The 56,412-nt window shown below is 72.6% G+C and carries 54 protein-coding genes and 2 pseudogenes (1 of these 56 only partly in view); 22 read left to right on the top strand and 34 right to left on the bottom strand.

Annotated features, from left to right (window positions below; genetic code table 11):
• Both Aru02nite_RS34165 and Aru02nite_RS34160 read left to right on the top strand, forming a co-directional pair.
• Positions 1 to 3,306, top strand: the 3' portion of a protein-coding gene (locus Aru02nite_RS34165; RefSeq protein WP_203664535.1) for a hypothetical protein. Its footprint begins 774 nt before the window's first position; 3,306 of the gene's 4,080 nt are visible here — the last part of the coding sequence; its start codon lies off the left edge, out of view; the stop codon is at positions 3,304 to 3,306.
• 67 nt (positions 3,307 to 3,373) lie between these two features.
• Positions 3,374 to 4,000, top strand: coding sequence for a putative glycolipid-binding domain-containing protein (locus Aru02nite_RS34160; protein ID WP_203664533.1), 627 nt, complete (start codon positions 3,374 to 3,376; stop codon positions 3,998 to 4,000).
• Positions 4,001 to 4,003: 3 nt separating this feature from the next.
• Here Aru02nite_RS34160 and cds1 read toward each other — a convergent pair whose 3' ends face one another.
• From cds1 to Aru02nite_RS34140, 4 genes are all read right to left on the bottom strand, one after another.
• Complete coding sequence (gene cds1 / locus Aru02nite_RS34155; RefSeq protein WP_203664531.1) at positions 4,004 to 5,101, bottom strand: L-cysteine desulfhydrase Cds1; 1,098 nt, start codon at positions 5,099 to 5,101, stop codon at positions 4,004 to 4,006.
• Between the two features lie 153 nt (positions 5,102 to 5,254).
• A complete protein-coding gene (locus Aru02nite_RS34150; protein WP_239077133.1) occupies positions 5,255 to 5,809 on the bottom strand; it encodes a Clp protease N-terminal domain-containing protein in 555 nt (184 codons plus the stop codon).
• Between the two features lie 2 nt (positions 5,810 to 5,811).
• Positions 5,812 to 6,033, bottom strand: coding sequence for a helix-turn-helix domain-containing protein (locus Aru02nite_RS34145; protein ID WP_203664527.1), 222 nt, complete (start codon positions 6,031 to 6,033; stop codon positions 5,812 to 5,814).
• A gap of 78 nt (positions 6,034 to 6,111) precedes the next feature.
• A complete protein-coding gene (locus tag Aru02nite_RS34140) occupies positions 6,112 to 6,615 on the bottom strand; it encodes an Lrp/AsnC family transcriptional regulator (protein WP_239077132.1) in 504 nt (167 codons plus the stop codon).
• A 134-nt stretch (positions 6,616 to 6,749) separates the two neighbouring features.
• Between Aru02nite_RS34140 and hppD the strand changes: the two genes are divergently transcribed.
• From hppD to hisC, 3 genes are all read left to right on the top strand, one after another.
• Complete coding sequence (gene hppD, locus Aru02nite_RS34135; protein ID WP_203664523.1) at positions 6,750 to 7,949, top strand: 4-hydroxyphenylpyruvate dioxygenase; 1,200 nt, start codon at positions 6,750 to 6,752, stop codon at positions 7,947 to 7,949.
• Positions 7,950 to 8,216: 267 nt separating this feature from the next.
• Positions 8,217 to 9,044 (top strand): RDD family protein, encoded by an 828-nt coding sequence (locus Aru02nite_RS34130; protein WP_203664563.1) that lies wholly within the window; start codon positions 8,217 to 8,219, stop codon positions 9,042 to 9,044.
• Positions 9,037 to 10,110 carry a histidinol-phosphate transaminase gene (hisC, locus tag Aru02nite_RS34125; RefSeq protein ID WP_203664521.1) on the top strand — a complete coding sequence of 358 codons (1,074 nt, stop codon included), beginning with the start codon at positions 9,037 to 9,039 and terminating at the stop codon, positions 10,108 to 10,110. Before Aru02nite_RS34130 ends, hisC begins: the two co-directional genes overlap by 8 nt.
• 90 nt (positions 10,111 to 10,200) lie before the next feature.
• Here the strand turns inward: hisC and Aru02nite_RS34120 are convergent, their stop codons facing one another.
• The 3 genes from Aru02nite_RS34120 to Aru02nite_RS34110 form a co-directional block, all read right to left on the bottom strand.
• A complete protein-coding gene (locus Aru02nite_RS34120; RefSeq protein WP_203664520.1) occupies positions 10,201 to 10,938 on the bottom strand; it encodes a guanyl-specific ribonuclease in 738 nt (245 codons plus the stop codon).
• Between the two features lie 103 nt (positions 10,939 to 11,041).
• Positions 11,042 to 12,271, bottom strand: a complete 1,230-nt coding sequence (fahA, locus tag Aru02nite_RS34115; RefSeq protein ID WP_203664519.1) for a fumarylacetoacetase — start codon at positions 12,269 to 12,271, stop codon at positions 11,042 to 11,044.
• A gap of 1 nt (position 12,272) precedes the next feature.
• Positions 12,273 to 13,166 (bottom strand): hypothetical protein, encoded by an 894-nt coding sequence (locus tag Aru02nite_RS34110; protein ID WP_239077125.1) that lies wholly within the window; start codon positions 13,164 to 13,166, stop codon positions 12,273 to 12,275.
• A gap of 167 nt (positions 13,167 to 13,333) precedes the next feature.
• Between Aru02nite_RS34110 and Aru02nite_RS34105 the strand changes: the two genes are divergently transcribed.
• Complete coding sequence (locus Aru02nite_RS34105) at positions 13,334 to 14,500, top strand: homogentisate 1,2-dioxygenase (protein ID WP_203664518.1); 1,167 nt, start codon at positions 13,334 to 13,336, stop codon at positions 14,498 to 14,500.
• A gap of 41 nt (positions 14,501 to 14,541) precedes the next feature.
• Here the strand turns inward: Aru02nite_RS34105 and Aru02nite_RS34100 are convergent, their stop codons facing one another.
• The 4 genes from Aru02nite_RS34100 to Aru02nite_RS34085 are packed head-to-tail and all read right to left on the bottom strand — an operon-like array spanning position 14,542 to position 17,347.
• Entirely contained in the window at positions 14,542 to 15,594 is a 1,053-nt protein-coding gene (locus Aru02nite_RS34100; RefSeq protein WP_203664517.1) for a tetratricopeptide repeat protein, read from the bottom strand.
• 40 nt (positions 15,595 to 15,634) lie between these two features.
• Complete coding sequence (gene ispF, locus Aru02nite_RS34095) at positions 15,635 to 16,105, bottom strand: 2-C-methyl-D-erythritol 2,4-cyclodiphosphate synthase (RefSeq protein WP_203664516.1); 471 nt, start codon at positions 16,103 to 16,105, stop codon at positions 15,635 to 15,637.
• Positions 16,106 to 16,109: 4 nt separating this feature from the next.
• Positions 16,110 to 16,823: a 2-C-methyl-D-erythritol 4-phosphate cytidylyltransferase gene (gene ispD / locus Aru02nite_RS34090; protein WP_373325043.1), complete on the bottom strand. Its 714-nt coding sequence runs from the start codon at positions 16,821 to 16,823 to the stop codon at positions 16,110 to 16,112.
• A 38-nt stretch (positions 16,824 to 16,861) separates the two neighbouring features.
• The gene (locus Aru02nite_RS34085; RefSeq protein WP_203664513.1) at positions 16,862 to 17,347 is read right to left on the bottom strand and encodes a CarD family transcriptional regulator; all 486 of its coding nucleotides are present in this window, start codon (positions 17,345 to 17,347) and stop codon (positions 16,862 to 16,864) included.
• Between the two features lie 307 nt (positions 17,348 to 17,654).
• Between Aru02nite_RS34085 and Aru02nite_RS34080 the strand changes: the two genes are divergently transcribed.
• Positions 17,655 to 18,404, top strand: coding sequence for a hypothetical protein (locus Aru02nite_RS34080; protein WP_203664511.1), 750 nt, complete (start codon positions 17,655 to 17,657; stop codon positions 18,402 to 18,404).
• Positions 18,405 to 18,417: 13 nt separating this feature from the next.
• On the opposite strand, the gene Aru02nite_RS34075 is transcribed toward Aru02nite_RS34080, so the two are convergent.
• Together Aru02nite_RS34075 and Aru02nite_RS34070 are read right to left on the bottom strand one after the other, a co-directional pair.
• On the bottom strand, positions 18,418 to 19,440 hold the full coding sequence (locus Aru02nite_RS34075; protein ID WP_203664509.1) for a type III polyketide synthase: 1,023 nt from the start codon (positions 19,438 to 19,440) through the stop codon (positions 18,418 to 18,420).
• Complete coding sequence (locus tag Aru02nite_RS34070) at positions 19,437 to 20,264, bottom strand: methyltransferase domain-containing protein (protein ID WP_203664507.1); 828 nt, start codon at positions 20,262 to 20,264, stop codon at positions 19,437 to 19,439. Before Aru02nite_RS34070 ends, Aru02nite_RS34075 begins: the two co-directional genes overlap by 4 nt.
• Before the next feature lie 109 nt (positions 20,265 to 20,373).
• Here Aru02nite_RS34070 and Aru02nite_RS34065 point away from each other — a divergent pair, with 109 nt between their 5' ends.
• The 5 genes from Aru02nite_RS34065 to Aru02nite_RS34045 all read left to right on the top strand — a co-directional run bounded on the left by Aru02nite_RS34065 (position 20,374) and on the right by Aru02nite_RS34045 (position 25,378).
• On the top strand, positions 20,374 to 21,195 hold the full coding sequence (locus Aru02nite_RS34065; RefSeq protein WP_239077124.1) for a UbiA family prenyltransferase: 822 nt from the start codon (positions 20,374 to 20,376) through the stop codon (positions 21,193 to 21,195).
• 262 nt (positions 21,196 to 21,457) lie between these two features.
• Positions 21,458 to 22,123: a copper chaperone PCu(A)C domain-containing protein gene (locus tag Aru02nite_RS34060; protein ID WP_203664505.1), complete on the top strand. Its 666-nt coding sequence runs from the start codon at positions 21,458 to 21,460 to the stop codon at positions 22,121 to 22,123.
• Positions 22,124 to 22,167: 44 nt separating this feature from the next.
• Positions 22,168 to 23,601 (top strand): DNA repair protein RadA, encoded by a 1,434-nt coding sequence (radA, locus tag Aru02nite_RS34055; RefSeq protein ID WP_203664503.1) that lies wholly within the window; start codon positions 22,168 to 22,170, stop codon positions 23,599 to 23,601.
• Positions 23,602 to 23,880: 279 nt separating this feature from the next.
• Positions 23,881 to 24,957 (top strand): DNA integrity scanning diadenylate cyclase DisA, encoded by a 1,077-nt coding sequence (gene disA, locus Aru02nite_RS34050; RefSeq protein WP_203664501.1) that lies wholly within the window; start codon positions 23,881 to 23,883, stop codon positions 24,955 to 24,957.
• Positions 24,958 to 25,009: 52 nt separating this feature from the next.
• The gene (locus tag Aru02nite_RS34045) at positions 25,010 to 25,378 is read left to right on the top strand and encodes a hypothetical protein (RefSeq protein WP_203664500.1); all 369 of its coding nucleotides are present in this window, start codon (positions 25,010 to 25,012) and stop codon (positions 25,376 to 25,378) included.
• Between the two features lie 13 nt (positions 25,379 to 25,391).
• Here Aru02nite_RS34045 and Aru02nite_RS34040 read toward each other — a convergent pair whose 3' ends face one another.
• Entirely contained in the window at positions 25,392 to 26,105 is a 714-nt protein-coding gene (locus tag Aru02nite_RS34040; RefSeq protein ID WP_203664499.1) for a hypothetical protein, read from the bottom strand.
• A 67-nt stretch (positions 26,106 to 26,172) separates the two neighbouring features.
• A complete protein-coding gene (locus tag Aru02nite_RS34035) occupies positions 26,173 to 26,967 on the bottom strand; it encodes an SDR family oxidoreductase (RefSeq protein ID WP_203664498.1) in 795 nt (264 codons plus the stop codon).
• 78 nt (positions 26,968 to 27,045) lie between these two features.
• On the opposite strand from Aru02nite_RS34035, the gene Aru02nite_RS34030 reads away from it, so the two are divergent.
• Positions 27,046 to 27,927: an HhH-GPD family protein gene (locus Aru02nite_RS34030; protein ID WP_203664497.1), complete on the top strand. Its 882-nt coding sequence runs from the start codon at positions 27,046 to 27,048 to the stop codon at positions 27,925 to 27,927.
• Between the two features lie 88 nt (positions 27,928 to 28,015).
• Here the strand turns inward: Aru02nite_RS34030 and Aru02nite_RS34025 are convergent, their stop codons facing one another.
• Positions 28,016 to 30,532 (bottom strand): ATP-dependent Clp protease ATP-binding subunit, encoded by a 2,517-nt coding sequence (locus Aru02nite_RS34025; protein WP_203664496.1) that lies wholly within the window; start codon positions 30,530 to 30,532, stop codon positions 28,016 to 28,018.
• Between the two features lie 451 nt (positions 30,533 to 30,983).
• Between Aru02nite_RS34025 and Aru02nite_RS34020 the strand changes: the two genes are divergently transcribed.
• From Aru02nite_RS34020 to Aru02nite_RS34005, 4 genes are read left to right on the top strand one after another with little or no spacing between them, the layout of a single operon-like run.
• A complete protein-coding gene (locus Aru02nite_RS34020; RefSeq protein ID WP_203664494.1) occupies positions 30,984 to 31,841 on the top strand; it encodes a transporter substrate-binding domain-containing protein in 858 nt (285 codons plus the stop codon).
• A 6-nt stretch (positions 31,842 to 31,847) separates the two neighbouring features.
• Positions 31,848 to 32,525 (top strand): amino acid ABC transporter permease, encoded by a 678-nt coding sequence (locus Aru02nite_RS34015; RefSeq protein WP_203664492.1) that lies wholly within the window; start codon positions 31,848 to 31,850, stop codon positions 32,523 to 32,525.
• Positions 32,522 to 33,250, top strand: a complete 729-nt coding sequence (locus Aru02nite_RS34010) for an amino acid ABC transporter ATP-binding protein (protein ID WP_203664490.1) — start codon at positions 32,522 to 32,524, stop codon at positions 33,248 to 33,250. Before Aru02nite_RS34015 ends, Aru02nite_RS34010 begins: the two co-directional genes overlap by 4 nt.
• Positions 33,250 to 34,221, top strand: coding sequence for a dimethylarginine dimethylaminohydrolase family protein (locus Aru02nite_RS34005; protein WP_203664488.1), 972 nt, complete (start codon positions 33,250 to 33,252; stop codon positions 34,219 to 34,221). Before Aru02nite_RS34010 ends, Aru02nite_RS34005 begins: the two co-directional genes overlap by 1 nt.
• 203 nt (positions 34,222 to 34,424) lie before the next feature.
• Here the strand turns inward: Aru02nite_RS34005 and Aru02nite_RS34000 are convergent, their stop codons facing one another.
• Both Aru02nite_RS34000 and lysS read right to left on the bottom strand, forming a co-directional pair.
• Positions 34,425 to 34,781 (bottom strand): histone-like nucleoid-structuring protein Lsr2, encoded by a 357-nt coding sequence (locus Aru02nite_RS34000; protein ID WP_203664486.1) that lies wholly within the window; start codon positions 34,779 to 34,781, stop codon positions 34,425 to 34,427.
• Positions 34,782 to 34,964: 183 nt separating this feature from the next.
• Complete coding sequence (gene lysS / locus Aru02nite_RS33995) at positions 34,965 to 36,476, bottom strand: lysine--tRNA ligase (RefSeq protein WP_203664484.1); 1,512 nt, start codon at positions 36,474 to 36,476, stop codon at positions 34,965 to 34,967.
• 221 nt (positions 36,477 to 36,697) lie between these two features.
• Between lysS and Aru02nite_RS33990 the strand changes: the two genes are divergently transcribed.
• Entirely contained in the window at positions 36,698 to 37,438 is a 741-nt protein-coding gene (locus Aru02nite_RS33990) for a class I SAM-dependent methyltransferase (RefSeq protein WP_203664482.1), read from the top strand.
• A gap of 54 nt (positions 37,439 to 37,492) precedes the next feature.
• Here Aru02nite_RS33990 and Aru02nite_RS33985 read toward each other — a convergent pair whose 3' ends face one another.
• Positions 37,493 to 38,929, bottom strand: coding sequence for a ketol-acid reductoisomerase (locus tag Aru02nite_RS33985; protein WP_203664480.1), 1,437 nt, complete (start codon positions 38,927 to 38,929; stop codon positions 37,493 to 37,495).
• Between the two features lie 74 nt (positions 38,930 to 39,003).
• Between Aru02nite_RS33985 and ilvY the strand changes: the two genes are divergently transcribed.
• Positions 39,004 to 39,861, top strand: a complete 858-nt coding sequence (gene ilvY, locus Aru02nite_RS33980) for an HTH-type transcriptional activator IlvY (RefSeq protein ID WP_203664478.1) — start codon at positions 39,004 to 39,006, stop codon at positions 39,859 to 39,861.
• Positions 39,862 to 39,912: 51 nt separating this feature from the next.
• Here ilvY and Aru02nite_RS33975 read toward each other — a convergent pair whose 3' ends face one another.
• The 9 genes and pseudogenes from Aru02nite_RS33975 to Aru02nite_RS33935 form a co-directional block, all read right to left on the bottom strand.
• The gene (locus Aru02nite_RS33975) at positions 39,913 to 41,379 is read right to left on the bottom strand and encodes a S53 family peptidase (protein WP_203664476.1); all 1,467 of its coding nucleotides are present in this window, start codon (positions 41,377 to 41,379) and stop codon (positions 39,913 to 39,915) included.
• Between the two features lie 161 nt (positions 41,380 to 41,540).
• Complete coding sequence (locus Aru02nite_RS33970) at positions 41,541 to 42,293, bottom strand: type III pantothenate kinase (protein WP_203664475.1); 753 nt, start codon at positions 42,291 to 42,293, stop codon at positions 41,541 to 41,543.
• Positions 42,294 to 42,301: 8 nt separating this feature from the next.
• Positions 42,302 to 43,162 (bottom strand): carboxylating nicotinate-nucleotide diphosphorylase, encoded by an 861-nt coding sequence (gene nadC / locus Aru02nite_RS33965; protein ID WP_203664557.1) that lies wholly within the window; start codon positions 43,160 to 43,162, stop codon positions 42,302 to 42,304.
• Positions 43,163 to 43,197: 35 nt separating this feature from the next.
• The gene (locus tag Aru02nite_RS33960) at positions 43,198 to 44,862 is read right to left on the bottom strand and encodes an L-aspartate oxidase (protein ID WP_373325040.1); all 1,665 of its coding nucleotides are present in this window, start codon (positions 44,860 to 44,862) and stop codon (positions 43,198 to 43,200) included.
• Entirely contained in the window at positions 44,859 to 45,293 is a 435-nt protein-coding gene (panD, locus tag Aru02nite_RS33955) for an aspartate 1-decarboxylase (protein ID WP_203664474.1), read from the bottom strand. Before panD ends, Aru02nite_RS33960 begins: the two co-directional genes overlap by 4 nt.
• A 92-nt stretch (positions 45,294 to 45,385) precedes the next feature.
• Positions 45,386 to 46,210 (bottom strand): annotated as a pseudogene (gene panC / locus Aru02nite_RS33950) (pantoate--beta-alanine ligase); the annotation flags it as partial.
• Positions 46,207 to 47,112, bottom strand: a complete 906-nt coding sequence (locus Aru02nite_RS33945; RefSeq protein ID WP_203664472.1) for a Rossmann-like and DUF2520 domain-containing protein — start codon at positions 47,110 to 47,112, stop codon at positions 46,207 to 46,209. The pseudogene panC and the gene Aru02nite_RS33945, both read right to left, overlap by 4 nt.
• Before the next feature lie 120 nt (positions 47,113 to 47,232).
• Positions 47,233 to 47,895, bottom strand: coding sequence for a response regulator (locus Aru02nite_RS33940; protein ID WP_203664471.1), 663 nt, complete (start codon positions 47,893 to 47,895; stop codon positions 47,233 to 47,235).
• Complete coding sequence (locus Aru02nite_RS33935) at positions 47,892 to 49,136, bottom strand: sensor histidine kinase (RefSeq protein WP_239077123.1); 1,245 nt, start codon at positions 49,134 to 49,136, stop codon at positions 47,892 to 47,894. The genes Aru02nite_RS33940 and Aru02nite_RS33935 overlap by 4 nt, the downstream gene beginning before the upstream one ends.
• Before the next feature lie 30 nt (positions 49,137 to 49,166).
• Here Aru02nite_RS33935 and Aru02nite_RS33930 point away from each other — a divergent pair, with 30 nt between their 5' ends.
• Positions 49,167 to 50,123: an SAM-dependent methyltransferase gene (locus tag Aru02nite_RS33930; protein WP_203664468.1), complete on the top strand. Its 957-nt coding sequence runs from the start codon at positions 49,167 to 49,169 to the stop codon at positions 50,121 to 50,123.
• A 77-nt stretch (positions 50,124 to 50,200) separates the two neighbouring features.
• Here Aru02nite_RS33930 and Aru02nite_RS33925 read toward each other — a convergent pair whose 3' ends face one another.
• Positions 50,201 to 50,542, bottom strand: a complete 342-nt coding sequence (locus Aru02nite_RS33925) for a DUF1330 domain-containing protein (RefSeq protein ID WP_203664466.1) — start codon at positions 50,540 to 50,542, stop codon at positions 50,201 to 50,203.
• Positions 50,543 to 50,663: 121 nt separating this feature from the next.
• Here Aru02nite_RS33925 and Aru02nite_RS33920 point away from each other — a divergent pair, with 121 nt between their 5' ends.
• The gene (locus Aru02nite_RS33920) at positions 50,664 to 51,464 is read left to right on the top strand and encodes a helix-turn-helix domain-containing protein (RefSeq protein WP_203664464.1); all 801 of its coding nucleotides are present in this window, start codon (positions 50,664 to 50,666) and stop codon (positions 51,462 to 51,464) included.
• A gap of 46 nt (positions 51,465 to 51,510) precedes the next feature.
• Positions 51,511 to 52,686 (top strand): NADH-quinone oxidoreductase subunit D, encoded by a 1,176-nt coding sequence (locus Aru02nite_RS33915; protein WP_203664462.1) that lies wholly within the window; start codon positions 51,511 to 51,513, stop codon positions 52,684 to 52,686.
• 7 nt (positions 52,687 to 52,693) lie between these two features.
• Here the strand turns inward: Aru02nite_RS33915 and Aru02nite_RS33910 are convergent, their stop codons facing one another.
• From Aru02nite_RS33910 to Aru02nite_RS33895, 5 genes and pseudogenes are all read right to left on the bottom strand, one after another.
• Positions 52,694 to 53,401: a hypothetical protein gene (locus Aru02nite_RS33910; RefSeq protein WP_203664460.1), complete on the bottom strand. Its 708-nt coding sequence runs from the start codon at positions 53,399 to 53,401 to the stop codon at positions 52,694 to 52,696.
• A 239-nt stretch (positions 53,402 to 53,640) separates the two neighbouring features.
• Entirely contained in the window at positions 53,641 to 54,636 is a 996-nt protein-coding gene (locus Aru02nite_RS33905) for a hypothetical protein (protein ID WP_239077122.1), read from the bottom strand.
• A gap of 291 nt (positions 54,637 to 54,927) precedes the next feature.
• Positions 54,928 to 55,080, bottom strand: a pseudogene (locus Aru02nite_RS37680) (double zinc ribbon domain-containing protein); the annotation flags it as partial.
• A 14-nt stretch (positions 55,081 to 55,094) separates the two neighbouring features.
• Positions 55,095 to 55,553 carry a hypothetical protein gene (locus Aru02nite_RS33900; RefSeq protein WP_203664456.1) on the bottom strand — a complete coding sequence of 153 codons (459 nt, stop codon included), beginning with the start codon at positions 55,551 to 55,553 and terminating at the stop codon, positions 55,095 to 55,097.
• Positions 55,553 to 56,412, bottom strand: an 860-nt coding sequence (locus Aru02nite_RS33895; protein WP_203664454.1) for a hypothetical protein, incomplete at its 5' end; no start/stop codon positions are given. The genes Aru02nite_RS33895 and Aru02nite_RS33900, both read right to left, overlap by 1 nt.

Here is a 56,412-nt window from a genome sequence, read left to right as displayed (position 1 = left end):
GGTCAGGCGCCCGTCGACGGTGCCGCCGACCAGGCGCCGACCGACCAGCCGCCGGAGCCCCCGCCGGGTTGGGGCGGCGAACCGCGCAGCGCGGCCGAGGAGGCCGCGGCGCTGCCCGAGCCGTACCAGCCGCCACCGCCGCCCGTCGACGGGCCGATCTGGGACGGCGCCGGCGCACCCGCCTCGGCACCGCCGGCCGCCCCGCCGGAGCCCGCGCCCGCCGCGCCGGAACCCGCCAACGACATCGGCGGGTACGACTCCGACGACCTGCCGCCCGACCCGTGGGCGACTCCCGCCGGCCAGCAGCCACAGGCCGACCAGCCCGCCGGCCAGTGGCCCGCGTCGCCGACCGACGACGAGCCCGCACCCGCGGCCTGGGCGGCGCAGTCCGACCAGCCCGCCGAGCCGGCGCCCGCCGACGTACCGGCGGAGCAGCGCGGCGACTGGTTCCGTGACGAGCCCGCCGCCGGCGGCTTCGGCGTACCCGACCAACAGCCGGTCGACCGGTACGCACCGCCGCAGGCCGAACAGCCCGCCGCGTTCGGCGTCCCCGACCAACAGCCCGTGGACCGGTACGCGCCCCCGCAGGCGGAGCAGCCTGCCGCGTTCGGCGTACCCGACCAACAGCCCGTCGACCGCTACGCGCCACAGCAGAACGAGCAGCCGGCCGCGTTCGGCGTCCCCGACCAACAGCCCGTCGACCGGTACGCACCGCCGCAGGCCGAACAACCCGCCGCATTCGGCGTACCCGACCAGCAGCCCGTGGACCGGTACGCGCCACCGCAGGCGGAGCAGCCGGCCGCGTTCGGCGTCCCCGACCAACAGCCTGTGGACCGACACGCGCCACAGCAGAACGAGCAGCCGGCTGCGTTCGGCGTGCCGGACCAACAGCCCGTCGACCGCTACGCGCCACAGCAGAACGAGCAGCCGGCTGCGTTCGGCGTGCCGGACCAGCAGCCCGTCGACCGCTACGCGCCGCCGCAGGCGGAGCAGCCCGCGGCACAGCCCGAGCAGGGCGACGCCGGGCAGCGTGGCGACTCGCCGTGGGCAGCGTTCGCCAACGCGTGGGACGAGCCGGGCGGCGAGCGGCAGGCCGACCCGCGACAGCCCGACCCGCAGCAGTCCGCGCCGCAGCCGGCCGCCGAGCACGTGTACGGGCGGCCCGTCGAGCAGCCCGCCGCCGACCGGCCCAGCGAGGATGCGCCGCCCGCGGCGTGGCCCCCGCCCGCCGCGGCCTGGCCGGGCGACGAGGTACCGGCGATGGCCGCCCGCGGTGTCGCCACCGTGCCGGCCGCGAACCAGCTCAGCCAGGACGAGATGGCCGCGTTCATGGCAGCGGGCGGCCCGGCGCCGCAGTCCGCGCCGTCGCCGCAGTCCGCTCCCCCGGCCCAGCAGTACGGCCAGCCACAGTCCGCGCCGCCGGCACAGGAGTACGGGCAGCCACAGTCCGCGCCGCCGGCACAGCAGTACGGGGCACCGCAGTCGGCACCGCCGGCGCAGCAGTACGGGACGCCGCAGGAGTACGGCTCGCCTCACTCGGCGCCGCCGGCGCAGCAGTACGGGGCACCGCAGTCCGCTCCGCCGGCGCAGCAGTACGGGACGCCGCAGTCGGCACCGCCGGCGCAGCAGTACGGGACGCCGCAGGAGTACGGCTCGCCTCAGTCGGCGCCGCCGGCGCAGGAGTACGGGCAGCCGGAGCAGCGGGGCGGGCAGCAGGACGGCGCGTGGTCGGCTGAGCAGGGCCGGCCGTCCGACTGGTGGTCCGCGGGGCAGCAGCAGCCCGGGGGCGAGGTGCCGGGTGACCGGCCGCCGGCGTACCAGGAGCAGCCGGGGTTCCAGCAGCAGCCGGGGTTCCAGCAGCCTCGGCAGCCGGGCGACCAGCAGTACCCGGGTCATCAGGAGCCGGGGCGGCAGTACCAGGAGCAGGTTCCGTCGCGGCAGCCCGACTGGGCGGCGCCGGGCCAGCCGCCGGCCGACCAGGGTTGGGCGCCGCAGGAGCAGCAGCCCGGCTACCAGGATCCGGGTACGGAGCTGCCGCGGCGTAACACGTACGGTGCGCCCGACCCGGGGTACCCGCAGGACCGGCCGCGGTCGGCCCCGCCGGTGGCACCCCCGGCGTACCCGGTGGAGCAGCCGCGGACGCAGGAGCCGGAGCCCGGTTCGTGGTGGCAGGGCGGCACGGCCGGTGGTTCCGGGCGGGTCGAGTCCGGCCGCCCGGACGGCGGTGAGGGGGGCGGCACCGGGGGTGGCGGTCCGGGGGCACGCCCGGACTGGCCACAGGACAACCGGGCGGCCGAGCCGCCCGCCGGGTACCAGGAGTACCCACGGGATTCCGACCGGGCGGACGCGCGGCAGCCGGCAGAGAACCGGCCCGACCGCGACGGGGCGTACCACCCGGAACGGCACCATGACACGGGCCAGCGGCCCGACGACATCGCGGGCCAACGGCCCGAGCAGTACGGGCGGCACGAGGGCTCCGCGGGGGCCCCGTCCGCCAGCTCCGGTCCGGCGGACCAGCACGCCGTGCTGACGCCGGAGCGGCGGTTCACCGAGCAACTTTCCGACGACCGCGGCCCGGCATACGGCACGAGCGCGCCGCAGGGCGTCTACGGCAGCCCGGCCGCGCACGGCGGCGTTCCGGCGGCGCACGAGGCGGCCGACGACCGCGGCCCCGACGCGTACGGGGCGCTCGGCGGCGGCGCGTCCGGCGGGTACGACCACCGGCACACGGATCCCCGGCACCAGCAGCCACAGCAGCAGGACCCCGGACGCAACGACACCGGGTACCAGGACCCCGGGCACCACAACGCCGGGTACCAGGACCCCGGGCACCACAACGCCCAGCACCACGACACCCAGCGCCAGGACACCCAGCACCAGGACGCCCGGTACCAGCAGCCGCAGCAGTACCAGGAGCAGCGGCAGGAGCAGCGGTTCGCGACCGATCCGCCGCCGCGCCCGTGGACGGACAAGGACCGCGCCAACACCCTGCGACCGGACGGGTCGGCGACGTCAGTGCAGCCGGTGGTACCGCAGGCGCCGCCTGGGCAGCAGCCACCGCCGGTGCACCAGCCCGCGGCACAACCGCAGACGCCGCCGGGCCAGACCCCGGCGTACGCGGAGTTGAATCCGCTGGAGACGACGGGCTCGCTGACCGGGCACATCCTCGGCCCGCGGAACGCGCCGCCGGACGTCGCCGGCGACGAGCGCCAGGAGTCGAAGAACCGGCTGACGCTGATGATCCTGGGTGTGGGCGCGTTCGTGCTGATCCTGATCGGGGTCGGGCTCTGGGTGTTCCTGGCCTGACGTCCGGTTCGGCCCATCTGCCGCCCACTCCGTGACAGGCTGTCTGCTACAGACGCGAGGAGGCGGCATGAGTCTGCTGGAGCGGTCCGTCGTGTGGCGGCGGCTGGACGTGGACGGGACCGAGCAGGTCCTCTTCGACGACGGTGCCGGGCTGCGCGCCCGGGGTACCGCGATCTGCGCCGACCCGGTGCCGTACACCTGCCGGTACCAGGTGCTGACGGACGAGCACTGGGCGACGCGGATGTTCGAGGTGGAGGCGGAGGGCGGCGGCTGGCGCCGGCAGGTACGGCTGGAGCGGGCGGCGGGCCGCTGGCGCGTCACCACGAACGAGCGGGGCCGGCTCGACCGGGTCCTCGCCCGCGCGGGGCGGCCGGGCGCCGCCCTGCCCGGTACCGACCTGCCGGAGGAACTGACCGACGCGGTCGACGTCGACCTGTTCAACTCGCCGCTGACCAACACGTTGCCGTTGCGCCGGTTGGGTCTGCTGGGCAGCGAGCCGGACGGCGCCGAGCACCGGATCACCGCCGCCTGGGTACTCCTGCCCGAGTTGACGGTGATCCCCAGCGAGCAGGCGTACACGGTGCTCGGGCCGGAGTCGGTGCGGTACTCGTCGGGCCGGTTCCAGGCGGACCTGACGGTCGACCGGGACGGCTTCGTCCGGCACTATCCGGGGCTGGCCGACCGGGTGGGGTGAGCGTCAGCGGGGTTCGCGCCAGTCGCCGGTGGCGAGGAACCGCTCCACGGTCGCCAGGTACGGCGCCGGGTCGAGGCCCTGCCCCGCCAGCCAGCCGTCGTCGTAGTACGTGTGGCCGTAGCGGTCGCCGGAGTCGCACAGCAACGTGACCACGCTGCCGGTACGTCCCGCCGCGCGCAGCTCCGCGATCAGCGCGAACGCACCCCACAGGTTGGTACCGGTGGATCCGCCGATGCGGCGGCCGAGCAGGGTCGCGCCGGCGCGCATGGCGGCGATCGACGCCGCGTCCGGTACCCGCATCATCCGGTCGACCACGCCGGGCAGGAACGACGGTTCGACGCGCGGCCGGCCGATGCCCTCGATCCGCGATCCGCACCGTACGGCGTGGTCCGGGTCGTCCTGCGCCCAGCCGTCGTAGAACGCCGAGTTCTCCACGTCCACCACCGCGAGCCTCGTCGCGTACTGCCGGTAGCGCAGGAAACGGCCGATCGTGGCCGACGTGCCGCCGGTGCCGGCGCCGACGACGATCCACGCCGGCACCGGATGCCGTTCCAGCGCGAGCTGCTCGAAGATCGACTCGGCGATGTTGTTGTTGCCGCGCCAGTCCGTCGCCCGCTCCGCGTACGTGAACTGGTCCATGAAGTGGCCGCCGAGCTTCGTCGCCAGCGCGCGGGCCTCGTCGTACACGGTGGCGGCGTCCTCGACGAGGTGGCACCGGCCACCCGCGAACTCGATCAGCTCGATCTTCTGCGGGCTGGTGCCCGCCGGGATCACCGCCACGAACGGCAACCCCAGCATGCGCGCGAAGTACGCCTCGCTGACGGCGGTGGAGCCGGACGACGCCTCGACGATCGTCGTACCCTCGTGGATCCAGCCGTTGCACAGCCCGTACAGGAACAGCGAACGCGCCAAGCGGTGCTTCAGCGACCCCGTCGGGTGCACCGACTCGTCCTTCAGGTACAGGTCGATGCCCCAGTCGAACGGGAGCGGGAAAGCCAGCAGGTGCGTGTCGGCGCTGCGGTTCGCGTCCGCCGCCACCTTGCGTACGGCCTCGGCCACCCAGGCCCGGTCGGCGTCGTCGCCGCGGTCCAGTTGTTCCACGCGCGCACCGTACCGCGCCGGCGCCGGAGGCTGCCCCGGAGTGCCGCCGCCGGCCCGGCGCGGACCGTACCGGGTGGGCGCGGGGGGCCGGCACCCACCACCGGCCGTACCGCAGGAGCGGCGCGACCGTCGGCCCGGTCGACGCCGCCACCGTCAGGCCGCCTGACCGGCGTCCAGCTCCCGCTCGACCGCCGCCCGCACCTCGGTCAGGTCGACGCCGAGCGCGCGCAGGGCGGACGTCGCGTCGTTCGGCTGCGCCCGGACGATGCCGAGCAGCACGTGGGCGTCGCAGATCTCCCGGTCACCCCGGCGGATCGTCTCGCGCAGGGTCAGTTCGAGAGACTTCTTCGCCATCGCGTCGAACGGGATGTGCCCGGCCTGCCACCTGCGCGGCCGGTCCAGCGCGCCCGGACCGAACGCGTCCTCCGCCGCCCGGCGTACCTCGTCGAGGTCGATGCCGACCGTGGCGAGGGCGTCCGCGTCGAGATCGTCGTACGGCTCCGCGCCGAGCCGTGCCACGTACCGCTGGACGGCCGCCGGGTCGACGCCGAGACCGAGCAGCGCCCGCATCCCCGGCCCGGGCTCCTCCGCGGCCAGGATCCCGACGAGGACGTGACCCGTACCGATGTGGTCGTGCCGCATCGTCCTGGCCTCCTCCTGGGCGATCACGATCGCCCGGCGGGCCTCCTTGGTGAACCGCTCGAACATCGTCACCGATCCCTCCGACTCCTGGCGTGTTTCTTGTGCACCGCCTGGCGACTCACGCCGAGCAGCACCGCGATGGCCTCCCACGACCAGCCGGCCTCGCGCGCGCTCGCCACCTGCAGTGACTCCAGCCGCTCGGCCAGCTCCCGCAGTGCCCGCACGGCCCTCAACCCGACCGCCGGGTCCTTGCTCCCCGCCGCCTGTGCCAGCTGCACTCCGGTATCCATGCCGTCAACCTACGTTGACACCGCCGCCGTTGTCAACCCCGGTTGACAACGGCGGCGACGGTGCGGGGCGAGCCGGCGTCAGGGGCCCGGCCTGGTGGCGGTGGCGGCTTCGGCGACGAGCGGCAGCACCCGGTACGGGATCTGCTCGGCGAGGGCCAGCGTGGTGGAGCAGCGGAGCACCCCGTCGTACCCGACGATCTGGTCGATGACGCGTTGCAGGTCGGCGTTCGAACGGGACACGACGCGGCACATCAGGTCGCCGCTGCCGGTGATCGTGTGCGCTTCGAGTACCTCGGGGATCGAGGCGAGGTGGTCGGCGACGGCGCGGTGCCCGCGTTCCTGCCGGATCTCCAGCACGAGGAACGCGGTGACCTGGTAGCCGAGGGCCGCGGGGTCGATGTCCGGCCCGAACCGGCGGATCACGCCGCGCGCGGACAGCCGGTCGAGACGGGCCTGGACGGTGCCGCGGGCGACGCCGAGCCGGCGCGAACACTCCAGTACGCCGATGCGGGGTTCGTCGGTCAGCAGCCGGATGAGTCGGACATCCAGACTGTCCAGCGGTCGCCCCTGTTCGCTGTACACACTGCCCACTGATTCACCGCCGGTTACCGGGTTTCGAGGCATCCTGACCAGCATTCACCCGCACTATTGCCCAATGGTCGACCGTTCGCAATGCTGCGGGCATCCGAACTCGGAAAGTACGTGGGAGGCACGCCATGACCACCGCCATGGACCGCCCGGCCGACAAGATCGACGAAGGCACCCTGATCGGGGCCGTCGACCACGACATCTCGCACGACCCGTTCCCCGTCAAGGGCCTCGACCACGTGCGGTTCTTCGTGGGCAACGCCAAGCAGGCCGCCCACTACTACTCGTCCGCGTTCGGCATGACCGTCGTCGCGTACCGCGGGCCCGAGCAGGGCCAACGCGACCTCGCCGAGTACGTGCTGACGTCCGGGTCGGCGCGGTTCGTGGTCACCGGCGAGGTGCACGCCGGTACCGCCGTCGGCGCCAGCTGGACGAAGCACGGCGACGGGATCGTCGACCTCGCCCTCGACGTACCGGACGTGGACCGGAACTACGCGCACGCGCTCGCCCAGGGCGCCGAAGGCATCGAGGAACCGCACGACCTGACCGACGAGCACGGCACCGTCCGCGTCGCCGCGATCGCCACGTACGGCGACACCCGGCACACGCTCATCGACCGCTCCCGGTACGACGGGCCGTTCCTGCCCGGGTTCGTCGCCCGCGAACCCATGGTCGACCGGCAGCGCCTCATCGACGCCGGCCTCCAGCCCAAGCGCTTCTTCCAGGCCATCGACCACGTCGTCGGCAACGTCGAACTCGGCCGCATGGACCACTGGGTCGCCTTCTACCAGCGCGTCATGGGCTTCACCAACATGCAGGAATTCATCGGCGACGACATCGCCACCGAGTACTCGGCGCTCATGAGCAAGGTCGTCGCCTCCGGTACCCGGAAGGTGAAGTTCCCGCTCAACGAGCCCGCGGTGAGCAAGCGCAAGTCGCAGATCGACGAGTACCTGGAGTTCTACGGCGGGCCCGGCGCCCAGCACATCGCCATCGCCACCGGCGACATCATCGCCAGCTACGACGCCATGCGCGCCGCCGGCGTCGAGTTCCTCCGCACCCCCGACTCGTACTACTCCGACCCCGAACTGCGCGCCCGCATCGGCACCGTCCGCGTACCCATCGACGAGCTCCAGCGCCGCGGCATCCTCGTCGACCGCGACGAAGACGGGTACCTGCTGCAGATCTTCACCGCGCCGCTCCAGGACCGGCCCACCGTGTTCTTCGAACTCATCGAACGACACGGATCCATGGGCTTCGGCAAGGGCAACTTCAAGGCCCTCTTCGAAGCCATCGAACGGGAACAGGAACGCCGCGGCAACCTCTGACCGGGGTGTACGGGGGCGCGCGCCGGTGCGGGACGTGGACTGCGGTCCGTGCCCGCGCCGGCGTACGCACCGGGTGTGGTGGGGTCGTGACCGGGCCGCTTATCGGTATGACCGATTATTGTTCACTTGTCCAACAGTTGAACAGTTGAACAATGGGACAATCGATAGGCAGCAAGATCAACAGGGCGGCCCGCGCGACCCCGTGACCGGTACCCGTAACCTTGCTCTGACAGCTTTCGCCGGCACCGTGGTCGTCGAGGAAGGTGCATGAGCAAGTCGATAGCGCCGGGCTGGTACAAGGACCCGGCCGCGCCCGAGACCCAGCGGTACTGGGACGGCGAGCAGTGGCTCGGCGCTCCCCTGCCGGCAGATGCCACCCCTCCGGAGACTCCGCCGCGCCCGGCGCCGCCTCCTCCGCCGCCCACCCCGAGTCCCGCGGCCGGTCCGGACGGGGCGCCGGCGGGAATGTGGGGCACGACGGTGGCGGACAGTCAGCCGGAGTTGCTCCGGCCGGGCACGGTGTTGCCGCGCCCGGTGCTCACCATGCCGGACGGTTTCACGGGCGCGTCGTTGGAACGCCGGCTGGGTGCCCGCGTGATCGACTTCCTGGTCGTCGCGGCGCTGTCGGTGGTGGCGAACAGCTGGTTGGGCTACAGGTACCTGGAGATCTTCCTGCCGTACCTGCGGGAGGCGATGGCCAATCCGGAGCAGCAGCCGCCGGTCGATTCGCGGCTGAGTTCGATGTTCTACGTGATGGTCCTGATCTCGCTGGTCCTCTGGTTCGCGTACGAGGTGGTGCCGATCGGGCGGACGGGGCAGACGTTCGGTAAGCGGTTGCTGCGCATCAAGGTGGTCCGGATGGACGGCGCGGCGGTCGACTTCGGTTCGTCGTTCCGGCGCTGGGCGATCATGGCCGTGCCGAACCTGTTCTTTCCTTGCTGCGCGCCGATCCAGGCCGTGGACGCGTTGTGGTGCACGTGGGACAAGCCGCTGGCGCAGTGCATCCACGACAAGTCGGCGCGCACCGTGGTGGTGTCGGCGAAGCCGGCCGACCTGCCGCAGGTCTCCGACGCGAAGGAGCGTGCCGATGGCTAAGCTGACCCGCCCCGATCTCGACTCCCTCCCGTCGTACGTGCCGGGGCGCTCACCGGCGGACCTGGCCCGCGAGCTGGGCATCTCGGAGGCGGTGAAGCTCGCGTCCAACGAGGTGCCGTACGGTCCGCTGCCCGGTGTCCTGGACGCCGTCGCTGCCGCGGCCGCCGAGTCGCACCGGTACCCGGACATGGGTGTGCTCGCGCTGCGGGAGGCCCTCTCCGCGCGGTACGAGGTGGCCATGGACCGGATCGTGACGGGCTGCGGTTCGGTCGCGCTGTTGGAGTTGCTGGCGAAGGCGGCGACCCGGCCGGGCGACGAGATCGTCTACTCGTGGCGTTCGTTCGAGGCGTACCCGATCGTGGCGGCGGGCGCGGGGGTCCGTTCGGTGCAGGTGCCGAACACGCCGGGGCACGGGCACGACCTGGCCGCGATGGCCGCGGCGATCACCGACGCGACGCGCATCGTGATCGTCTGCAACCCCAACAATCCCACCGGTACGTCGGTGCGCCGGGCGGAGCTGACGCGCTTCCTCGACGCGGTACCGGACGACGTGCTGGTGGTGCTGGACGAGGCGTACCGGGAGTTCGTCACGGACGCCGAGGTACCGGACGGGCTGGTCGAGTACGCGGACCGGCCGAACGTGGTGGTGCTCCGGACGATGTCGAAGGCGTGGGGCCTGGCCGGGCTGCGCTGCGGGTGGCTGGTGGCCGCGCCGGCGGTCGCGGACGCGGTGCGCAAGGTGCTGACCCCGTTCTCGACGAACATGCTGGCGCAGGCGGCGGCGATCGCGGCGCTGCGGGCGGAGCCGGAGATGCGCCGCCGGGTGGATCTGATCGTCGCCGACCGCGAGACCCTGGTGCCGCGGGTACGTGAGCTGGTGCCGGGAGTACCGGAGACGCAGTCGAACTTCTACTGGCTGCCGATCGCCGACCCGGTCGGGTTCGGCAAGGCGTGCGAGAGCCGCGGCGTGATCGTACGGCCGTTCCCGGAGGGCGTCCGCGTCACCATCGGTACTCCGGCGGAGAACGCGGCGTTCCTCGCCGCCGCGGAGGCCGCGCTCGGCTGACCGACGACGCGACGGAGGGCGGTCACCCGGTGCGGTGACCGCCCTCCCGCGTACAGTCCACTGTGGACAGTCCAGTGTGGACGCCCGGCGTCAGGAGACCTGGCAGAACGAGCCGTAGTTGTCCGGCGTGTAGTAGTACTCGCTGCCCGAGCCGTGGACGAGCCGCCGGTTCCCGGCCGTACTGTCGCCCGGGGTGGGCACCACGTACAGGTGGTAGTAGTCGGCGGACTGGGCGGGGAGCACGCCCTCGCGGTTCTGGTAGACGGTCCCGTCCTGCGAGTACGGGAACGGGCCGCCGGCCTCGACCAGGTCGATCGTGTCCTGCACCTGCGACGGCGCGTCGGTGCACTGCTGGACGCCGCCGCCACCGCCGCCACCCGAGGCGTCGGTGATCTCGCAGAACGTCGAGTAGTGGTCGCCGGTGTAGTAGTAGTGCGGCGGCGAGGTGATGGGCGTCCCGCCGGTCACGATGCGTCGGGTGCCGCGGTTCGGCGACCCCGGCGTGATCACCGTGTACTCGTGGTAGTAGCCGGCCGACTCCGCGGGCAGTACGCCCTCACGGTTGTCGAACACGACCCCGTCGTTGTCCGGGTACGGGAACGGTCCGTTGGAGTGGATCAGGTTGACCGTGTCGGTCGCCTGCGCGGGCAGGCTGGACAGCGTGCAGTCCGAGATGTCGGCCGGTGCGGCCGCGCGGGCCACGACCGGTGCGGCGTGCACGGGGGCGGGGTGCGCCTGCGCCACGCCGGCGCCGACGGCGAAGACCCCGGCGAGGGCGGCGACACTCGTCGCGAGCACCCGGCGGAGCGTCAGGGCATGTGTAGTCATGTCCGGATCGTACGAATAACCCGGACAGATTCATACCCATCTATGGGCAAATGCTATGTGACCGCAGAGTGACGACCCGGGCCCGGACCGTCGACATTCGGCGTCAGGTGGCGGGCAGGATCCGGCCGGTGACCTCGCCGAAACCGATCGTCGTACCGTCGGCGCCCGGTGCGGTCGCGGTGATCGTCACCGTGTCCCCGTCCACCAGGAACGTGCGGGTCGACCCGTCGTCCAGCGTCACCGGGTCACGCCCGCCCCAGGTCAGCTCCAGGAAGCAGCCGCTGTTCGGGCGCGGGCCGGACACCGTGCCCGACGCGTACAGGTCGCCGGTGCGCAGGGTCGCGCCGTTGACGGTGAGGTGGGCGAGCTGCTGCGCCGCCGTCCAGTACATGTCGGCGAACGGGGGCCGGCTCACCGTCGTCCCGTTCCATTGCACCGCAAGGGAAAGCGCGTACGCGTCGCCGGCGGGGCGCAGGTAGCCCGCCGGTACGGGATCCTGCGCGGGCACCGGGGTCCGCGCCGCCGCCAGCGCCTCCAGCGGTACCACCCAGGCGGACACGCTGGTGGCGAACGACTTGCCGAGGAACGGCCCCAGCGGCACGTACTCGAACGCCTGGATGTCGCGCGCCGACCAGTCGTTCACCAGTACGGCGCCGAAGACGTGGTCCGCGAAGTCCACTGTGGGCACACGCTGGCCGAGCCGGGTCGGCGTGCCGACGACGAACCCGACCTCGGCCTCGATGTCCAGCCGCAGGCTCGACCCGTACACCGGATCGCCGCCGACGAGCCGCTGCCCGCACGGCCGCACCACGTCGGTGCCGGACACCACGATCGTCCCCGCCCGCCCGTGGTACCCGACGGGCAGCCGCTTCCAGTTCGGCAGCAGGGGCGCCTGCTCCGGCCGGAAGATCCGGCCCACGTTGCTGGCATGCTCCTCGAAACAGTAGAAGTCGACGTAGTCCGCCACCTCCACCGGCAGATGCGTACGCACCTCGGCACGCGGCACGAGCGCCGGCCGCAACGCCCCCTCGTACGAGGGATCGGTGAGCAGCTCGGTCAACCGCGACCGGACAGCTGTCCACAGTGGACGGCCGAGGGCCAGGAAACCGTTGAGGCTGGGCGCATCGAACACGTCCCGGTGCACCACACCCAGTTCCGGATCGCGCAGCGCGTCGTCCAACAGGCCGGTACCGGCCGCCGCCGCCAACGACAACACGTGGTCGCCGATCGCCACCGCCACGTGCGGCCGACCACCGCCACGACTCACGATGCCGTACGGCACATTGGTGACCGGGAACGGTGAACCGTCCGGCACCTCGATCCAGGTCTGCACGTCAGGACTCCCGGGACGCCGGCAGATGGGACAGGTACGAGCGGTCGAGCAGGCCCAGCCCGACCAGATCCGTCAACGGCTCCGCCACACTGCACGAGCCGTACGACGCGAACCGGGCGCGGACCTCACCCGCCGCCGTCTCGTCGGCGAGCAACGGGCGCACCGCGGCGACCAGCGGAGCGGCATCCCCGGCACCCACCGCCGCGACGATCCCCCTCGCGTCGTCCGACCAGCCGCGACACACCGCAGCGAGCGCGTTCAGATACCCGTGGTACGCGAAGCCGGTGGACGGATCGGTGTGCCGGACCGCGTTGTGCAGCCCCGCCGTCAGCTTGAACCGCACCTCCGCGACCAGACACGCCGCCACGAAGTCCGCCAGCTCCGCAACACTCGGGAACGCGTCCGCCGCCAGCCCACCCGTACGCAGCTTCGCACCCACCGGATGCCGCGTCGGCAGCTTTCCCAACGCGCCCACCGCATCCAGCCATCCCGGTACGCGCGGGACCTCCAGGTACACGTCGAGGTCGTCGACGTCCAGGGTGTCCAGTCGGTGCGCGGTGTCGGCCACGTCCGCCGGAGTGGGGAGGGGGCACTCGACCTGGCGCAGTTCCACGCGGGGATCGGCATGTACGACCGGCGCCGTCGCCAGGACCGCGTCCACCGGACCGATCAGGCCGACGTCCAGCGGGTCGTCCACGTCGCCCAACTCGGCGGCCAACTCCGGCCAACGGGAGGCAGGCAGCAGCAGAGGACCGACGAACGCGGAGTACGGCGTGGTGCGGTGGTGGCGGTGCTCCGCGACGGCCACCGGCATCGGCGCGTCACCCGGCGGGAACAGCGCCGCGTCATCGACCAGCCCGCGGAAGAGTACGGGAATCGCCGGCTCGGTTGACATGGCGCCGACCTTAGTCGACGCTACGTGTATAGGACAACTGCGTCCGATTATCGGACCAGCACTATCGATTGTCCAACTGTCTCATTGTTCAACAGTTGAACTGTTGAACAATTGGACAATGAGACAATTGAACAATGTGAAGTTGAACCAAACATCCGGGAGACCCGATGCCGTACTACCGGCGCGTGGGCGAGATCCCACCGAAACGCCACACGCAGTTCCGCCAGCCCGACGGCTCCCTCTACAAGGAGGAGCTGATGGGTCAGGAGGGCTTCTCCAGCGACTCGTCCCTCCTCTACCACCGCTACCCGCCGACGGCCATCCTCGCCGCCGACGCGTACGACGCGCCGTCGTGGAAACGCACGCCGAATCACCCGTTGAAGCCGCGGCACCTGCAGACGCACAAGCTGGACACGACCGGCGCGGACGCGATCCTGGGCCGGCAGCACCTGTTGGCGAACGACGACGTGCGCATCTCGTACGTGGTGGCGGACCGGCCGAGTCCCTTGTACCGCAACGCGATCGGCGACGAGTGCCTGTACGTCGAGGACGGTACGGCGACGGTCGAGACGCAGTTCGGCAGTCTGGACGTGGGTCCGGGTGACTACGTGATCGTGCCGATGTCGGTGATCTACCGGGTGGTCCCGACCGGCGACCGTCCACTGAGGACACTGTCGGTGGAGTCGACGGGCCACATCGGGCCGCCGAAGAAGTACCTGTCGGTGCGGGGCCAGTTCCTGGAGCACTCGCCGTACTGCGAAAGGGATGTGCGCGGTCCGGCGGAGCCGCTGGTGTCGGACGAGACCGAGGTCGAGGTGATCGTGCAGCAGCGCGGCGGCTGGACCCGTTTCGTGTACGCGCACCATCCGTTCGACGCGGTCGGCTGGGACGGTTGCCTGTACCCGTGGGCGTTCTCGATCCACGACTTCGAGCCGATCACGGGGCGGGTGCACCAGCCGCCGCCGGTGCACCAGACGTTCGAGGGCCCGAACTTCGTACTGTGCTCGTTCGTACCGCGCAAGGTGGACTACCACGAGCTGGCGATTCCGGTGCCGTACAACCATCACAACGTCGACTCGGACGAGATGATGTTCTACACGGGCGGCAACTACGAGGCGCGGCGCGGGTCGGGCATCGAGCAGGGTTCGATCTCGTTGCACCCGTCCGGCTTCACGCACGGGCCGCAGCCGGGTGCCGCGGAGCGCGCGATCGGCGTCGAGTTCTTCGACGAACTGGCGGTCATGGTCGACACGTTCCGCCCGTTGGACCTGTGCGAGCCGGGTCTGTCCTGTGAGGACACCAACTACGCCTGGACCTGGAACCGCAAGGCGTGACGTACGTGCCGGCCACGGTCGCACCGTGGCCGGCGCGACGGTCACGTACCGGAGCCGGGCCGGCCGAGGTCGTCGGTGCGCAGCACGAGCGCGGCGAACGCGAACGCGCCCAACAGGATGAGTACGCCGAGGGGCCAGGGGCTGCCGAGCGCGGCGAAGACCAGCATCATCGGCGGTGCGGCGAGGACGCCGACGCAGGCCGCGGCGAGCGGGCGGTCGAGCCGGCCGAGCACCCGCAGCACCGGTACGGGCCCGGTCGGCGGGTGCGCGCGGAACGCGCCGAACAGGACGATGCCGCCGAGGCCGACCGCGCCGGCCACGAACCGTGCGGCGGTCGGGCCGGCCAGCATGGTGAGCGCGACGAGCAGCGGGGCACCCCACGCGTACAGGGCGCCGACGGCGAGGAAGCGGGCCACCCCGGACCGCAGCCCGCGCCGTACGCCGGGCTGTGCGGGGGCGGGGTCGGCCTCGTCGGGCGCGGGCCGGCCACCGGACCGCGACGCCCGCAGCCGCAGTACTGCCGGCGGCGTGTCGTCCGCCGCCCGCGGGTCGAGCCGTACGGCCTCGGCGTGGGCGCGGCGGGCGATGTCGGTGAGGCCGAGGTCGCCGGCCACCGCGGCGAGCACGAGATGGGTCTCCGCCTCGTCGGGCGCCAGCCGTACGGCCTGCCACGCGGCGTCGAGCGTGGCCTGCCCGTTCCGCACCCGCCGTACGATCGCGGCGAAGTGCAGCTGGCGCAGCCACGAGCCGGGGTCCGCGTCGAGCATGGCCCGCGCGACGTCGACGGCCTCCGCCTTGCGTTCCAGCTCGACCAGCGCGTACCCGCACACGGCCTGCCCGAGCAGGTGGTCCGCCCGTACGGCCAACGCGGCACGGGCCGGTACGAGCGCCTGCTCGGCCCGGCCGGCGCGCAGCTCGACCATGCCGAGCGTGGCCAGCGCCTCCGGGTTGTCGGGCGCCAGGCGCAGCGCGTCGCGCAACTCCTCGGCGGCCTCGGCGAAGTGCCCCAGGTCGTCGAGCAGGTCGGCACGCTGGATGTACGTCCGCACCTCGGCGTCGGTCTCCCGGCCGACCTCTTCCGGCTCCCCAGTCACCCCACGAGCGTAACCACGTGACGGCACCCCGACCGGGTGATCACCCGTGTACGAGTGCGGTCGCGATCGCGGCGAGTCCTTCCCCGCGTCCGGTGAACCCGAGTCCGTCGGTGGTCGTGGCGGACAGTGATACGGGTGCGCCGAGCGCGGCGGACAGCGCTTCCTGGCCCTCGGCGCGCCGGGCGCCGATCCGCGGCGACTTCCCGACGAGCTGTACGGCGACGTTGCCGACGGTCAGCCCGGCGGCCCGGACCCGGCGGGCGGTCTCGGCCAGCAGCAGCGCGCCGGCCGCACCGGCCCATTCCGGCTCGGCCACGCCGTAGTTGGAGCCGAGGTCGCCGAGCCCGGCCGCGGACAGTACGGCGTCGCACGCGGCGTGCGCGGCCACGTCACCGTCGGAGTGCCCGGCCAGTCCCGGCTCGCCCGGCCACAGCAGCCCGGCCACCCAGCACTCCCGCGCCGGGTCGTACGCATGAACGTCGGTGCCCAGACCGACCCGTGGAACGATCACCGGCTCAGTCAATCAGGAGCGCCGCGACCCGCAGGTCGAACGGTCGGGTGATCTTCAGCGCGGCCTCCGCGCCGGGCACCGTCAGCACGGTGCCGCCGATCCGCTCGACCAGGCCGGCGTCGTCGGTGGCGGGGGTGATCCCGTCGGCGACCGCGGCGTCGTGCGCGGCGGCCAGTACGTCCCGGCGGAAGCCCTGCGGGGTCTGCACCGAACGCAGCGGCGACCGGTCGACCGTCGCCGTCACCCGCCCGTCGGCGTCGACCCGCTTGACGGTGTCGACGACCGGCAGTACCGGGATCACCGCGTCGTTGCCGTCCCGTACCGCGCCGGCGACCCGGTCCACCAGCTCCGGCGGCGCGAACGCCCGCGCCGCGTCGTGCACCAGCACGATCGAGTACTCCGGGGGGACGTGCGCGAGCGCGAGCGCCACGGACTGTTGCCGCTCGGCACCGCCGACGACGACGCTCAGGTCCACCCCGGTCTCCGCGAGCACCGGGGCGAGCAGCGCGGACACCGACTCCTCGCCACCCGGCGGTACGGCGACGACGACGTGCCCGACGCTCTTCGCCGCCGCGACCCGACGGACCGCGTGCACCAGCAGCGGTACGCCGGCCAGCTCACGCAACGCCTTGGGTACGCCGGGGCCCAGTCGCTCGCCGCGACCCGCAGCAGGCACGAGGACCGCGACGTCACCGCGTGTCGGATTCGACGCGGTCACGTCGCGGCCCTCGTTCATGTGCGTTCGTACTGTGGTGGTCAGGCCTCGGACAGCACCCTGTCGAGCAGGGACTCCGCCTCGTCCTTCGTACTCTTCTCGGCGAGGGCCACCTCGCCGACCAGAATGTCGCGGGCCTTGGCCAGCATCCGCTTCTCGCCCGCGGACAGCCCACGCTCCCGCTCACGGCGCCACAGGTCCCGCACGACCTCCGCGACCTTGAGCGGATTACCCGACGCCAGCTTCTCCAGATTCGCCTTGTACCGCCGCGACCAGTTGGTCGGCTCCTCTGTGTGCGGTGCCCGGAGCACGTCGAAGACCTTGTTCAGGCCCTCCTCGCCAACCACTTCCCGGACTCCGACGATCTCGGCATTTTCCGCAGGAACTCGCACCGTCAGATCGCCCTGTGCGACCTTGAGCACGAGGTACTGCTTCTCCTCGCCCCGGATGGTCCGGGTCTCGATTGCCTCGATGAGTGCGGCCCCGTGGTGGGGGTAAACAACGGTCTCGCCGACACTGAAAGACATAGGTTCGAAACCCCTTTCGCTGTGTCAAGGGTAACACGGCGTACCGGCCGACCGGGAGTCCGCACGCCGCCATAACCGCAGGTCAGGGCCGTGTGAGGAGTCCGACTCAACTTGACAAACGGCTTCTCCGTCTGCTGTGGACAGTCGATACGGACCATCGGTCGCTCAGCAGGTACTCTCTGTGATGTGTCAGCTTCGTCCCGATACGTACGGCGGGCGCGGTCGGGATCCGATCTCTCGCGCCGGAGATCTGGTGCTGGCGCGCAAGGTGAGGGAGAGTGGAACCACAGCGGCCGAGGAGGCAGCGGTGAGCGGTCCACGCGGTGACGACGACGGCGGCCGCAGGTCGCCGGATCCCGACGGCCTGCCCGGCTTCCCGGCCGAGTGGGGCCGGATCGTCATCCCCGACGACGCCGCCGAGCTGGACCACGAAGCCGCGCGAGTACGCCGTGAGCTGCGCCGCGAGGTCCTCTTCCGGCGGTACGGGCTGCGGTCCAGCCAGCGGCTGCACCACCTGGCGCTGCCGCTGATCCTCGTCACGATGGCGATCCTGGTGACCACGACGAGCCTGTTCGCCGCGATGTGGCCGCAGGGCAGCCGTACGGCGACCGGCGACCGGCGGCCGAGCGGTTCGCCCACCGCCGTGCAGACCGGCGCGCCGTTGCCCGACCTCCGGCTCACCGGCGCGACCGGCCACGCCGTCGCTCTGCGTGACACCCATCCGGTCGTCGTACTGCTGGTCCGGCACTGCGCCTGTACCGGGCTGGTGGCCGGCACGGTGCAGGCCGCGGCGCACCGGCGGATCACGGTACTCGTGGTCGGCGCGGGCACCGAACAGCCGGCACTGCCGACCATTCCCACCGGCGCGCACGTGGTGACCGCGGTCGACCCGGACGGCATCCTCGCCAGCGCCGTCGCCGCCGGCGCCCGCGCCACGCCCGCCACCGACACCGGCGGCGCGTTGCTCGTCGACCGTCACGGCACCGTACGGAGCATGGTGCCGTCCACGCGCAGCGCGGCGGACTTCACCGACCGGCTGCCCGCGCTGGTCGCCTGACCCGCGTACCAGGTCAGGCACGGAGCAGGGCGCCGTAGAGCGTCAGGCCGGGACCGAACGCCAACGCCACCACGTACTCGCCGGGCGCGGCCGCGATGCGCTGGAGTACCAGGAGGACCGTGGGTGAGGAGCAGTTGCCGTGGTCGCGGAGGGTGTCGCGGGACGGCGCGAGCGCGGACGGCGGCAGGTCCAGCTCCTTCTGTACGACGTCGAGGATGCGCGGGCCGCCCGGGTGCACCGCCCAGTGCGCGACGTCGGTGCGGTCGAGGCCGTGCCGGTCGAGCAGGGTGGCGACCAGGCCGGGGAGCTGGGTCGCCAGCGAGTCCGGTACCCGGGCGGAGAGGCCCATGCGGAAGCCGAGGTCGGTGACGTCCCAGGTCATCTGGTCGGCGGTGGCCGGGTCGGTGGCCGCGATCACGTCGAGCACCGCGTACCCGGGGGCTTCGGGGCGGACCACGACGGCGGCCGCGGCGTCGGAGAACAGCGCGTGCGACACGACCTGGGACAGGTCCCGGGTGGGCGGCTGGATGTGCAGCGACGTCACCTCGACGCAGAGGAGTACGGCGGGGCGGCGGCGCGCGGTGACGTAGTCGGTGACGGCGCCGAGGGCGGGCAGCGCGGCGTAGCAGCCCATGTGGCCGATGAGCAGCCGGGACACGTCCGGGGCGAAGCCGAGGTCGGCGGCGAGGCGGACGTCGACGCCGGGCGTGGCGTACCCGGTGCAGGTGGCGACGGCGAGCAGGCCGATGTCCGCGGCGGCCAGTCCGGCGTCGGCGAGCGCGGCGGCCACCGCGGTACGGCCGAGCGGCAACGCGGTCTCGACGTACCGGCTCATGCGGGCGCCGGTGCCGAGCGCGGAGATGTCCTCGCGTACCGGGTCGACGGCGGGGTGGCGGCGGGCGACGCCGGAGTGCGCGAAGATCCGGCGCGCGGCGTGCACCTCGCGGTAGTGGCCGGCGAAGAAGCCGTCCCACAGCGCCTCCTGCGACACCGCCGGCGGGTACGCGACGCCGAGGCCGGCGATCACCGGCCTCACCGCCGTACCACCGAATGGTCCACAGTGGACACTCCGGGCGGCGGATCGGGACGGTCGTCGGTGCCGGGCACGGGCACTCGCCTCCCTCGGAACTGGTAGGTCAGCGCGGTGCCCGCGGAGGGCAGCATCGGCACCGGGCCGCGCCCCGTCAGCAGGAACCGCAGGAAGCTCGGTACCGCCGGACGGAGCCCGCGGACGGCCATGCGCAGCCCGTGCCGTACGCCGGCGTCGACCACCAACCGCGGCGGTACGAACAGGTCGGGGTCGTGGATGCCGGGCGGGACGAGGCCGGGGATGCGTTCGCCGATCCGTACGAGGGCGAGGCGGGCGAGGGCGGTCGCGTTGACGGTGTCGCCGACGAGCAGGCCACCGGGGCGCAGCAGCCGGGCCGCCTCGGCCACCACCCGGGCCGGGTCGGTGACGTGCTCCAGCAGTTCGCCGGCGACGACGACGTCGCAGCACCCGTCCGGCAGCGGTACCCGGGTGGCGTCGCCGCGGACCGGGGTGACGCCGTGCGCGGCGGCGATGACCAGTGACGTACCGACCGGGTCGACGCCGACGTGCCGGTAGCCCTTGCCGGCGAGCCACGGGGCGAGCAGGCCGCCGCCGCAGCCCAGGTCGACGAGGACGGCGCCGGGCCGGGTCGCCGGCGGTACGAGCCTCGCGCGCGCCTCGGCGAGCCAGGTCAGCGCCGCGAACGCGCCGTCGGGCCGCCACCACTCCGCCGCGAGCTGCACGTACTGGCCGAGGTCGTTGCGGCGGACCGGGCGCGCCGGGTGCCGCGGTCCGGTCTCCGGACCACCGATCACACCATGTCGGACCATCGGCACCCTCCGAGACTGACACACGGAACGCCGCCGCGTACGGTTCACCGCGCCCCGATCCGCGCGCGCCGGGCCGGGCACCGCCGGGCGGACGGGCAGACTGGGCGGGGTGGGGCGCCTGACGCGCACCGGGTACGCACTGGCCCGGGGCTGCCATCCGGAACCGACGGTCGCGGTCACCGCCGTCGCGACGGTACTGGCCGGTGCGGTCGGCCGGGGCGGTGCCGGCACGGCCGCCGTCGCCGCGGCCGTACTCGCCGGGCAGCTCTCGATCGGCTGGAGCAACGACTGGCTGGACGCCGCGCGCGACACCGCCGCGGGGCGTACGGACAAACCCACGGCGACCGGCGACGTGGCCCCGGCCGTACTCGGGCGGGCGGCGGTGGTGGCCGCGGCCTGCTGCGTACCGCTGTCGTTGCTGTCGGGGTGGCTGGCGGGCACCGTGCACCTGGTCGCGGTGGCCAGCGGCTGGCTGTACAACCGGCCGCTGAAGGGCACGCCGCTGTCGGTAATGCCGTACCTGGTGTCGTTCGCGCTGCTGCCGGCGTTCGTGGTGCTGGGGGTGCCGGCGGTGCCGCCGTGGTGGCTGTGCGCGGCGGGCGCGGCCCTCGGCGGCGGTGCGCACTTCTTCAACACGCTGCCGGACCTGGCCGCCGACCGCGCCACCGGAGTACGCGGGCTGCCGCACCGGCTCGGCGCCGGCCCGAGCTGGCTGGTCGGCGCGTTGCTGCTGCTCACCGCGTCGGGCCTGCTCGCGTACGGCACGCGCGACGCGTGGGGGCTCGCCGGGTTCGCGGTCGCCGCGGTGGCGCTCGCCGTGGGCGCCGCGTACGGCCGACGGCCCGGCTCGCGCGCCACGTTCCGCACCGTCCTGGTCGTCGCCCTCGTCGACGTCGCCCTCCTCGTACTCGCCGGCGCCCGGCTCACCTGACCGCCGACCGACGCGGCCGTACGCGGGGCGAACGACGCCGGCCCGGACGGAACGGACCTCCCGCCCGGAACGCCCGGGATCGGCTCAACAGAGCGGTACGCGCGCCGTCGTGACGAGGGCGGAACGGGTCGCGCGGACCGGCCGGGCGGGGCCCGGGGTACCCGGTGGGGCGGATCGCCCGACCCGGCGCACGGGGTGACCGGGGCGGCATTACGCTGTTCGGTGGCCTGCAGTTGGGCGCCCGTCGAGGAGGATCCGCACCGTGAGCCGCAGTGAAGTTCGGCCATCGTCGTCTCCGGCGCGACTGCGTCGGATCACCCGGCGCGGATCGCTGGCGCTGCTCGCCGGTGCGGGCGCCGTCGCGCTGCTGGCCGGCTGTGGTGCCGGCCAGATCTCCGAGACCGCGAAGATCAAGCCGGCCGTACAGGGCGCCAACGCGACGTCCGCCGACGGCACGATCGCCCTGCGCGACCTGACCGTCGCGTTCCGCGGCGACGCCAACCGGACGTACGCGAAGGGTGAGAACGCGCCGCTCGTCGTGCGCATCGCCAACGCGGGCGAGAACAACGACACGCTGACGTCCGTCGACACGACCGACGCCCAGTCCGTGGTGTACGTCAACAACGCCAGTTCGCCGAGCCCGTCGGGCAGCCCGAAGGGTTCCCCCTCGCCGTCGCCGGCGAACCAGCCGCCCGGACCGGACCGGTTCCAGATCGGCGTTCCGACGCAGGGCCTCGTCGACCTGATCCCGGACCAGGGCCAATTCCTGGAGCTGTTCAACGTGAACCACCCGCTCAACCCGGGCGAGTCGGTGACGCTGGTGTTCCACTTCCAGAAGGCCGGCGCGGTGCCGATCGACGTCCCGGTCGCGCTGCCGGACCAGGTCACCGAGCGCAGCGCCCAGCCGCACGTCGGGAGCGGCGAGTAGCGCGTCCCGGCACGGATGTCGTACCCGGGGCATAGCGTGCGGACGTGACCTCGCGTAGCTCGACCGGCCGCGGCTCGACGGCCAAGGCGGTCCGGACCGTCCGCCCCGCGTACCACTGCGACTCCTGTGGTTACGCCACGCCCAAGTGGGTCGGCCGCTGCCCGGACTGCGGTACCTGGAACTCGGTGGTCGAGACCGCGCCGAGTGCCGGTGGCGCCGTCGCCGCGGCCGTCCCGGCGCTGGCCGCGCGCGCACCGTCCGAGCCGGCCAGCCCCATCGGTACGGTCGACCTGGAGCAGGCGGCGCGCCGCCCGACGGGCGTCGACGAGCTGGACCGGGTGCTCGGCGGTGGCCTGGTGCCGGGCGCGGTGGTGCTGCTCGCCGGCGAGCCGGGCGTGGGCAAGTCGACGCTGCTGCTGGAGGTGGCGCACCGCTGGTGCGCGACCGGCGCCACCGCACCGTCGCTGGTGGTCAGCGGCGAGGAGTCGGCGGCGCAGGTGCGCCTGCGCGCGGAGCGTACGGGTGCGCTGCACGACCGGCTCTACCTCGCCACCGAGACCGACCTGTCCGCCGTGCTCGGCCACATCGACGCGGTCAAGCCGGGCCTGCTCATCCTCGACTCGGTACAGACGATCGCGTCGCCGGAGGTGGACGGCGCGCCGGGCGGCGTCACCCAGGTCCGCGCGGTCACCGCGGCGCTCGTCGCGGTGGCGAAGGAGCGCGGCATCGCCACCGTCCTCGTCGGCCACGTGACGAAGGACGGCGCGATCGCCGGCCCGCGCGTACTGGAGCATCTGGTGGACGTGGTGCTGCACTTCGAGGGCGACCGGCACTCGACGCTGCGGCTGGTGCGGGCGGTGAAGAACCGGTTCGGTGCGGCCGACGAGGTCGGCTGCTTCGAGATGCACGACGGCGGCATCCGCGGCCTGGCCGACCCGTCCGGGCTGTTCCTGTCCCGGCACGCCGATCCGGTGCCGGGCACCTGCGTGACGGTCACGGTGGAGGGGCGCCGGCCGCTGCTGGCCGAGGTACAGGCGCTGGTGGCGCCGTCGGTGATCCCGTCGCCGCGGCGCGCGGTGTCCGGGCTCGACTCGGCGCGCCTGGCCATGGCCCTCGCCGTACTGGAGCGGCGGTGCAAGGTACGGCTGCACGACCGTGAGGTGTTCGCCGCGACTGTCGGCGGGGTGAAGGTGGCGGAGCCGGCGGCGGACCTGGCGGTGGGGTTGGCGGTGGCGTCCGCGGCGCGCGACTTCCCGATCCCGGCGAGCCTGGTGGCGATCGGCGAGGTGGGCCTGGCCGGTGAGGTACGGCCGGTGTCGGCGGTGCCGCGCCGGCTCGCGGAGGCGGCCCGGATGGGTTTCACCCGCGCGCTCATCCCGGCCGGTTGTGGGCCGGCGGCGACGGGTTCGGCGCCACCGAAGGGCCTGACCGTGGTGGAGGTGTCCGACCTGGGCGGCGCGCTGCGCGCGATCGGCTGACCGACGCGGCGCAGGGTCCGCGGCGACGCGGCCGGCGTCGACGGTCGGTGACCGGCTGGCTGGAGTACCGCACCAAGTGGGTGTCGGGTTTCGGACCGGACCCGGGTCTGCTGGGCCGTTCTGGGCGGTGTGTCCACCACCGGCGGCGCGGATGGCCGCGGTTTGTTCACGAAGGGTGATCCGTTGGGCCCGGGGACGGTTGGGGCGGGTCCTAGACTCCATAGACTGTTTTGGCGCGGGGGCCGGACGCCAGCGCGGGAGAGGCGAAGGAGCAGCGAGGTGCCAATCGACCGGGATGATCCGCTGCGGGCGACGCTCGCGCTGATGGCGCCGGGCACCGCACTCCGGGAGGGGCTGGAGCGGATCCTCCGCGGCAACACCGGCGCCCTCATCGTGCTGGGGTACGACCGCGCCGTCGACACGCTGTGCACCGGTGGTTTCCCGCTCGACGTGGAGTTCTCGGCGACGCGGCTGCGCGAGCTGTGCAAGATGGACGGCGCGGTCATCCTGACCAACGACTGTTCCCGGATCGTGCAGGCGGCGGTGCACCTGATGCCGGACCCGTCGATCCCGACGGAGGAGTCCGGCACGCGGCACCGCACCGCGGAGCGGGTCGCCCGGCAGACCGGGTACCCGGTGATCTCGGTGAGCCAGTCGATGCACATCATCAGCCTGTACGTGACGGGGCAGCGGCACGTACTCGACGACTCGGCGGCCATACTGTCGCGCGCGAACCAGGCACTCGCGACGCTGGAGCGGTACAAGGCGCGGCTGGACGAGGTGTCGGGCACGCTGTCCGCGCTGGAGATCGAGGATCTCGTCACCGTGCGCGACGCGATGGCGGTGGTGCAGCGGCTGGAGATGGTGCGCCGGATCGCCGACGAGATCGAGGGGTACGTGATCGAGCTCGGCACCGACGGCCGCCTGCTGGCGTTGCAGCTGGACGAGCTGATGGCCGGGGTGGACGAGGACCGCACGCTGGTCATCCGCGACTATTTCCCGCCGGGGCGTACGCCGCCGGAGGTGCACGAGGTGCTGGCGTTGCTGGACGAGCTGTCCGCGACGGAGCTGCTGGACCTGACGGCGGTGGCGAAGGCGTTGAGCTACCCGCCGACGACCGACGCGCTGGACGCGGCGATCAGCCCGCTCGGCTTCCGGTTGCTGGCGAAGGTGCCGCGGCTACCGGCCGCCGTCGTGGACCGGCTGGTGGACCACTTCGGCGGGCTGCAACGGTTGCTGGGCGCGACGGTCGAGGATCTGCAGGCCGTGGACGGCGTCGGCGACAGCCGCGCGCGTACGGTGCGGGAGGGTCTGTCCCGGCTGGCCGAGGCGTCCATCCTGGAGCGGTACGTCTGACGTCGGTTGTCAGGGCGTGCCCCTAGCGTCGGTCCCGGCGGAAGGGGCACCGATGATCGAGGGCGTACTGGTCGCGGAGAGCCTGCGCGACGGCGGCGTACTGGACGGGTTGCCGTTGCGGCTGACCCGCGTCACCCGGTCCCGTACCGGGAGCGCGACGGCGGCGCAGCCGACCCACTGGACCCTGCTGTACGTGGCGGCGCCGGACGACTGCGCCGAGGCGCTCGCCGCCGCCCTCGCCGGCTGCCTCGCCCCGGAAGGCGGCTGGTACTGCGACTTCGGCACCGGTACGGAGAAGTTCGTGGTCTTCGCCGACCGCGTCTTCCGGTACGCGCGGGGCGACCGGGCGGCGGGTGACCGGGCGCGGGAGTACGCGAGGTCGGTGGGGGTGCCGGGTCCGCAGCTCGACTGGGCCGACTGACCCGGACCGGGCGTCAGGTGAGGGCGAAGCGGGACGGGTCGCTGGCGGCGCCGCCGGCCCGGCCGTGCAGCTCGTAGTCGCCACGCGACAGGGTCGTACGCGTGGAGCAGGTACGGTTCGCGCCGCGGCCGTCCCAGATCAGGTGGAACGTGACCCGTACGCCGGGGTCGAAGCGCCGGACGTCCTTGCCGTGGTTGGGTTTGCAGTAGTCGGAGGACCAGACGCGGTGCCCGTCGTGGGTGATCCACAGTTCCTGCGCGTCGGCGCCGATGTCGCGGGTGCAGGCGTGCGAGGACCCGTTGCCGATGGTCAGGAACAGCGTCGGGTACGACCCGGCCGGGATCCGTTCCGACGCGGTACGCACGGTCACCGACATGTCGTCGTCGGAGCAGCCGGGCGCCGGGCCGGTCGGCCGCGGTACGGGGGCCTGGTCGTCGGGCGGCGGGGTGGACTCGGCCTGCGGCCCGTCGGTGGACAGACCGTCCGGCGGTTCGGAGTGCGTGGGCATCGTGGGGTCGGCGGAGCCGCCGGGGCTGCCGGTCGCGCCACCGTTCGCCGGACCGTGCCCGGCGCCGCCGTGCCCCGGTGTCGGCGAACTCTTCGGCGTGCCGCCCGAATCACCACATGCCCACGCGAGCAGCAGAACCACCACGAGCAGGGCACCGAGCACGATCACCCGACGCCGCCAGTACACGCCTGCCGGGAGCGGGCCGACCGTCATCCGCATAGTGCTGACACGCTAGCGGGACGCCCGGCGCATCACCCGTACGACGCGCCGGATCGATCATGACCGATCAATGGTCGGACCGATTGTCCGATGCCGCAACGCTTCCCCGTGCAACCACCGTCGTACGCAGATGGTCGGCGAACGTCCGGGTGCCGTCCGCGTGCGCCGGCGCCAGGTGGTGCCCGCGCCGGAACGCCGCGGCCGCCGCGCCCGGCACCAGGAACGGCACCGCGAACGTCGGCCGCCGACTCCCCACCGCCCCCAGGTACGCCCGCATCAGGTCCGGTACGCGCTCCACTCGCGGGCCGCCCATGTCCGGCACCCGCCCCGCCGGCTCACCGAGTACGAGGGTGGCCATGCGGTCGGCGACCTCGCCCACGTCGACCGGCTGTACCGCCAGGGTCGGCACCAGCGGCGCGGGCAGCCGCGACATCAGCCGCAGCCCCGTCGCCACCAGATCGTGGAACTGCGTGGTGCGCAGGATCGTCCACGGCGCGCCGGACGTCTCGACCAGCCCCTCCGCGGCCAGCTTCGACCGGTAGTAGCCGAACGGGATGCGGTCCACGCCGACGATCGAGATGTACACGAGGTGCCGGTCGCCCGCCGCCGCCAGCAGGTTCCGCGTCGCGGCCACGTCCCGGTCCGGGTGGCGGTAGTCGGCGGCGGTCGCGCAGTGCGCGACGGCGTCCACGTCGGCCAGCGCGTCCGCCAGCCCCTCGCCCGTCTCCAGATCACCCCGGGCGTACCCGGGGCCGTCGTGGGCGCTCCGGCTCAGTACCACCACGTCGGCCCGTTCGCGCAGCCGCGCCGTCAACGCGCCGCCCAACACCCCGGTCCCGCCGGTCACCAGAATCCTCGTCATACCCACTAGACCGTACGCAGCCGCCGAACGTGACACGCCCGTTCGGCCGGGGCCGCCCCGTGGCAGGATGATCCGACGATGACGTCACCCGAGGAACGACTCGCCGCCCTCGTCAGCGAGTGGTACACCGAACACGCCCGGGACCTGCCGTGGCGCGCGCCCGGCGTGTCCGCGTGGGCGGTGCTGGTCAGCGAGGTGATGCTCCAGCAGACCCCCGTCAACCGGGTACTCCCGGTCTGGCGCGAGTGGCTGTCCCGCTGGCCGCACCCGCAGGACCTGGCGGCGGAGCCGGCCGCCGAGGTGATCCGCGCGTGGGGCCGGCTCGGCTACCCGCGGCGGGCGCTGCGCCTGCACGAGTGCGCCCGCGCGCTGGTCGAGCGGCACGACGGCGTCGTACCGCGGGACGTGGACGCGCTGCTCGCGCTGCCGGGCATCGGGTCGTACACGGCGCGCGCCGTCGCGGTCTTCTCGTACGGTGACCGGCATCCGGTCGTCGACACCAACGTACGGCGGTTCGTGGCGCGGGCGGTGGCCGGCGACGCCGACGCCGGCCCGCCGCGCGCCACCGCCGACCTGGCCGCCGTCGAGGCGCTGCTGCCGGCGGACCGTACCGCCGCGGCGGTGGCGTCGATCGCGTTCATGGAACTGGGCGCGCTGATCTGCACCGCCCGCGGCCCGCGCTGCGCCGACTGCCCCGTGTACGCCGAGTGCGGCTGGCAGCGCGCCGGCCGCCCCGCCGCCACCGGCCCGGCCCGCAAGGTACAGAAGTTCGCCGGTACCGACCGGCAGGTCCGCGGCCTGATGATGGCCGTACTCCGGGACGCGACCCAGCCCGTACCCCGGGCCGACCTCGACGCCGTCTGGCCCGACGCCACCCAGCGCAGCCGCGCCCTCGCCGGCCTCGTCGACGACGGCCTGGTACACCAGCTCCCCCGCGACCGGTACGCCCTGCCCACCTGAGCCGGGCCGGCGTGGCCGCGCGGTACGACACCCGGACGCACGAACGGGGCCCCGACCATCAGGTCGGGGCCCCGCCGGTGCGTCGTACCTACTCGGAGTCGGCGCTGCCCAGGTTCGCGGGCACCGCGTCCGGCACCTCGGCCGGCTTCGCCGCGCCGCGGAACACCAGCTTCGACTTGTCGATGTCCGCCGGGTCGCCCTCGACGTCCACCACCACGATCTGGCCCGGGGTGATCTCGTTGAACAGGATGCGCTCGGACAGCGCGTCCTCGATCTCCCGCTGGATGGTCCGGCGCAGCGGCCGGGCGCCCAGCACCGGGTCGAAGCCCTTCTTGGCCAGGAACTTCTTCGCGTTCTCGGTCAGTTCGAGACCCATGTCCTTGTTCCGGAGCTGGCTCTCGATCCGGGCGATCATGATGTCCACGATTTCGAGGATGTTCTCCTCGCTGAGCTGGTGGAACACCACCGTGTCGTCGATCCGGTTCAGGAACTCCGGTCGGAAGTGCTTCTTCAGCTCGTCGTTGACCTTCAGCTTCATCCGCTCGTAGTTGCTGTCCGCGTCGTCGGACGACGAGAACCCGAGCGAGACCGCCTTGGCCACGTCCCGCGTACCGAGGTTGGTGGTCAGGATGATCACCGTGTTCTTGAAGTCCACGATGCGACCCTGGCCGTCGGTCAGCCGGCCGTCCTCCAGGATCTGGAGCAGCGTGTTGAAGACGTCCGGGTGGGCCTTCTCGATCTCGTCGAACAGCACCACCGAGAACGGCTTGCGCCGCACCTTCTCCGTCAGCTGGCCACCCTCGTCGTACCCCACGTAGCCGGGGGGCGCACCGACGAGCCGGGACACCGTGTACCGGTCGTGGAACTCGCTCATGTCCAGCTGGATGATCGAGTCCTCGCTGCCGAACAGGAACTCCGCCAGCGCCTTGGACAGCTCGCTCTTACCGACACCGGACGGGCCGGCGAAGATGAACGAACCGGACGGACGCTTCGGGTCCTTCAGGCCGGACCGGGTACGCCGGATGGCCTGGGAGACCGACTTGACCGCCTCTTCCTGGCCGACGACCCGCTTGTGCAGCTCGTCCTCCATGCGCAGCAGCCGGGAGGTCTCCTCCTCGGTCAGCTTGTAGACCGGGATGCCGGTCCAGTTCGCCAGGACCTCGGCGATCTGCTCGTCGTCGACCTCGCTGACGACGTCCAGGTCGCCCGACTTCCACTCCTTCTCGCGCTGCGACTTCTGGTTCAGCAGCTGCTTCTCGGAGTCGCGGAGCTGGGCGGCCCGCTCGAAGTCCTGCGCGTCGATCGCGGACTCCTTGTCCTTCCGCACCTGGGCGATCTTCTCGTCGAAGTCGCGCAGGTCCGGCGGCGCGGTCATCCGGCGGATCCGCATCCGGGCGCCGGCCTCGTCGATCAGGTCGATCGCCTTGTCCGGCAGGTACCGGTCGGAGATGTACCGGTCGGCGAGGGTCGCCGCGGCCACCAGCGCCTTGTCGGTGATCGAGATCCGGTGGTGCGCCTCGTACTTGTCGCGCAGGCCCTTGAGCATCTCGATGGTGTGCGCCAGCGACGGCTCGGCCACCTGGATCGGCTGGAACCGCCGCTCCAGCGCCGCGTCCTTCTCCAGGTACTTCCGGTACTCGTCGAGGGTGGTGGCACCGATGGTCTGCAGCTCGCCGCGGGCCAGCATCGGCTTGAGGATGCTGGCGGCGTCGATCGCGCCCTCGGCGGCACCGGCACCCACCAGGGTGTGGATCTCGTCGATGAACAGGATGATGTCGCCGCGGCTGCGGATCTCCTTGAGCACCTTGCGCAGGCGCTCCTCGAAGTCACCGCGGTAGCGCGACCCGGCGACCAGCGCGCCGAGGTCGAGCGTGTAGAGCTGCTTGTCCTTCAGCGTCTCGGGCACCTCGCCCTTGACGACCTTCTGGGCCAGGCCCTCGACGACGGCGGTCTTGCCGACGCCGGGCTCGCCGATCAGGACGGGGTTGTTCTTGGTGCGGCGGGAGAGGACCTGCATGATCCGCTCGATTTCCTTCTCCCGACCGATGACCGGGTCGAGCTTGGCCTCCCGGGCCGCCTGCGTCAGGTTGCGGCCGAACTGGTCGAGGACCAGCGAGGTCGACGGGGTGGCCTCGCTGGCGCCGGCGCCGGCCGGCTCCTTGCCACCCTGGTATCCGGACAGCAGCTGGATGACCTGCTGGCGCACCCGGTTGAGGTCGGCGCCGAGCTTGACCAGGACCTGGGCGGCGACACCCTCGCCCTCGCGGATCAGCCCGAGCAGGATGTGCTCGGTGCCGATGTAGTTGTGCCCGAGCTGGAGGGCCTCGCGCAGCGACAGCTCCAGGACCTTCTTGGCCCGCGGCGTGAACGGGATGTGCCCGCTCGGCGCCTGCTGCCCCTGCCCGATGATCTCCTCGACCTGCTGGCGGACCCCTTCGAGGGAGATGCCGAGGCTCTCCAGCGCCTTGGCCGCGACGCCCTCACCCTCGTGGATGAGCCCGAGCAGGATGTGCTCGGTACCGATGTAGTTGTGGTTGAGCATCCGGGCCTCTTCTTGGGCCAGGACGACAACACGCCGGGCGCGGTCGGTGAACCTCTCGAACATTCCTTCGTGCTCCTCACGTGCTCGTGTCCCTGTTGCGACCCTCGGCCACCCCGGGAGACGACCGCCACGTCGTGAACACCAGCGCGTGGTGTCCGTGCCATCACTCTATCGCTGGGGGATGACCTTCTCGGGGGCCGGCGGCCTGGTGAGAAGCCGGTGCAGGACCCCATCGACCAGCGCTGGCCGGTCCTTGGTACGCCGATGTGCAGGACGTATGGCTCAACCAGCGTGACGCGCCCGGTGTTCCACCCGCCAGCGCTGTACGCCGAGAGCGAAATCGGCCCGGCGCCGGTACGCGTCGGTTTCGTCCCCGTCGCGCGTCGATCCTCCGGCTTCCGGGCGCCCGGGACGGAGACAGGTGTCACGACGACCCGCCCCGACTTGCCTACTCGATCAACATGAACTTGACTGCATTCTTATTCACACCCCCCGACACCCCCCGAGGTCCCCCGTGCTGAAGAGAGTCGCCGCCGTACTCGGCTGCCTGCTCGCCGTGTCCCTGGCCACCTCGGCCTGCTCGATCCGTACGACGAGCGGGTCGGACGACTCCGCGGGCGGCGGCGGACGGTTGCCGGCGTCCAGCATCGCCGCCGCCAAGTCGCGCGGCACGCTCATCGTGGGCACCGCGCCCGGCTACCTCCCGTTCGACATGAAGGACACCAAGGGCACCTTCATCGGGTACGACATGGACCTCGCGCGGGCGATGGCGAAGTCGATGGGCGTCAAGATCCAGTTCAAGCAGTACGACTTCGCGGCGTTGATCCCGGCGCTCAAGCAGGGGTCGGTGGACGTGGCGATCGCCGGGTTCACGATCACCGGCGAGCGGGCCCTGGAGATCAGCTTCAGCCAGCCGTACTACGCGGCCGGCCAGTCGATGCTCGTACCGTCGTCGGACGGCAGTACGAAGTCGTGGCGGGACCTGGACAAGGCGGGCAAGCGGATCGGCGTCTCGCAGGGTACGACCGGCGCGATGCTGGCGCACAAGCTGTTCAGGCACGCCACCGTGGCCGACTACGAGAACCTGCCCGGTTCGACGCTGGCGTTGACGCAGAAGAAGGTCGACGCGGTCATCTACGACGAGCCCGGCCTGCGCATCTACGCCAAGCAGAACCCGTCCGCGGTCCGCGGAATCTGGGACCGCATCTCCACCGAGAACCTCGGCATCGTACTCAAGCACAACGACGTCGCCAGCGTGCAGTGGGTGAACTCGTTCCTCGACTCGTACCTGGACTCGGGTGACGAGAAGGCGTCGCGGCAGAAGTGGTTCGACTCGGTGGCCTGGTTCGACCAGGTACAGAAGCAGAAGTAGCCGCCGATGCCGCACTTCGAGATCGTCATCGACACCGAACTGATCCGGCAGACCTGGAAGCTGTTCGCCGCCGGGTTGTGGGTCACGCTGCGGGTGTCGTTCTTCGCGCTGCTCATCGCCGTACCGCTGGGTGTGCTGCTCGGGCTCGGCCGGGTCGCCCGCAACCGGGTCGTGCGCGCGGTGTGCACGGCGTACGTGGAGTTCGTGCGGGGCATCCCGCTGATCGTGCTGATCCTCTGGATCTACTTCGGCGTCGGGAACCTGGTGCCGCTGGGCGGCGAGGAGCCGGCCGCGATCTACACGCTGGGGCTGTTCTCCGCCGCGTTCGTCGCCGAGATCGTGCGTTCCGGCATCCAGGCCGTACCGCGCGGCCAGGCCGAGGCGGCCCGCTCGTCCGGCATGACGTACCTCCAGTCGATGCGGTACGTGGTGCTGCCGCAGGCGCTGCGGACCACGCTGCCGCCGCTGGCCAGCCAGTTCATCCTGCTGATCAAGGACTCGTCGCTGGTCTCGATCATCTCCGTGAACGACCTGACCCTGGTGGCGAAGAACCTGGTCGCGAGTACCGCCAAGTCGATGGAGATCTACACCGCGCTGGCCGTGCTGTACTTCGCGCTCACGTTCGTGCTGGCGCGGCTGGTCCGGGTGCTGGAGAAGCGGTTCGCGCAGGGAGGGCACACGTGATCACCGTCAAGGGCGTCAGCAAGAGCTTCGGCAAGCACACGGTGCTGAGCGACATCGACCTGGAGGTACCGGAGTCGCAGACGTACGCGCTGATCGGGCCGTCCGGGGCGGGCAAGAGCACGCTGATCCGTACGCTCAACGCGCTGGAGGGCATCGACGACGGCGAGATCACCGTCGACGGCGTACCGGTGCACGGCAAGCGGACCGACCTGAACGACCTGCGCAGCCGGATCGGCTTCGTCTTCCAGTCCTTCAACCTGTACCCGCACCTCACCGCGCGGCAGAACGTCTCGCTCGCGCCCCGCAAGGTACGCGGGAGGTCGAGGGCCGAGGCCGACGAACGCAGCGCCGAACTGCTGTCGTCGCTGGGCCTCGGCGACAAGCTCGACGCGTACCCGGGGCAGCTGTCCGGCGGTCAGCAGCAGCGCGTGGCCATCGCCCGCTCGCTCGCGATGGACCCGACCGTGATGCTGTTCGACGAGCCGACCTCCGCGCTCGACCCCGAAATGATCAAGGAGGTACTGGACGCGATCCGGCGCCTCGCCGACACCGGCATGACGATGGTGATCGTCACGCACGAGATGGGCTTCGCCCGCGAGGTGTGCGACGCCGTCGTGTTCATGGCCGACGGCCGGATCGTCGAGGTCGCGCCGCCCGACCAGTTCTTCACCGCACCGGGCTCGGACCGGGCCCGCGACTTCCTCGGAAAGGTACTGAACCACTGATGGCACAGCAGGACACGGGCCGCGCGACCCCGGGAGTACAGGGGGAACGGTGGTTTCCGGACGAGACGCCGTTCGCCGCCGAGCTGGCCGACCTCTGGGGCGACTGGTACTGCGACTCGGAGTGCGGCACGCTGCGCTCCGTACTGCTGCACCGGCCGGGCCACGAGGTCGAGGGCATCGGCCCGGAGAACTTCGCCGAGTACCGGTTCCGGGCGCCGTTCGACGCGGAGGCGGCGCGGGCCGAGCAGGACGCGCTGGCCGACCTGTACCGGGCGAACGGCGTCGAGGTGCACTACGTCCAGGGCCAGCGCTGCGACCGCCCCAACGCCATGTACCTGCGGGACCTGGTGCTGATGACCCCCGAGGGCGCCATCGTGTGCCGCCCCGCCATCCCCGCCCGGCGCGGCGAGGAACGCGCCGTCGCGGCCACCCTCGCCCAGCTCGGCGTACCGATCCTCAAGACCGTCAACGCCGACGGGTACTTCGAGGGCGCCTGCGCCATGTGGCTCGACCGGGACACCGTGGTCCTCGGCCACGGCAGCCGCTCCAACGACGCCGGCTGCGCCCAGGTCGAGCGCGAACTGCGCGGCATCGGCGTGTCCACGATCATCCACACCCAGATCCCGTACGGCTCGATCCACCTCGACGGGTTCCTGAACGTCGTCGACCGCGACACCGTGATCGCCTTCCCCTGGCACCTCGCGTACGACTGCGCGAAGGCGATGACCGACCGCGGCTTCCGGATCCTGGAGGCGACCGACATCGACGAGGTGAAGGGCGGCATGGCGCTCAACGGCGTCGCCCTCGCGCCCGGCAAGGTCGTCATGCCCGCCGGCAACCCGAACACCCGCGAGCTGCTGGAGTCCGCCGGCGTCGAGGTACGGGAACTGCCGATGGACCACGTGATGGCCGGCTGGGGTTCCATCCACTGCCAGACCGCGTTCCTGCGCCGCGACCCCATCACCCGCTGACCCTGGTACGCCCGGCCCGGGTGGTGGCGCGCCCCGGTCGGCGTGGCTGCCGCGTACGGAGACGGCGAAGGCGCGTACGGAGACGGCGAAGGCGCCGGAGGTGGACACCTCCGGCGCCTTTCGTTCGCGCTGCCTGCGGGTCGTCGCCGGGGCGCGACCGGCGTCGACGACCGCACCCGCGCTTTCCGCGGGACTTCCGGCAATCAGCGACCGGCTTCCGCATGGTAACGCTCGACGATATCCGCGGAAATACGTCCGCGGTCCGAGATTTCCAGACCCTGACGCTTCGCCCACTCTCGGATGGCGCGATTCTGCTCACGGTCGCTCGCGGCGGACGACCCACCACGATTACGCGGGGCGGCGGCACCGCGGGCGGCCGCGGCACGCCCGGTCTTGCGGGCCACACCCACGTATTTGGCCAGCGTGTCGCGCAACGCCCGGGCATTGTCGCCGGAAAGGTCGATCTCGTAGTTCGTGCCGTCCAGACCGAACTTCACCGTCTCCTCGGCGTCCCCTCCGTCCAGGTCGTCGACGAGGAGCACCTGTACCTTCTGCGCCACAGCGCGATCCCTTCTGGTGGCCGGCTTACCGATGAAAAACAATAACTCATCGGCTCGGCGAATAGTCGGTGCGGCCCGAAAACGCGCGTCGTGTCGCGGCGCCTTCTCGTACCACGGATGCTTTACGCCCGGGCCGCACACAATGACCGGTTCGGCGCACCGGGATCGGTAGCCGCCCGACTACTACTCGGGACGGACGAGCGGGAACAGGATCGTCTCGCGGATACCGAGACCGGTGAGCGCCATCAGCAGCCGGTCAATCCCCATTCCCACCCCACCCGACGGCGGCATCCCGTATTCGAGGGCGCGCAGGAAGTCCTCGTCGAGCTGCATCGCCTCGGGGTCGCCCTTGGCGGCGAGCAGGGACTGCTGGGTCAGGCGTTCCCGCTGGATGACGGGGTCGACGAGCTCCGAGTACCCGGTGCCCAGCTCGAATCCCTGTACGTAAAGGTCCCACTTCTCGACGACGCCCGGCTCGGACCGGTGCGGCCGTACGAGTGGGGAGGTCTCGACCGGGTAGTCGCGCACGAACGTCGGCGCGACGAGACGATCCGCGACCAACTCGTCGAACAGCTCCTCGGCCAGCTTTCCGGCACCCCATGCCGGATCCACGGCGATATCGTGCGCGGCCGCGTGCGCGGCGAGCCGCTCGTACGGCGTGGCCGGGGTGATCTCGTCGCCGAGTGCGTCGGAGATCGCGCCGTAGAGGGTGATCTGGCGCCATTCGCCACCGAGGTCGTACTCTCCGCCGTCGGCGTGGGTGACAACGGTCGTTCCGTGTACCGCGAGAGCGGCGCGGATCACGAGGTCGCGGGTCAGTTCCGCGACGGTGTCATAGTTCCCATAAGCCTCATAGAACTCCAACATCGCGAACTCCGGGGAGTGCGAGGAGTCGACTCCCTCGTTCCGGAAGTTGCGGTTGATCTCGAACACCTTCTCGATTCCACCGACGGCCGCGCGCTTGAGATACAACTCCGGCGCGATACGCAGGTAGAGATCGATGTCGAGCGCATTCGAGTGCGTCACAAAGGGTCGCGCGGTGGCGCCGCCGTGCAACGGTTGCAGCATCGGGGTCTCCACCTCGATGAATCCGCGGTCGTGCAACGTGTCGCGCAGGCTGCGCACCACGTTCGCGCGGGTGCGTACCGTTTCCCGGGCCTGCGGGCGGACGATCAGGTCCACGTAACGCTGGCGTACGCGGGCCTCCTCGGACAACGGCTTGTGCGCGACCGGAAGCGGGCGCAGCGCCTTCGACGTGACCGCCCAGCTGTCCGCGAACACCGACAGTTCGCCGCGCCGGCTGGTGATCACCTCGCCCTCGACGCCGACGTGGTCGCCGAGGTCGACGAGCTTCTTCCAGTCCTCCAACGACTCCTTGCCGACCTGCGCGGCGGACAGCATCGCCTGCAACTCGGTGCCGTCGCCGGCGCGCAGCGTGGCGAAACACAGCTTTCCGGTGTTGCGTACGAAGATCACGCGGCCGGCGACCGCGACCCGGTCACCCGTACTCGTGTCCGGCGGCAGGTCGCCGTACTTCGCGCGCAGCTCGGCGAGGGTCGCCGTACGCGGGAAGCCGAGCGGGTACGGCTCGATCCCGTCGGCCAGCATCTTCGCCCGCTTCTCCCGGCGTACCCGGAGCTGCTCCGGAAGGTCGTCGCCCGAATCGTCTGTACTGACCGGCTGCTCGGTACTCACGGCTACTCTCTGTCTCTGCTGGAATCTGGCCTGCTGGCATCTGGAGAGGGTCGTGGGTGCCGGCCGATTCGCCGCACCGCCACGCGACCCTGGTACAGACAGCCAGCGTAACGAGGGGGCCGGTCGGCGCGGCGCACCGGTGTGGAGATCGCGTGGCGGGAACGGTCGGATCCGTGGCGGGCCGCGGCGTTCCGCACCACGCCGGGAGTAGCTTCGCCGGCATGGACACCGACGAGTGGAACGCGAACCGACTGTCGTTCGGCCCCGCCGCCGACCTGTACGACCGGATCCGCCCGACGTACCCGCCGGCCGCGGTGTCGTGGGCGCTCGGTGAGGCACCGCTGCGGGTGGTGGACCTGGGCGCCGGTACGGGCAAGCTGACCCGGTTGCTCGCCGCCGCCGGCCACGACGTCGTCGCGGTCGAGCCCGACGAGGGCATGCTGGCCCGGCTCTCCGCCGTACTGCCCGGGGTGAGCGCGCACGTCGGGTCCGCCGAGTCCGTGCCCGTACCGGACGCCAGCGTGGACGCGGTGGTGGCCGGGCAGGCGTACCACTGGTTCGACCGGGAGCGGGCGCATCCGGAGATCGCCCGGGTGCTGCGGCCCGGCGGGGTGTTCGTGCCGATCTGGAACCGTCGCGACGAGGACGTGCCGTGGGTCGCCGCGCTCACCGCGATCCTCGGCGAGCACGACGGGAGTACCGAGGCGTCGGCGCCGACGCTGCCGGCCGAGCTGTTCGGGCCCGTCGAGGCGGCCGAGTTCGGGCACACCACGCCGATGACCGCGGACGGGCTCGTCGACCTCGTCCGCTCCCGGTCGTACTACCTGACCGCGACGCCCGAGCACCGCGCCGAACTGGAGGGCGGCGTCCGCGAGCTGTGCTCGACGCACCCGCAGCTGCGCGGGCGCGCCGAGTTCGAGCTGCCGTACCGGACGTTCGTGTACCGGGCGGCACGGCGCTGAACCGACGCCGTGGCCGGCGGCGGCAGTCCGGGGACACGGTGCCCCGGCGCGGGGTCAGACGGAGATGTCCACGGGCGGGCGCAGCGGCGCGAGCCGGGCCAGTACGTCGTGCACCGGGTGGTCGAGGAACGCGTCGACCGGCGCCGGGTCCGGCGTACCGTCCGCGGCCGGGTAGACGACCTGGTCGAGCGCCGCGGCGAACCGGGGCCCCCACTTGCGGGCGCCGAGCCGGGCGGTGACCGAGCAGTTGTCCACCATGTACGACACGTCCCGCGCCCGCATGTACGGCAGCAGCGAGTCGACCGCCTCGATGACCGACTCGTTCACGATCTCGGACCACGGGTGGCCGTGCGCGGCGAGCACGTCCACCTGCGCCACCATCGCCGCCACGAACACGCCCGCGGTGAACGGATCCGTAAGGCCGGTCGCGGCGCGTTCCCCCGTCCACATCGCCGATCCGCTGACCGGGGCGAGCGGCGTGCGGGCGAGCCGGCGGCTGTTGAGGACCACGCTGCGCAGCTCGTTGCCGTCGGCGACCTCGTCGTAGATCTCCTCGACCAGATCGCGGCACGGCCGGTACGACGCGGCGTACGCCCGGTCGAAGTCGGCGCGCTCCGGCCCGCTCAGCCCGTCGCGTACGGCGCGCAGGCCGGCCCGGGAGATGGTGCGGGCGACCGGATCCGTCACCGTCGCGCACGCCCGGTCGTACGCCTCGGGCGGGGTGGCGCCCGCGGTCCGGTACCGCTGGTAGAGGCTCTCGACGATGCCGTGGACGCCGCCGAGCAGGATCGCGCGCTCGCCGACGATGTCGGACAGCCGCTCGTCGTCCAGCGTCGTCCGGAACGTGTACGGCGAGCCGATCGCGATCGACCACGCGAGCGCCCGGTCCACGGCGTACCCGTCGTGGTCGGCGGCGACGGCGAAGCTGGCGTTGATGCCGGCGCCGTCGACGTCCGCGCCCTGCCGGTAGAGGCGGCGCAGCGAGTCGCCCATTCCCTTGGGGCACACGGCGATCACGGAGATTCCGGCCGGCCAGTCGAGGCCCTCGTTGGCCAGGTGGCCGGCGAGGAAGCCGTGCGACAGCCCGAGGGTCGCGCCGGGCCGCAGCGCGGCGAAGATCTCGGCGCGGTGCGCGACCTGCGCCGCGTCGGACACCAGCAGCAGGACGAGGTCGCTGGTGGCGGCCACGTCGAGCCAGTCGCCGAGCGTACCGTCGGCGCGGTGGAAGCCGTGCGCCTCGGCGTCGGCGGCCGACGACGACCCGGGGCGCAGCCCGACGGTGACCGTGATTCCGGTGTCCGCCAACGAATCCCGCAGGTTCAGCGCCTGCGCCCGGCCCTGCGGTCCCCAGCCGAGCACCCCGATCCGGCGTACCCCGGCGAACGCCCGCGGCAGCGCGCCGAACAGGTGCCGGCCGCCGCGGACGATGTGTTCGGTGGTGCCGGCGAGTTCGATGGTCTCGACGTCGAAGACGTCCGAGGTGAAGGTCATGCACCGGTTCTACGGCCCCGGCGTACATTGCAGCAAGCGCAAGGTACGCAACGGACCGTTTCAGGAAGCGAAACATGGACAGCCATCGGGACCTGCACCTGTTCCTGCACCTCGCCCGCACCCTCAACTTCGGCCGTACGTCCGGGGACCGGCACGTCAGCGCGGCGACGCTGACCCGGGTCGTACAACGGCTGGAGGCGCAGGCGGGCGAGCGGCTGCTGGACCGCGGACCGCGGGGCGTCGCGCTCACCGAGGCCGGACACCGCTTCCGCCGGTACGCCGAGGACGCGCTGCGGTTGTGGGACGAGTACCGGCGGGAGGGTGGTGAGCCGGCGGAACTGACCGGGCGGCTCACCGTGTTCGCGACGGTGACCGCGTGCCAGGCGCTGCTGCCGGACCTGCTGGCACCGTTCCGCGCGGCGTACCCGGGGGTCGAGCTGGAGGTGCGGACGGGACTGGCGGCGGAGGCGATCGCCCGGGTCGACGAGGGCTCGGTGGACCTCGCCGTGGCGGCCCTGCCGGAGCGCGTACCGGGCGCGCTGGTGAGCCGGCACCTGACGAGTACGCCGCTGGTGTTCATCGCCGCGAAGGACGCCGCCGTGCCGCGGATCGGCGCCGACACCCCGCTCGTCCTGCCGCGGGCCGGGCTCGCGCGTACCGCGGCGGACCGGTGGCTGCGCCGCCGCGGCGTCACCCCGGCCGCGGTGTCCGAAGTGGACGGTCATGAGGCGCTGCTGGCGATGGTGGCGCTCGGCTGCGGCGTGGGCGTCGTACCGCGGCTGGTCCTGGACACCAGCGCGCTCGCCGGCCGGCTCGTGCCCGTACCGGTGCGGCCGGCGCTCACCCCGTTCCGGATCGGGCTCTGCGTACGCCGGGACCAGCTGCGCACACCGCTCGTCGCGGCCGTCTGGTCCGTCCTGACCCGGCGCTGAACACGACGACGGGGGCACGCCCAGGCGTACCCCCGTCGTTCGGTGCGCGGGTCAGAAGGCGCCGGTGCCCTTCGGCGTACCCAGGCCGGTCGGGCCGTCGTAGCCCTTGCCGGCGGTGCACAGGTAGTTTCCGCACTTGCCGTTGCTGCCGCTCGTCACGTCGTTCAGCGACGAGGCGTGCGAGTACGGGTAGGACGGGTCGATCGAGGCGGTGTTCCCGGCCAGCGCGTACACGCTGGCGATGATCGGGGAGGAGGCGCTGGTGCCGCCCACCTGCACCCAACCGTCCGCGCCCTGCGCCAGGCCGAGGCCCAGCAGCACGTCGCAGAGCGGCCCGCCACCACAGCTGTTGTACGTGTCGTACACGGCGACGCCGGTGGTCGGGTCGGCCACCGCGGACACGTCCGCGATGCTGCGCTTGCCGCAGCCGGTGTCCTTCTGCCAGGACGGCTTCGACTCCTGCACCGAGCACCCCGAGCCGGCACCCGACCACGCGGTCTCCGAGTACCCGCGGGCGCTGCTGTCGGCCTTCAGGCTCGTCCCGCCGACGGCGGTGACGTGGTTGGACGCGGCCGGCCAGAGCACGCCGTACCCGGAGTCGCCGGAGCTGGCGGTGATCGCGATCCCCGGGTGGTCGAAGTACTTGTCGGCCGGCAGGGTCGTGTCGTCCTCCGAACCGCCCCAGCTGTTGGAGATGGCGACGACGCCGGGGGTGTTGGCCGCGGTGTTCTCCGCCGCGCCCAGGTCCTCGGTGGTCGGGCCGTCCGCCTCGACGAGCAGGATGTGGCAGGTCGGGCAGACCGCCGAGACCATGTCCAGGTCCAGCGAGATCTCCTCGGCCCAGCCGTAGTCGGCGGCCGGCAGCGGCGACGCCGCGCCCTTCTGGTTGACCTTCTTGAAGCAGCCGTTCGCCGTGGTGCACGCCGGCAGGCCGTACGCCTTCCGGTACGCGCCGAGGTCGGCCTCGGCGGTGGGCGCGTCGTTCGAGTCGACGATGGCGACCGTACGGCCGTTGCCGTTCGTACCGGCCAGGCCGTACGCCTTGACCAGCTGGGCCGGCGTCAGGCCGGACGAGGTCGGGCTGCCGGTCGTCTTCGGCGCGACCGCCTTGCCGTTCACCGTCTTGAACGTGCGCGGCGCGAACTTGCCGAGGCAGGCCACGTCACCGGCGCTCGCCGTCGCGCAGCCGAACGACCGTACGCCGACGGTCTTGGTGCCGGTGACCCGCTTCGGCGTCGCCGGGCGGGACTTCGTGGTCGCGGCCGGCGGCTTCGGCGCCGCGGGCTTGCTGCTGCCGCCGGTCGCCGGCGCCGACGGTACGTGGACCTTGCCGACGCACGGGATCTCGCCCGGCTTCACCGGCGCGCACCCGTACGAGTGGTGAGCGGTGGTGGAGCCGCCGAGCAGGGACGACGCGCTGGCCGCCTGGGCCGGCGCCAGTGCGAGGCCGGTCAGGGCGACCGCCGAACCGACGGCGAGCAGCACCCGGACCGGGCGTGGTGGAGGGGTACGTTGCATCCGGTCTCCTTACGAGTCGGATCAACCAGGAGGGGTAGGCGGATCCGGAAGTGGCGTACGACACGTGCGCCATGATCGTAAAGACGGCAATCGCCCAAAATCAATGCGTTGCGGCCGGATACATGCTCCCGTACCAGGCATGCGGTGGAAACCGTACGGTGTCAGGCGTTCCTGGCGTACACCAGGCGCAGGCCGATGAGCGTCAGGTGCGGCTCGTGGTGCGTGACCGTGCGGCACTCGCCGATGATCAACGGCGCGAGCCCGCCGGTGGCGACCACCGCGCGCAGGCCGCCCAGCTCGGCGGAGATCCGGCCGACGATCCCGTCCACCTGGCCGGCGAAGCCGTACACGATGCCGCTCTGGAGCGCCTCGACCGTACTCTTGCCGATCGGGTGCGGCGGCCGCGTCAGCTCGACCTTCACCAGCTGCGCGGCGCGGGCGGCGAGCGCGTCCGCGGAGATCTCGACGCCCGGCGCGAGCGCCCCGCCGAGGAACCCGCCGCTCGCGCTGACCACGTCGAAGCTGGTCGAGGTACCGAAGTCGACGACGACGGCGGGCCCGCCGTACAGGCTGTGCGCGGCGAGCGTGTTCATCACCCGGTCCGTACCGACCTCGCGCGGGTTGTGGTACGTCAGCTGCACGCCGGTGCGGACGCCCGGCTCCACGACGACCACCGGCACGTCCGGGTAGTACCCGGCGAACATGAGGCGCAGCTCGTGCAGGACCGCCGGAACCGTGGAGCAGGCGGCGATCCCGGTGATCGGCCGCCCGTCCAGCAGCCCGCGGAACGTCAGGGCCAGCTCGTCGGCCGTGGCGCGACCGTCGGTCCTGATCCGCCACGACCGCGTCAGCTTCTCGCCGTCGAACGTGGCGAGCACGGTGTTGGTGTTCCCGACGTCGATGCAGAGCAGCACGCCAGCTCCTAGTGGTGTCGGCGCAGGTCGAGCGCGATGTCGAGGATCGGCGACGAGTGGGTCAGCCCACCCACCGACAGGTACTGCACGCCGGTCGCGCCGTACTCCGCGGCCCGCTCCAGCGTCAGGTTGCCGGTCGCCTCCAGCTCGGCCCGGCCGCCGACCGCGGCCACCACCTCGCGCAGCAGCCCCGGGGACATGTTGTCGCACAACAGGAACGTGGCGCCGGCGGTCACCGCCTCCACCGCCTCGTCCACCGTCGTCACCTCGACCTGCACCGGTACGTCCGGGAACCGCTCGCGCACCCGCTCGTACGCGGCGGTCACGGAGCCGGCGGCGGCGACGTGGTTGTCCTTGATCATCGCCACGTCGTACAGGCCCATGCGCTTGTTGGTGCCACCCCCGACCCGCACCGCGTACTTCTCCAGGAAGCGCAGGCCCGGGGTGGTCTTGCGGGTGTCCAGCACGGTCGCGCCGGTACCGGCGAGCGCGTCGGCCCAGCGGCGGGTGTGCGTGGCGACGCCGCTGGCGCGGCACAGCAGGTTCAGCGCGGTACGTTCGGCGGTGAGCAGATCCCTTGTCGGGCCGGCGATGTCGGCCAGCACGTCGCCCCGGCGTACGGCGGTGCCGTCGGTGACGCGGGCCTGGAAGCTCGTCGTACCACCGGATGTCAGGTCGAACACGGCCGCGGCGACCGGCAGCCCGGCGACCACGCCGTCCGCGCGGGCCACCAGCTCGGCGACGTCGGTCTGCCCGGCCGGGATCGTCGCCACGCTCGTCACGTCGAGCCCGTCCGGCCCCAGGTCCTCGGCCAGCGCCCCGCGTACGGTGGCGGAGACCTGGTCGGGGTCGAGCCCCGCCGCGGCCACGAAGTCCACAATGGACTGTCCAAGTACGACGGTGGTCACGGGCGGATCCCTTCGAAGGTCTCGGTGAGCGTGCCGGCCGGGTCGATCGTGGCGACCAGGTGGCCCAGCCAGGCGTCGTCCGCGTCGGCGAAGTCCTCGCGCCAGTGGCAGCCCCGGGTCTCGCGCCGCCCGGACGCGGCGGCGACCAGCGCGCCGGCCAGCGTCACCAGGTTCGTCGCCTCCCACGCGGCCGTACCGGCGGGGGCCCGGGTCGCGGCCAGCTCGACCAGCCGGTCCCCCGTCTCCCGCAACGACTCCGCACTCCGCAGTACGCCGGCGCCGCGGGACATCGCCCGCTGGAGCGGCTCCCGTACCGCCGGGTCGACCGCCCACTGTGGACGGTCGAGCTGCACCGGGTCCGCCTGCGGCGGCAGGTCCCGGGCCAGCTCGCCGGCGATCCGGGCGGAGAACACCAGGCCCTCCAGCAACGAGTTCGACGCGAGCCGGTTCGCACCGTGTACGCCCGTGCAGGCCACCTCACCGCACGCGTACAGCCCCGGTACCGACGTACGCCCGGTCAGGTCCGTACGGACGCCGCCGCTGGCGTAGTGCGCGGCGGGGGCGACCGGGATCGGGTCGGTCACCGGGTCGACACCCGCCTCCCGGCAGCGCGCCGTGATCGTCGGGAACCGCTGCTCCAGCATCTCCCGGCCCAGGTGCCGGGCGTCCAGGCGTACGTGGTCGGTGCCCTCGGCGAGCATCGTGCGCATGATGCCCTTCGCGACGACGTCGCGCGGGGCCAGCTCGGCCAGCTCGTGCCGGCCCACCATGAACCGGCGGCCCGCCGCGTCCACCAGGTGACCGCCCTCGCCGCGCAGCGCCTCCGACACCAGCGGCTGCTGCTCCAGCCCCGCCCCCGGCAGGTACAGCGCGGTCGGGTGGAACTGCATGAACTCCAGGTCCGTGACCGCCGCGCCGGCGCGCAGCGCGAGCCCCACCCCGTCGCCGGTGGAGACCACCGGGTTCGTCGTCGTCGCGAAGACCTGCCCCATCCCGCCGGTGGCCAGCACGACCGCGCGGGCCAGGATCGCGCCCACCCCGTCCGGGCTGCCCTCGTCGAGTACGTGCAGGGTCACGCCGCAGGCGCGCCCGGTCGCGTCCGTCAACAGGTCCAGCACCAGCGCGTGCTCGACCAACTTGATCCACGGATCCCGCCGTACGGCGGCGTGCAGGGCGCGCTGCACCTCCGCGCCGGTGGCGTCGCCGCCCGCGTGCACGATGCGGTTCGCGTGGTGACCGCCCTCCCGGGTCAGTGCCAGCGTGCCGTCCGGGTTGCGGTCGAAGTCCGCGCCGAACCGGATCAGCTCGCGCACCCGCGCCGGACCCTCGCGTACGAGCACGTCGACGGCGGCCGGGTCGCAGAGCCCGACGCCGGCCACCCGGGTGTCGCCGGCGTGCGCGGCCGGGGTGTCGTGCGGGTCGAGGACGGCGGCGATGCCGCCCTGCGCCCACCGGGTCGACCCGTCGTCGATGTTCACCTTGGTCACCACGGTGACCCGCAGACCGGCCTCGCGCGCGTGCAGCGCCGCGGTCAACCCGGCCACCCCGGAACCGACCACGCACACGTCGGTCTCGTCGGTCCAGCCCGGCGCGCCCGCCGCCAACCGGCCCGGTACTGCCAGCCGCAGCGCCGGACGCTCCAGTACGTCGTCGACGCTCACCGGGCGTCCGCCGCGGCCACCAGGTTTCCGGGCACCGGGTCGCCGACCACGCCGGGCGGTGCGGCGGCCGGGTCGGAGCCCAGCTCGATCACCCGGTTGCGGGCGTCCACGTGCACCACGCGCGGCTCGTACGAGCGGGCCTCGGCGTCGGTCATCGCCGCGTACGACATGATGATGACGAGGTCGTCGGGGTGGACGAGATGCGCTGCGGCGCCGTTGATCCCGATGACGCCGGAGCCGGCCGGGCCGGGGATCACGTACGTCTCCAGCCGCGCGCCGTTCGTGATGTCCACAATGGACACCTGCTCGCCCGCCAGCAGGTCCGCCGCCGCGAGCAGGTCGGCGTCGATCGTCACCGAGCCCACGTAGTGCAGGTCCGCCTGCGTCACCGTGGCCCGGTGGATCTTGGACTTGAGCATCGTACGGAACATCGGTCTCCTCACGAGGCGACGGACGGCCCGGCCGGTACGCCGGCCGCCGCGTCACCGCCAGTCGTCGGTACGGCCGGGTCGTGTCCGACCGTCACCGCCATGTTGTCGATCAGCCGGGTCGTGCCGACCCGGGCCGCGACGAGCAACCGCCCCGGCCCGCGCGCCGGTGCCGGGCCGAGATCCGGGTCGGTGAGCACCAGGTAGTCCAGCTCCACCGCCCCGTCGAGTACGGAACGGGCGGCGGCGAGCGCGGCGTCCGGCCCGTGCGCGGCGGCCCGCGCGCCCGCGAACAGCGCCGCCGAGAGCGCCAGCGCCGCCGTACGCTCCATAGTGGACAGATAGCCGTTGCGGCTGGACCGGGCCAGCCCGTCCGGCTCCCGGATCGTCGGCACGCCAACGATCTCCACCGCCGCGCCGTCCGTCCGCACGGTCAGGTCCCGCACCATCCGCCGCACCAGCGCGAGCTGCTGGTAGTCCTTCTCCCCGAAGTACGCCCGGTGCGGGCGGGTCAGGTGCAGCAGCTTCAGCACGACCGTGAGCACGCCGTCGAAGAAACCGGGGCGGCTCGCGCCCTCCAGCTCCCGGCCCAGCGGCCCCGGGTTCACCCGCACCGCGGGCAGCCCGCCCGGGTACACGGTGTCGACGGTCGGCGCGAAGACCGCGTCGACGCCGGCCGCCTCGCACAGCGCCAGGTCGGCGTCGAGCGTACGCGGATAGCGGTCGAGGTCCTCGGAAGGCCCGAACTGCAACGGATTCACGAAGATCGTGACGAGCACGGCGTCGCAGGACCCGCGCGCCGCGGCGATCAGCGCGCGGTGCCCGTCGTGCAGTGCGCCCATCGTCATCACCACACCGACCACACCGGACAGTCCACTTCGGACGGTGTGCAGTTCGGCCTCGTCGCGCGCCAGGATCATGAGCTCGCCCGATCGGGTCGTTCGGCCAGGACACCGAGCAGCGGTTCGGCCGCCGTCGCCGACAACCGGCCCGCCGCGATCGCCCGGTCCGCCGTACGCCGGGCCAGCGCCAGGTACGCCGCGACGGACTCCGGTGCCGCGCCGGCGATCGCGTCCAGGTGGCGCTGCACCGTACCGGCGTCGCCGCGGGAGACGGGCCCGGTCAGCGCCGCGTCACCGAGCCGCAGGGTGTTGTCCAGCGCGGCGGACAGCAACGGCGCGACCATCCGCTCCGGGTGCACCACGCCGGCCTGGCGCAACAGGTACACGGCCTCGTTGACGAGGGTGACGAGATGGTTGGCGCCGTGCGCGAGGGCCGCGTGGTAGAGCGGCCGGTCGGCCTCCTCGACCCACTGCGGCTCGCCGCCCATCTCCAGCACCAGCACCTCGGCCGCGGGCCGCAGCTCCGGCGGCGACGTCACCCCGAACGACACGCCCGCCAGCCGGTCCACGTCCTCCGGCCGGCCCGTGAACGTCATCGCCGGGTGCAGCGCCATCGGCAGCCCACCGCGCCGCAGCGCCGGCTCCAGCACACCGATCCCGTACGCCCCGCTGGGGTGCACGACGATCTGCCCCGGCCGGATCGCGCCGGTCGACGCCAGCCCCTCGACCAGCCCGCCCAGCACGTCGTCCGGTACGCCGAGCAGCAGCAGGTCGCAGCGCGCCGCGACCTCGTCCGCCGGCAGCAGCGGGACGTCGGGCAGCAGCCGGCCGGCCCGTTCGCGGGACGCGGACGACACCCCGGTCGCACCGACGATCGAATGGCCCGCGCGGCGCAACGCGGCGCCCAGCACGGAACCCACCCGGCCGGCGCCGACCACGCCGACCGCCAGCCGCCCCGGCCGGTCCTCCGGCCGGGTCACCGCCCGCTCCGGGCGGAAAACACTGTGTTCATGCTCGTTGATCCAGTCCACTGCGTCGGGTACCGGTCACGGCCAAGTATCGCCCGCCGGGCGGTGGACGGACACAGCTTGTGGCAACGTTCACCGGCCGGGCCGGACCAGCCCCGTCTCGTACGCGAGGACGACGGCCTGGACCCGGTCGCGCAGGTCCAGCTTCGTCAGGATCCGGCCGACGTGCGTCTTCACGGTGGCCTCGGCCACGACCAGGCGGGCGGCGATCTCGGCGTTCGACAGGCCCTCGGCGAGCAGCAGCAGGACCTCCCGCTCGCGGTCGGTCAGCGCGTCCAGCCGGGTGTCGGGCGTCACCGGGGCGGACAGCTGCCCGGCGAACCGGTCCAGCAGCCGCCGGGTGACGCTCGGCGCGACCACCGAGTCGCCGGACGCGACGACCCGGATCGCGGTCAGCAGCTCCTCCGGCGGCACGTTCTTCAGCAGGAACCCGCTGGCCCCGGCGTTCAGCGCGGCGAACGCGTCCGCGTCGGTGTCGAACGTCGTCAGCACCAGTACGCGGGGCGCGCCGGGGCCGGTGGCGACCAGCCGCCTGGTCGCCTCCACGCCGTCCATCAGCGGCATCCGGATGTCCATCACCACCACGTCCGCCGCGGTACGCGACAGCAGGGTCAGCGCCTCGGCGCCGTCGCCGGCCTCCCCGACGACCTCGATGTCCGACTGCGCGCCGAGCACCATCCGGAAGCCGGCCCGGACCAGCGACTGGTCGTCCACCAGTACCACCCGGATCGTCACGCATCCTCCTCGTTCGCCCGGTCGACCGTATCCGCCGCCGTGTCCGGCCCGGCCAGCGGGATCGTCGCCGCCACCCGCCAGCCGCCGCCCGTCCGCGGCCCCGCCACGAACTCCCCGCCGTACACGGCGACGCGCTCGCGCATGCCCAGCAGGCCGTGCCCGCCGGGCAGCGGCCGCTCCGCGAACCCGTTGCGGCCCGCGCCGTCGTCCACGACCTCCAGCACCACGACCTCCTCCGCGTACGTCACGGTCACGGTCACCGCGGTCCCCACGCCGGCGTGCTTGAGCACGTTCGTCAGCGCCTCCTGCACGATCCGGTACCCGGCGAGGTCGACGCTGCCGGGCAGCTCCCGCACCGGGCCGACCCGCCGTACCGTCACGGCCACGCCGGCGGAGTCGAACCGGTCGGTCAGCTCCGTCAGCCGCCCGACGCCGACCCGCCGCCGCTCCGGCTCCCCGCCCGGCTCCGGCACCGTGGCGTCCGGTGGCTCACCGGCGGCGGGGCCGCGGAGTACGGCGACCAGGCGGCGCATGTCGGCGAGCGCCTCCCGGCCCGTCGCCGCCACCGTACGGACGGCGTCCTTCGCCGTCGCCGGGTCGCCGTCCATCGCGTACGACGCGCCGTCGGCCTGCACGATCATCACGGCCAGGCTGTGCGCCACCACGTCGTGCAGCTCGCGGGCGATCCGGCCGCGCTCGTCGGCGACCGCGAGCCGGGCCCGCTGGTCGCGTTCCCGTTCGGCGGTGGCGGCCCGGTCCTCCAGGCTCCGCACGTACAGCCGGCGGGTCCGCATCACGAGCGCGACCAGCCAGAACGGTGCCGCGGTGACGACGAGCGTCGCGGCCCGCTGGTACCAGGGGGCGGCGGTCTCGTCGCCGACCACGCCGTGCAGCACGCAGCCGGCGACGACCGTGCCGGCCGCCACCCACGCCCACAGCATCCGGTCCGCGTACTTCACCACCGTGTACATCGCGAACAGCACGGCCACGTCGTACGGGAAGGCGCGGTGTTCGGTGAGCACCTGGACCAGCCCGAGCAGGCACACCACCGCGAACACCGGTACCGGCCAGCGCCGGCGGACCACGACCGCGGCGGCCGTGAGTACGCCGAGGGCGACGGCCAGGCGCTCGCCGGACAGCGCCGGCACCAGGGCGAGCACGCCGAGCAGGCCGGCCGCGCACACGTCGAAGACCACCGACTTCAGCGGCAGCCGGAACAGCCGACGGATCGCAGCCCACACAGCGGTAACCGTACGTGGCAGGGTGGATGGATGCTCCGGTGGCGCGACGCGATGCACGAGGCCCTGTACGGTCCGGGCGGCTTCTTCGTCACCGCCCCGCCGTCGGCACATTTCCGTACCAGCGCGCAGACCGTACCGATGGCGCGGGCGGTGCTACGGCTGCTCGCCCACCTCGACACCGCCCTCGGTACGCCGGGGCAACTCGACGTGGTGGACGTCGGCGCCGGCGGCGGTGAGCTGTTGACCGCGCTGGCCGCGGGCGCGCCGGACGAGCTGGCCGGGCGGCTCCGGCTGGTCGGCGTCGACCTGGCGCCGCGGCCGCCGACGCTGCCGTCCGCCGTCGACTGGCGCCCGGACGTACCGGCGGGGCTGACCGGGTTGCTGCTCGCCACCGAATGGCTCGACAACGTGCCGCTGGACGTGGCGGAGCGCGACGCCGACGGCACCGTACGGCTGGTGCTGGTGGATCCGGCGACCGGCGCCGAGGCCCCGGGGCCGCCGGTCGACGGGCGGGACGCGGCGTGGCTCGCCGACTGGTGGCCGCTGGACCGGCCCGGCACCCGCGCCGAGATCGGCTGGCCGCGCGACGACGCCTGGGCCGCCGCGGTCGGCGCCGTCACCCGCGGGCTCGCCCTCGCCGTCGACTACGGCCACCGCCGCGACGGCCGGCCCCCGCTCGGCACGCTCACCGGATACCGGCAGGGTCGCCAGGTCCCGCCCGTACCGGACGGGTCGACGGACCTGACCGCGCACGTCGCCTGGGATCCCCTGGTACGCCCCGGCACCGTGCTGCGGTCCCAGCGCGACGCGCTGCGCGCGCTCGGCGTCACGGGAGTCCGGCCGCCGCTGTCCGCGGCGGACACCGACCCGCTCGGGTACCTGCGGGACCTGGCCGCCGCCACGCACGCGGCCGAGCTCACCGACCCGACCGGACTCGGCGGCCACACCTGGCTGTACCAACCGGTCGGGGTCGAGCTGTCACCGTGACGCCCACGTGCCCGGGTCGTACGCGGCGGAGGTGGCGAGGACCCGGCCGGGAGCCTGCTGTCCGTGCGACGCGCGGGTCAGGACGCGGCGCGCATCCCAGTGGCCATCCCGCCCGAGTCGTGGTCCGCCGGTACGCCCTCCACCAGCAGGATGTCGCCGCCGATGTGGTCGCTCCGCAGCCGCTTGATCGCCTGGTACGCCGGCGAGTCGTACCAGTCGCGGGCGTGCTGGATGGTCGGGAAGCCGATCAGGACCATGTCGCCCGACCAGCCGCCCTCCCGTACGTCCACCGGCGCGCCGTGGATCAGGAACCGCCCACCGAACGGGTCGAGCGTCCCCTGGATCCGCTCCAGGTACTCGAACACCTCCGGATGCACCTTTCCCGGCGTGTTCAGTCGGCCGAACGCGAACCCGGTCATCTCGTACTCCTGTGTCAACAGCGGTCCGGTACGCCGACGATCGTCGCCGCTCCGCCCGCGTGACGTCGATGACCTCGGAGGTCATCGCATAGGCGGCCACCCCTCGCCTAGCGTTGGCCGCATGACCGTGATCGACAGGCCGCTGCCCGTGGGATCCCTGCTGCGCGAGTGGCGGCAGCGCCGCCGACTGAGCCAGCTCGAACTCTCCCTGGAGGCCGACGTGTCCACCCGCCACCTCAGCTACGTGGAGACCGGCCGGTCCCGGCCCACCAGCCAGATGATCCTCAAGCTGGCCGACCGCCTCGACGTACCGCTGCGTGAGCGCAACGCGCTGCTGCTCGCCGGCGGGTACGCCCCGGCGTACCCGGAGCACGGGCTGGACTCGCCCGACCTGGCCGCCGTCTGCGAAGCCCTCCGCCAGGTACTCGCCGGGCACGAGCCGTACCCGGCGGTCGTGGTGGACCGGTCCTGGACGCTCGTCGACGCCAACGCGGCGATCGGCGTGCTCACCGAAGGCGCCGCCCCGCACCTGCTCGAACCCCCGGCGAACGTGCTCCGGCTGGCACTGCACCCGGACGGTCTCGCCCCGCGTACCGCGAACCTGGGGCAGTGGCGGGCGCACCTGCTGCACCGGCTGCGGCACCAGGCCGAGGCCACCGCCGACGTCGGCCTCGCCGAGCTGTACCGCGAGTTGGCCGACTACCCGTGCGACGACCCGCAGCCCGTCGTCGACCTGCCCGGCCAGGGCAGCAGCATCGTCGTCCCGCTGCGCTACCGGTACCAGGGCACCGAACTGTCGTTCTTCTCCACGACCGCCGTGTTCGGCACCCCGCTCGACGTCACCGTCGCCGAGCTCGCCATCGAGTCGTTCTACCCCGCCGACCGCGCCACCGCCGAGTTCCTCCGCCGCCGCGCCGGCTGACGGGTTGCCCGCGGTACGCGGAGCCGCGGGGTGGGAGGATGCGGGCATGAGGTCCAGCGACACGTCGCGCGAGCTGGTCGTCGGGATGGGCTCCGGGGTCGAGCAGCTCACCGACCCCGAGCTGGCCACCGCCGACATGGTGCTCAACATCGGCCCGCAACACCCGTCCACCCACGGCGTACTCCGGCTGCGGCTCACCCTCGACGGCGAGCGCGTCAAGGCCGCCGAACCGATCATCGGGTACATGCACCGCGGCGCCGAGAAGCTGTTCGAGGTGCGCGACTACCGGCAGATCATCGTGCTCGCCAACCGGCACGACTGGCTGTCCGCGTTCAGCAACGAACTCGGCGTCGTACTCGCCGTCGAACGGCTCATGGGCATGGCCGTACCGGACCGGGCGGTGTGGCTGCGCACCCTGCTCGCCGAGCTCAACCGGGTACTCAACCACCTGATGTTCCTCGGCTCGTACCCGCTGGAGATCGGCGCCATCACGCCGATGTTCTACGCGTTCCGGGAACGCGAGGTCCTGCAGACCGTCATGGAGGAGGTCGCCGGCGGCCGCATGCACTTCATGTTCAACCGCGTCGGCGGCCTCAAGGAGGAGGTGCCCGCCGGCTGGACCGGACGCTGCCGCCAGGCCATCGCGGAAGTACGCCGGCGGCTGCCCGACCTCGACAACATCATCCACCGCAACGAGATCTTCCTCGCCCGTACCGTCGGCGTCGGCGTGCTGAGCGCCGAGAAGGCCGCCGCGTACGGGGTGTCTGGGCCCGTCGCGCGCGCCTCCGGCCTCGACTTCGACCTCCGCCGCGACGAGCCCTACCTCGCGTACGGCCAGCTCGACGTGCCCGTCGTCACCCGTACCGCCGGCGACTGCCACGCCCGGTTCGAGTGCCTGCTCGACCAGGTGCACGTGTCGCTCGACCTCGCCGACCGCTGCCTCACCGAGGTCGACCGCACCACCGGCCCCGTCAACGTACGGCTGCCCAAGGTGGTCAAGGCCCCCGAGGGCCACACGTACGCCTGGACCGAGAACCCGCTCGGCGTCAACGGCTACTACCTCGTCTCCCGCGGCGAGAAGACACCGTGGCGACTCAAGCTGCGCACCGCCTCGTACGCCAACATCCAGGCGCTGTGCACCCTGCTGCCCGGCTGCCTGGTCCCCGACCTGATCGCCATCCTCGGCTCGATGTTCTTCGTCGTCGGCGACATCGACAAGTAGCCCTGGGTCAGTCCTCCGCGCGGTGCCGGGCGCGCCGCCGTGGCTTCGACGCGGGCGCGGGTGCCGGCGCCGGTGCGGGTGCCGGGGACGGCGCGGGCGCGGGTGCCGGTTCCGGGGCCGGCGCGGGATCGTCGCCGCGCAGGCCCGCCCACGGGTCGGGCCGGGATGCGCTGTCCCGCAACGGATCCACCGGCCGCGCCCCGCCCATGCTGTCCCGCATCGGGTCCACCGGGCGAGGTCCGCCCATGCTGTCCCGCATCGGATCCCTCGGGCGTACACCCGGGCGCGCGCCACCCATACTGTCCCGCATCGGGTCCGCGGGCCGTACGGCAGGCGGGGCGGCCTCGCCGGCACGCGACCCGGCCGTACGCGCGGCCACGGCTTCGGCGGGCACCCGGGAGACCTGCCCGGCCAGCTGGTCGACCTGCTCCTGGAGCGCCGCCAGCTCCGCGTGCGTACCGTGGTTGACGCGTTGCAGCGCGGTCGTCATCGCCGTACCCAGCTCGGTACGCAGCGCCTCGACCTCGGCGAGCACGTTCTCCTGGAGTTCGAGACGGGTGCCCTCGTCGTCGCGCCGCAGCACGACGGACAGGCCGATCAGGACCGTGCCGAGCAGGGCGAGCAGTGCGGCGCCGCGCAGCGGCCCGCCACCGTGGGCGAACCAGATGCCGAGTCCGGCGACCGGGGTGAGCATCACGCCCGACCAGAACAACACGCTCGGTAGCCGACCGCGGCGAGTCCGGCGGCCCCGGCTGGCTGATGCGGTACTGGCGGTCATGTCCACCGAGGCTACCGATGCGCGTTCGCGACGGGAAAGCCCGGGCGGCCGGACATTCGGCGTACCACGCGGAATATCCTGCCAGCCCGGGCTATGCCGATGATCACCATGTCACCGACCCGCCACGTACCGCACACTTCGCACGGACAGTACATCGATGGCGGACGATGCGTTGCTCAGTAGCCGGACGGCTGCCAGGCGATCTGGCCGTGCTTCACCGTGACCGTGCCGTCGACCTGGATGTCCACCGTCTGGTGATCCTTCGCCGGCTTCCCGTCGTACCCCTTGTACGTGTACGTGACGTCGGCGGTGCCGCTCTCCGTGGTACTCGTGGACACCCCGCCCTCGTCCTGCGCGATCTCGAACGTCGGGTACTTCGTGATCGTCCACTGCACGTGGTCGGCGTCGTAGTAGCTGTAGTAGCTGAACGGGCAACCGTCCGGGTCCAGCGTCGTCGCCTGCGCGCACCGGTCGAGCAGCGTACGCACCGCGCGGTCGACCGCGTCGTGCGCGGACTCCTTCACCGACACCGCCAGTTGCACGGTCGGCGCGTCACCGGCATCCTCCGACGACCCCGCGTCGACCGCCACCGTCCGCGCCGGCGCGGCGAGCAGCGGGTTCGGCCCCACACCCACCCGGTGGCTGCCTGGGAACACCGGCACCGTGACCCCCGAGCCGTACCCGTCGGAAGACCCGGACACCGACACGCCGTCGACCGTCACCGTCGACAACCCCGGCGCCACCACCATCAGTGACCCCGACCCCTGCGACACGTGCCAACCGTGGAACAGCAGCCAACTCTTCCGGTCGTCCCGCTGCACCGCCACCGACACCCGCCGCGTACGCCCGGCCAGCCGGAAACTCACCCGCGCCGACGCCGAATGGTCCCGCACCGTCACCGCACCGATCGACACGTCCGTCGGCGGCTCGTACCCGGATCCCTTACGCAGCGCGCCACTCCGCATCGTCGGCGGCGGCGTGCCCTCGTTCCCCGACGCCCGCCACGCCCCCGCCGCGTCCCGCGCACCCAGCGCCGAGAAGTACGCCGACACGGCCGACTTCGGGCTGAACGCGAGCGACTGCACCACGTACAACCCGCCCACGAGTACCACCAGCGCCACGGCCGCCGCGCCGATCCCGAGCAGCAGCCCCTTCGGCGCCCGCCCGGACACCTCGACCGCGGCCGGCGCCGGCGGCCCTCCTTGTACCGCTACGGATCCGGGCGCCGGCACCCCGGGCGCGGTTCCTCCCGGCAGGTTTCCCCCAGCCGGCGTGGCCCCGGGCAGGGTTCCGCCAGGCGTGGTGGTCGCGGACGCGGTTCCCCCGGACGCTGTTGCCCCGGACGCTGTCGCGTCGGGAACCCTCGCGCCGGGCGGGGTTCCTGCTGGCGTGGCGGCATCAGGTACGGCCGGGGATGCCGCGGCAGTCGCGGGTGCGCCGACCACGGCGCGCCTACCCAGGGGTGTGCCGCACGCCGAGCAGAACCGCGCGTGCGCCGCGGTCGGCTCGCCGCAGGACGGGCAGGCCGCGCCACCGGTCTCCTCCGGCACCGGCCGGCCGCACCGCAGACAACCCGGCATCCCCGGCATCAACACGGTCCGGCAGTGCGCGCACATCGCCTGGTGGACCATCAGTCCTCTCCCGCCTCCGCCTCGAACTCCCGCCGCATCGCCCGATCCACGAAATCCTCGGTACGCCGGCGCCGGTCACGCGCGATCGCCTGCCGGTGCCGTACCGGGGGCTCGTGCGAACAGGTCGCCAGCTCACGCCACGCCGACGCGGCATGCCGAAGCTCGCTGTGCCACCGGACCGCGTCCGCCGGGCTCGCCTGACCCGTCTGCGTCCAGCGGTGCCAGTACCAGAAGAGCTTCAGCTCGGCGGCCAGCCCGGTGTGCGCCGGCCAGCACGGCGGCAGCAACACCCACGGCGCGTACGCCGACTCCAGCCACGCCACCCACTCGGCGAACCGCGCCCAGCTCTTCCGGTACAGCTCGTCGCCGTGCCGGTCCCAGACCCACGGCCGCGGCTTCTGCTTCTGCACCGGCTGCCCCGGCTCCCGGCCCGGCGCCGGCTTCTCCGACTCCGCCATCACTCCGCTTCCCTGTCCGGCTGGGCGCCCTGGTCTCCGCCGGAACCCGCCTCGCCGCTCTCACCGGACATCGAGTCGTCCACCTCGGCGTCGTCCGCGGCAGCCTGCTGCTCGTACCGGTCGCCGCCGGCCTCCTCGGTCCCGGCGCCCTCGGTCCCAGCGCCTTCGACACCCTCGGTTCCGGCGCCTTCCGCCCCCTCGGTACCGGCGCCCTCGGTCCCGACGCCTTCCGCGCCCTCGGTACCGGCGCCCTCGGTCTCGGCCTCTTCCGATCCGGCGCGCTCAGCTCCCGGAGTCTCCGTACCCTCGGACCCGGCGCCCTCGGATTCGGTGCCCTGCTCGGCGTCGTCATCGTCGGGCTCGTAGCCGGAACCGCCTTCCATCGACGACGACACGTCATCGTCGTCCGCGGCGGCGTGATCCTCGTACCCGTCGTCGCCCGCCTCATGCACGGACTCCGACTGCTGGTCCGCGACCGGTTCCTCACCGGCCTCCTGCGCGGACTCCTGCTCGGAACTCTGCCCGGCCCCAGACTCCTGATCCTGGCTCGGATCGCTGGTCGGATCGTCACTCGGGTCGTTGTTCGGATCCTCGCTCGGATCGCCACTCGGGTCCTGACCCGGATCGCTACTAGGATCCTGACTCGGATCGTCGCCCGGATCCTGGCTCGGGTCGCTGCTCGGATCTGCGCTCGGATCTGCGCTCGGATCGCCACTCGGATCGTCGCCCGGATCGTGGCTCGGGTCGTCGGTCGGATCGTCGCTCGGATCCTGACTCGGATCGCCGCTCGGGTCACTGCTCGGATCTGCGCTCGGATCGCTACTCGGATCCTGACTCGGATCGTCGCTCGGGTCCCGAC

The organism is Actinocatenispora rupis, assembly GCF_016861975.1.
In the GTDB taxonomy this organism is placed as follows: domain Bacteria; phylum Actinomycetota; class Actinomycetes; order Mycobacteriales; family Micromonosporaceae; genus Actinocatenispora; species Actinocatenispora rupis.
The sequence above is the reverse complement of the archived record's forward strand: the minus strand, read 5'-3'. Positions and strand labels throughout refer to the sequence as shown.

Coding starts and splice junctions, on each gene's coding strand:
- Aru02nite_RS34040 (WP_203664499.1), bottom strand. CDS start 26,105: ATGCGGATGACGGTCGGCCCGCTCCCGGCAGGCGTGTACTGGCGGCGT.
- Aru02nite_RS34085 (WP_203664513.1), bottom strand. CDS start 17,347: ATGTCTTTCAGTGTCGGCGAGACCGTTGTTTACCCCCACCACGGGGCC.
- Aru02nite_RS34025 (WP_203664496.1), bottom strand. CDS start 30,532: ATGTTCGAGAGGTTCACCGACCGCGCCCGGCGTGTTGTCGTCCTGGCC.
- Aru02nite_RS33975 (WP_203664476.1), bottom strand. CDS start 41,379: ATGCAACGTACCCCTCCACCACGCCCGGTCCGGGTGCTGCTCGCCGTC.
- Aru02nite_RS34145 (WP_203664527.1), bottom strand. CDS start 6,033: ATGGATACCGGAGTGCAGCTGGCACAGGCGGCGGGGAGCAAGGACCCG.
- Aru02nite_RS34130 (WP_203664563.1), top strand. CDS start 8,217: ATGAGCAAGTCGATAGCGCCGGGCTGGTACAAGGACCCGGCCGCGCCC.
- Aru02nite_RS34030 (WP_203664497.1), top strand. CDS start 27,046: ATGACGTCACCCGAGGAACGACTCGCCGCCCTCGTCAGCGAGTGGTAC.
- Aru02nite_RS34015 (WP_203664492.1), top strand. CDS start 31,848: ATGCCGCACTTCGAGATCGTCATCGACACCGAACTGATCCGGCAGACC.
- Aru02nite_RS33915 (WP_203664462.1), top strand. CDS start 51,511: ATGAGGTCCAGCGACACGTCGCGCGAGCTGGTCGTCGGGATGGGCTCC.
- hppD (WP_203664523.1), top strand. CDS start 6,750: ATGACCACCGCCATGGACCGCCCGGCCGACAAGATCGACGAAGGCACC.
- ilvY (WP_203664478.1), top strand. CDS start 39,004: ATGGACAGCCATCGGGACCTGCACCTGTTCCTGCACCTCGCCCGCACC.
- Aru02nite_RS34045 (WP_203664500.1), top strand. CDS start 25,010: ATGATCGAGGGCGTACTGGTCGCGGAGAGCCTGCGCGACGGCGGCGTA.
- Aru02nite_RS33925 (WP_203664466.1), bottom strand. CDS start 50,542: ATGACCGGGTTCGCGTTCGGCCGACTGAACACGCCGGGAAAGGTGCAT.
- Aru02nite_RS34070 (WP_203664507.1), bottom strand. CDS start 20,264: ATGGTCCGACATGGTGTGATCGGTGGTCCGGAGACCGGACCGCGGCAC.
- Aru02nite_RS34120 (WP_203664520.1), bottom strand. CDS start 10,938: ATGACTACACATGCCCTGACGCTCCGCCGGGTGCTCGCGACGAGTGTC.
- Aru02nite_RS34110 (WP_239077125.1), bottom strand. CDS start 13,166: ATGTCAACCGAGCCGGCGATTCCCGTACTCTTCCGCGGGCTGGTCGAT.
- Aru02nite_RS34005 (WP_203664488.1), top strand. CDS start 33,250: ATGGCACAGCAGGACACGGGCCGCGCGACCCCGGGAGTACAGGGGGAA.
- hisC (WP_203664521.1), top strand. CDS start 9,037: ATGGCTAAGCTGACCCGCCCCGATCTCGACTCCCTCCCGTCGTACGTG.
- Aru02nite_RS33990 (WP_203664482.1), top strand. CDS start 36,698: ATGGACACCGACGAGTGGAACGCGAACCGACTGTCGTTCGGCCCCGCC.
- Aru02nite_RS33985 (WP_203664480.1), bottom strand. CDS start 38,929: ATGACCTTCACCTCGGACGTCTTCGACGTCGAGACCATCGAACTCGCC.
- Aru02nite_RS34160 (WP_203664533.1), top strand. CDS start 3,374: ATGAGTCTGCTGGAGCGGTCCGTCGTGTGGCGGCGGCTGGACGTGGAC.
- Aru02nite_RS33900 (WP_203664456.1), bottom strand. CDS start 55,553: ATGGCGGAGTCGGAGAAGCCGGCGCCGGGCCGGGAGCCGGGGCAGCCG.
- Aru02nite_RS33930 (WP_203664468.1), top strand. CDS start 49,167: ATGCTCCGGTGGCGCGACGCGATGCACGAGGCCCTGTACGGTCCGGGC.
- panD (WP_203664474.1), bottom strand. CDS start 45,293: ATGTTCCGTACGATGCTCAAGTCCAAGATCCACCGGGCCACGGTGACG.
- Aru02nite_RS34150 (WP_239077133.1), bottom strand. CDS start 5,809: ATGTTCGAGCGGTTCACCAAGGAGGCCCGCCGGGCGATCGTGATCGCC.
- Aru02nite_RS34035 (WP_203664498.1), bottom strand. CDS start 26,967: ATGACGAGGATTCTGGTGACCGGCGGGACCGGGGTGTTGGGCGGCGCG.
- Aru02nite_RS34105 (WP_203664518.1), top strand. CDS start 13,334: ATGCCGTACTACCGGCGCGTGGGCGAGATCCCACCGAAACGCCACACG.
- Aru02nite_RS33920 (WP_203664464.1), top strand. CDS start 50,664: ATGACCGTGATCGACAGGCCGCTGCCCGTGGGATCCCTGCTGCGCGAG.